Annotated in this window: 44 protein-coding genes (1 of these 44 running past the window's edge); 27 read left to right on the top strand and 17 right to left on the bottom strand. The window is 37.8% G+C overall.

Translation table 11 applies throughout. The features are described 5' to 3' along the window. The 4 genes from H592_RS21530 to H592_RS0105340 form a co-directional block, all read left to right on the top strand. A protein-coding gene (locus tag H592_RS21530; protein WP_245600368.1) for a diguanylate cyclase domain-containing protein crosses the window boundary here: on the top strand, positions 1-1703 show its 3' portion. It extends 49 nt beyond the left edge of the window; only the last 1703 of its 1752 coding nucleotides appear in the window; its start codon lies off the left edge, out of view; the stop codon is at positions 1701-1703. Positions 1704-1942: 239 nt separating this feature from the next. After that, positions 1943-3355, top strand: a complete 1413-nt coding sequence (locus H592_RS0105350; RefSeq protein ID WP_028867874.1) for an esterase-like activity of phytase family protein — start codon at positions 1943-1945, stop codon at positions 3353-3355. Between the two features lie 470 nt (positions 3356-3825). Continuing rightward, entirely contained in the window at positions 3826-4989 is a 1164-nt protein-coding gene (locus H592_RS0105345; RefSeq protein WP_051369011.1) for a methyl-accepting chemotaxis protein, read from the top strand. A 26-nt stretch (positions 4990-5015) separates the two neighbouring features. Continuing rightward, positions 5016-5852: a nitrate- and nitrite sensing domain-containing protein gene (locus tag H592_RS0105340; protein WP_028867872.1), complete on the top strand. Its 837-nt coding sequence runs from the start codon at positions 5016-5018 to the stop codon at positions 5850-5852. A 115-nt stretch (positions 5853-5967) separates the two neighbouring features. Here H592_RS0105340 and H592_RS0105335 read toward each other — a convergent pair whose 3' ends face one another. The 5 genes from H592_RS0105335 to betI form a co-directional block, all read right to left on the bottom strand. Continuing rightward, positions 5968-6447, bottom strand: coding sequence for a MarR family winged helix-turn-helix transcriptional regulator (locus H592_RS0105335; protein WP_028867871.1), 480 nt, complete (start codon positions 6445-6447; stop codon positions 5968-5970). Between the two features lie 170 nt (positions 6448-6617). Further along, on the bottom strand, positions 6618-7835 hold the full coding sequence (locus H592_RS0105330; RefSeq protein ID WP_028867870.1) for a BCCT family transporter: 1218 nt from the start codon (positions 7833-7835) through the stop codon (positions 6618-6620). A gap of 310 nt (positions 7836-8145) precedes the next feature. Further along, positions 8146-9837, bottom strand: a complete 1692-nt coding sequence (gene betA, locus H592_RS0105325; protein ID WP_028867869.1) for a choline dehydrogenase — start codon at positions 9835-9837, stop codon at positions 8146-8148. 2 nt (positions 9838-9839) lie between these two features. Further along, positions 9840-11306, bottom strand: a complete 1467-nt coding sequence (gene betB / locus H592_RS0105320; RefSeq protein WP_028867868.1) for a betaine-aldehyde dehydrogenase — start codon at positions 11304-11306, stop codon at positions 9840-9842. Next, positions 11294-11902 carry a transcriptional regulator BetI gene (betI, locus tag H592_RS0105315; RefSeq protein WP_028867867.1) on the bottom strand — a complete coding sequence of 203 codons (609 nt, stop codon included), beginning with the start codon at positions 11900-11902 and terminating at the stop codon, positions 11294-11296. Before betI ends, betB begins: the two co-directional genes overlap by 13 nt. Positions 11903-12778: 876 nt before the next feature. Between betI and glpT the strand changes: the two genes are divergently transcribed. Next, positions 12779-14149: a glycerol-3-phosphate transporter gene (gene glpT / locus H592_RS0105310; RefSeq protein ID WP_028867866.1), complete on the top strand. Its 1371-nt coding sequence runs from the start codon at positions 12779-12781 to the stop codon at positions 14147-14149. A gap of 362 nt (positions 14150-14511) precedes the next feature. Then, on the top strand, positions 14512-15591 hold the full coding sequence (gene glpQ / locus H592_RS0105300) for a glycerophosphodiester phosphodiesterase (protein ID WP_084296204.1): 1080 nt from the start codon (positions 14512-14514) through the stop codon (positions 15589-15591). Positions 15592-15716: 125 nt separating this feature from the next. Here glpQ and H592_RS0105295 read toward each other — a convergent pair whose 3' ends face one another. The 6 genes from H592_RS0105295 to rhlB form a co-directional block, all read right to left on the bottom strand. Next, a complete protein-coding gene (locus H592_RS0105295) occupies positions 15717-16496 on the bottom strand; it encodes a DeoR/GlpR family transcriptional regulator (RefSeq protein WP_028867864.1) in 780 nt (259 codons plus the stop codon). Positions 16497-16753: 257 nt separating this feature from the next. After that, positions 16754-18283, bottom strand: a complete 1530-nt coding sequence (gene glpK / locus H592_RS0105290) for a glycerol kinase GlpK (protein WP_028867863.1) — start codon at positions 18281-18283, stop codon at positions 16754-16756. 115 nt (positions 18284-18398) lie between these two features. Then, positions 18399-19217: an MIP/aquaporin family protein gene (locus H592_RS0105285; protein WP_028867862.1), complete on the bottom strand. Its 819-nt coding sequence runs from the start codon at positions 19215-19217 to the stop codon at positions 18399-18401. A gap of 721 nt (positions 19218-19938) precedes the next feature. Next, on the bottom strand, positions 19939-20604 hold the full coding sequence (locus H592_RS0105275; protein WP_028867861.1) for a DUF4136 domain-containing protein: 666 nt from the start codon (positions 20602-20604) through the stop codon (positions 19939-19941). A gap of 444 nt (positions 20605-21048) precedes the next feature. After that, positions 21049-21963, bottom strand: a complete 915-nt coding sequence (locus H592_RS21525; RefSeq protein ID WP_037070974.1) for a Ppx/GppA phosphatase family protein — start codon at positions 21961-21963, stop codon at positions 21049-21051. Between the two features lies 1 nt (position 21964). Beyond that, entirely contained in the window at positions 21965-23221 is a 1257-nt protein-coding gene (gene rhlB, locus H592_RS0105265; protein WP_028867860.1) for an ATP-dependent RNA helicase RhlB, read from the bottom strand. 124 nt (positions 23222-23345) lie between these two features. On the opposite strand from rhlB, the gene trxA reads away from it, so the two are divergent. From trxA to polA, 7 genes are all read left to right on the top strand, one after another. Then, the gene (trxA, locus tag H592_RS0105260; RefSeq protein WP_025563658.1) at positions 23346-23672 is read left to right on the top strand and encodes a thioredoxin TrxA; all 327 of its coding nucleotides are present in this window, start codon (positions 23346-23348) and stop codon (positions 23670-23672) included. A 165-nt stretch (positions 23673-23837) separates the two neighbouring features. After that, entirely contained in the window at positions 23838-25106 is a 1269-nt protein-coding gene (rho, locus tag H592_RS0105255; protein ID WP_028867859.1) for a transcription termination factor Rho, read from the top strand. Positions 25107-25353: 247 nt separating this feature from the next. Further along, positions 25354-26823, top strand: a complete 1470-nt coding sequence (gene ubiD / locus H592_RS0105250; protein ID WP_028867858.1) for a 4-hydroxy-3-polyprenylbenzoate decarboxylase — start codon at positions 25354-25356, stop codon at positions 26821-26823. Positions 26824-26940: 117 nt separating this feature from the next. Next, on the top strand, positions 26941-27636 hold the full coding sequence (fre, locus tag H592_RS0105245) for an NAD(P)H-flavin reductase (RefSeq protein ID WP_028867857.1): 696 nt from the start codon (positions 26941-26943) through the stop codon (positions 27634-27636). A gap of 65 nt (positions 27637-27701) precedes the next feature. Further along, entirely contained in the window at positions 27702-28886 is a 1185-nt protein-coding gene (locus H592_RS0105240) for an HDOD domain-containing protein (protein ID WP_037070971.1), read from the top strand. A gap of 73 nt (positions 28887-28959) precedes the next feature. Next, entirely contained in the window at positions 28960-30069 is a 1110-nt protein-coding gene (locus tag H592_RS0105235) for a lysophospholipid acyltransferase family protein (RefSeq protein WP_028867855.1), read from the top strand. 380 nt (positions 30070-30449) lie between these two features. Continuing rightward, positions 30450-33248 (top strand): DNA polymerase I, encoded by a 2799-nt coding sequence (polA, locus tag H592_RS0105230; RefSeq protein WP_028867854.1) that lies wholly within the window; start codon positions 30450-30452, stop codon positions 33246-33248. Between the two features lie 177 nt (positions 33249-33425). Here the strand turns inward: polA and H592_RS0105225 are convergent, their stop codons facing one another. The 3 genes from H592_RS0105225 to H592_RS21520 form a co-directional block, all read right to left on the bottom strand. Next, entirely contained in the window at positions 33426-33896 is a 471-nt protein-coding gene (locus H592_RS0105225; RefSeq protein ID WP_028867853.1) for a chemotaxis protein CheX, read from the bottom strand. 48 nt (positions 33897-33944) lie between these two features. Then, positions 33945-34412 carry a transcriptional repressor gene (locus H592_RS0105220; RefSeq protein ID WP_245600367.1) on the bottom strand — a complete coding sequence of 156 codons (468 nt, stop codon included), beginning with the start codon at positions 34410-34412 and terminating at the stop codon, positions 33945-33947. An 83-nt stretch (positions 34413-34495) separates the two neighbouring features. Beyond that, a complete protein-coding gene (locus tag H592_RS21520; RefSeq protein ID WP_051369009.1) occupies positions 34496-35569 on the bottom strand; it encodes a helix-turn-helix domain-containing protein in 1074 nt (357 codons plus the stop codon). 158 nt (positions 35570-35727) lie between these two features. Here H592_RS21520 and H592_RS0105210 point away from each other — a divergent pair, with 158 nt between their 5' ends. From H592_RS0105210 to H592_RS0105195, 4 genes are all read left to right on the top strand, one after another. Then, positions 35728-37128: an ethanolamine ammonia-lyase subunit EutB gene (locus H592_RS0105210; protein WP_028867851.1), complete on the top strand. Its 1401-nt coding sequence runs from the start codon at positions 35728-35730 to the stop codon at positions 37126-37128. After that, positions 37125-38066 (top strand): ethanolamine ammonia-lyase subunit EutC, encoded by a 942-nt coding sequence (gene eutC, locus H592_RS0105205; RefSeq protein ID WP_051369006.1) that lies wholly within the window; start codon positions 37125-37127, stop codon positions 38064-38066. Before H592_RS0105210 ends, eutC begins: the two co-directional genes overlap by 4 nt. 29 nt (positions 38067-38095) lie before the next feature. Continuing rightward, positions 38096-39487, top strand: a complete 1392-nt coding sequence (gene eat, locus H592_RS0105200) for an ethanolamine permease (protein WP_028867849.1) — start codon at positions 38096-38098, stop codon at positions 39485-39487. Positions 39488-39820: 333 nt separating this feature from the next. Further along, on the top strand, positions 39821-40588 hold the full coding sequence (locus H592_RS0105195; protein ID WP_028867848.1) for a ferredoxin--NADP reductase: 768 nt from the start codon (positions 39821-39823) through the stop codon (positions 40586-40588). A gap of 139 nt (positions 40589-40727) precedes the next feature. On the opposite strand, the gene norR is transcribed toward H592_RS0105195, so the two are convergent. Continuing rightward, positions 40728-42284, bottom strand: coding sequence for a nitric oxide reductase transcriptional regulator NorR (norR, locus tag H592_RS0105190; protein WP_028867847.1), 1557 nt, complete (start codon positions 42282-42284; stop codon positions 40728-40730). A 193-nt stretch (positions 42285-42477) separates the two neighbouring features. Between norR and norV the strand changes: the two genes are divergently transcribed. The 10 genes from norV (at position 42478) to H592_RS0105135 (ending at position 56177) form a co-directional block, all read left to right on the top strand. After that, entirely contained in the window at positions 42478-43998 is a 1521-nt protein-coding gene (gene norV, locus H592_RS0105185) for an anaerobic nitric oxide reductase flavorubredoxin (RefSeq protein ID WP_028867846.1), read from the top strand. Then, the gene (gene norW / locus H592_RS0105180) at positions 43995-45170 is read left to right on the top strand and encodes an NADH:flavorubredoxin reductase NorW (RefSeq protein WP_028867845.1); all 1176 of its coding nucleotides are present in this window, start codon (positions 43995-43997) and stop codon (positions 45168-45170) included. Before norV ends, norW begins: the two co-directional genes overlap by 4 nt. Positions 45171-45243: 73 nt before the next feature. Then, positions 45244-45579, top strand: coding sequence for a TehB family protein (locus H592_RS0105175; RefSeq protein ID WP_028867844.1), 336 nt, complete (start codon positions 45244-45246; stop codon positions 45577-45579). Positions 45580-45807: 228 nt separating this feature from the next. Further along, a complete protein-coding gene (locus H592_RS0105170) occupies positions 45808-47298 on the top strand; it encodes an RCC1 domain-containing protein (RefSeq protein ID WP_028867843.1) in 1491 nt (496 codons plus the stop codon). After that, a complete protein-coding gene (locus H592_RS0105165) occupies positions 47298-48614 on the top strand; it encodes a di-heme oxidoredictase family protein (RefSeq protein WP_028867842.1) in 1317 nt (438 codons plus the stop codon). The genes H592_RS0105170 and H592_RS0105165 overlap by 1 nt, the downstream gene beginning before the upstream one ends. A gap of 497 nt (positions 48615-49111) precedes the next feature. Further along, positions 49112-50446, top strand: coding sequence for a D-serine ammonia-lyase (locus tag H592_RS0105160; RefSeq protein WP_028867841.1), 1335 nt, complete (start codon positions 49112-49114; stop codon positions 50444-50446). Positions 50447-50946: 500 nt separating this feature from the next. Beyond that, on the top strand, positions 50947-52557 hold the full coding sequence (locus H592_RS0105155) for a BCCT family transporter (protein WP_028867840.1): 1611 nt from the start codon (positions 50947-50949) through the stop codon (positions 52555-52557). Positions 52558-52932: 375 nt separating this feature from the next. After that, entirely contained in the window at positions 52933-53529 is a 597-nt protein-coding gene (locus tag H592_RS0105150) for a DUF4202 domain-containing protein (RefSeq protein ID WP_028867839.1), read from the top strand. 1032 nt (positions 53530-54561) lie between these two features. Beyond that, positions 54562-54975, top strand: coding sequence for a nucleoside diphosphate kinase regulator (gene rnk / locus H592_RS0105140; protein WP_028867838.1), 414 nt, complete (start codon positions 54562-54564; stop codon positions 54973-54975). 329 nt (positions 54976-55304) lie between these two features. Beyond that, on the top strand, positions 55305-56177 hold the full coding sequence (locus H592_RS0105135; RefSeq protein ID WP_028867837.1) for a DMT family transporter: 873 nt from the start codon (positions 55305-55307) through the stop codon (positions 56175-56177). Positions 56178-56394: 217 nt separating this feature from the next. Here H592_RS0105135 and H592_RS0105130 read toward each other — a convergent pair whose 3' ends face one another. Both H592_RS0105130 and H592_RS23860 read right to left on the bottom strand, forming a co-directional pair. After that, positions 56395-56991, bottom strand: coding sequence for a hypothetical protein (locus tag H592_RS0105130; protein WP_028867836.1), 597 nt, complete (start codon positions 56989-56991; stop codon positions 56395-56397). Between the two features lie 496 nt (positions 56992-57487). Continuing rightward, the coding region (locus H592_RS23860; RefSeq protein ID WP_211235622.1) for a hypothetical protein at positions 57488-57671 on the bottom strand (184 nt) is incomplete at its 5' end.

Raw genomic sequence — 57671 nt, 5'->3', positions numbered from 1 at the left:
TAAAACATGTTAAACACTTTATCATTGCACTGGTGTTAATCAGTTTTGCTTCTCTGTTACTTACTTGGTCGTTACCGTTTATTGAAAAAGAGATCACTTGGTTTATTTTTTATCCAGCGGTCATATTAGCAACATTATACGGTGGTATCGCCGCAGGCTTTATCGCAACCTTCTTAACGCCTTTTACGTTATTTTTTATTTGGCCCTTAATATCGACATATCCCCTGATTAATAATGTTTTCGATCTTTTGGAAATGTCCTTATTTATTATTATTTGCAGTTATATTTCTTACTTACACGGCTTATTGCAACGCTATAAAGCACAATTAGTACAATCCAAACAGGCACATCAATCAGATCAACATGAGCATCAGTTTATTACTAAATTGATCGACTCTATGCCCAATATGATTGGTTATTGGGATAAAGAACTCAATTGCCAATTTGCAAATAAAGCCTTTAGTGAATGGCATACTCAACACCCTAAAGACCTTATCGGTATCTCTTTTAAGGAGTTGGCAGGGGAAGCGCTGTATAGCTTAAATGAACCACACATTAAAAATGTTTTAGCCGGAAAAGCACAGCGTTTTGAACGTACACTGCAAAAAACAGATGGTACTAAAGGTAGTATCCTTGCGCAGTATATTCCTGATTTTGATAGTGATGGATCGGTAATCGGGTTTGCTATTCAATCCAGCGAAGTGACCGAATTAAAAGAAACAGAGGCGCAATTAAAGTTAGCAACCTGTGTGTTTGATAGTACTGTTGATGGCGTCTTGATTACCGATATTAACGGATTTATTTTGTCTGTGAATCCTGCTTTTACTCATATTACTGGTTATTCCGCTGAAGAAGCGATTGGTTTAACTCCGAATATTTTGAAGTCTTATCGACAAAATGATGATTTTTATACGGCTTTATGGGCAGAACTAAAAAAACATGGTAAGTGGTCTGGCGAGATCTGGAACCGTCGTAAAAGTGGAGATATCTTTTTAGTCCGTTTAAATATCAGTATGGTGAAAGACGAAGAGGGTAAAACAATCAGGTATATTTCTGTGTTCAGTGATATTACCGATCTTTGGCATAAAGATGAGAGTTTAAAGCATTTAGCTTTTTATGATGCATTAACAGATTTACCTAACCGTACTTTGTTAATGGAACGTTTGGGTCAAAAAATCATTGGTAGTAAACGTAGGCATAATAAACTCGCGGTCATGTTTTTAGACCTCGATGGGTTTAAATTAATTAATGATTCCTTTGGTCATAATACTGGTGACGAATTACTTAAAGTTATCTCTAGTCGATTGTTAGACTTGGTTAGGCAGTCTGATATTGTCGCTCGCTTGGGTGGGGATGAGTTTATTTTTGTGATGGATAATCCGTTACATAAAGAGGAAATATTGCACCTTGCTGAACGTATTATTAATTCCATTAAAGAGCCTATTGAAATCGATGATAATCATCTACAAATAGGCTCGTCTATTGGCATCGCGATATATCCGGATGATGCGACAACATCGGTTGATTTAATTGAAAAAGCTGACCATGCTATGTATCAATCAAAAGATCCAGAGCGAAGCTCGATTCATTTTTATGAGTCAGATTCTAATCAAATAAATCGCAATCAATCACTCGGTAGTAATGAAGCATTAATCGACAATGAAACATCCCTCAAGGAATCAGAGCTTGGTAAAGTAGATTAATGACTAGATTCTTTTATGACTCACTATTCCGTGACTCTGCTACTAAGTTATGGTTGTTTTAAGTACTTCCAAATAGATCGATTAACTATGCTTTATTCGCTTTATTTCTCTTCTTCATCAAAACCCACATTAGCGATGTTTTAGATCGCCATTGTTCGTTATTTATCTACAGAATTCATTAAATCGTCATATTTATTACGTACTTTTAAGGCATAAAATAATCAACCTTAAGGTCTCCAATGTTAATAAATAAAATAGGTTTAGTGAGTGTGCTTTCTGCAGTGGTGTTATTTGGTTATGTTAATCGAGGGATAGCCGCAGAGATGGATGAGATTTTAGAAACGTTTCCTCAGCTAGGCAGTGAATTACCCCATTCTGTATTACGTGCCGACTTAAAAGATGCAAAAACACAATTGCCCCTTGAGATCCGCAACGGAGGCTATGGTTCAGCAATGACTGCTCACCCTACACAAGCTAACCAGTTTTATGCGTTAACAGATCGTGGCCCCAATGCGAACCACCAAGGTGATTATGGAAAAGGTAAAAGCTTTCCAGTGGCAGATTTCACGCCACGCATTGGTTTATTTGAAGTAAAAACTAACGGCAAGATTGTGCAGTTAAAAGACATTTTATTAAAACGTCCGGATGGCAGTCTGATCTCTGGTTTACCTAATAGTTCTGCATTGGGAGGGACAGGTGAAACACCTTACCATGCAGATGGAAACCCGGTGTTAGTTAATGATAAATTACCGTATAACGTAACCTCAAACCCTATTAAGTTAGATGATTATGGGCTGGACGGTGAAGGATTAGTCGCTTTAAAAGATGGCACATTTTGGGTAAGTGATGAATACGGCCCACATATTGTTCACTTTGATCATAATGGTATAGAGATGACTCGTATTAATGCGTTCAAAGATGATAGTCGTGCTTTATTGCATTTACCTGCTGTCTTTCAACATCGTCGTGCTAATCGCGGTATGGAAGGGTTGGCGATCACACCTGATGAAAGTACGCTGGTGGGTATTATGCAATCCACCATGAAAAACCCTAATAAAGCAGCACAAAAAGGCGACCTTACACGGATTGTTAGTATCAATTTAAATAATGGTGAAACTGAGCAGTATTTGTATCGCCAACAGAAAAATGAGAATGCAAACTCTGAAATCGCCGCATTGACAGCCAATAAGTTTTTAGTCATTGAACGAGATGGCAGTTTTCTGTTTGGCGGGCCTAAAAATGCAAACCCTAATGCACAAAAGCAAATCTATCGTATTGATCTTCGCTCAGGAACCGCATTATCTAAGGTGGCTTTATCTTCAACCATTATGCATGATGAGAGCCGTGGATTATTGATTGATGGACTGACATTAGAGCAGTATGCACAGGAAAAAGGCTGGGATGCGCTCGCTGAAAAGGGTATTAAACCGGTCACTAAAAAGTTGATCATTGATATGGTTAATGAAGTGGGTTACGCACACGATAAAATGGAAGGTTTATGGATTATTGATGATCAACACTTAGGCGTATTAAATGATGATGATTTTGCGACTTGGTCAACGGACGGGAAATTAGAGCAAAAGTATCTGGATAAAAACACCATAGATAGTAATCGTCTTTTCATTATTAAAAAGAATTTGCTTAGCGATTAATCAACAGCTCTATTTATTAACTTTACTCAACATCTTTACTCATACCTTTACTCAGTCATTGGGGCAGATTTTTCAATGAGTAGAGCAGACCTTACAAGGTTTATTGCAATTAAACTTGTAAGGTCTGAATGACCTATTTCTACCATTGGTTTTACTAATTATTACCTGGTTACAGTGATTTATTCGCAATCACCTAACTGGCACTATCTAACGCCAATTATCTAATAAAAAGCATCTAACTGAGATTATTAAACTGCCGTTATCTAACTTTCGATATCTGACTAGTACTATCTTACTGTAATGCTGCTCTGTGGTTACGCACTAATCTGATACTTTTTCTAAAGTAATGCACCAATTTATCACCTTCGTTAATCAACATAAATATTATTATCTTTAGTTATCATGGGTTTAAATTGTGGTACGGTTTTTGTAACTAATTAGTAATAATCATGATCATTGTCGAGTGAAAAATGTATCAACTATTCTCTATTCCCGTACAAAAAATTATTCATTTCGCTGGTTTTAAAGCCATGCTCAGTATTTATATGGGTCTGCTCTCTGTGATTATTGCTACACAGATTGTGATCGTTAACTTCCCTGAACAAATTTCAGTGCATGTGTTATCAATAGAGTTAGCCATTTTATTTTATTTATCCATTGCACTAGTGATGGCGATCAATAATGAATTGCACTCTTTTAAGCAAATGTTTCGTTTATTAAATGCGGATAGCTTCGATTACCGAGGCCTGCAAACAAGTCATTTAATTACAGCACATTTTATTGACCAACTGCTCGCTTCTTATCGAGAATTAGGGCGAGTAAATGATAAATATAAAGATAGATTAAATGAAGTTTCTTACTCTGCCATTCAAGTGATCGATACTGCACATACCGTTGCAGAAAACGTACAAAAACAATCTAATGCGACTAATTCAACCGCCGCTGCTATCACTGAGATGAGTGCTTCTTTAAGTGAGGTAAATGGGGGGATTCGTGAGGTACATCTTTCATCTCAACATGCATTTGATACTGCTGAAAAAGGCCGTGCATCTATTGTTGATCTTAAATTATCTTTAAAGAGTGTTGTATTTGAAGCAAATCAAACGGCTGGCGATATCGATGTTTTAATGACATTAGCCAACAGCGTTGCTGAGATATCTCAATCTATCCAAGGGATCACAGATCAAACTAACTTATTAGCATTAAATGCTTCTATTGAAGCTGCTCGCGCTGGTGAATTAGGACGAGGTTTTGCGGTGGTCGCTGATGAAGTTAGAGCGCTCGCTTTGCGTTCACGTATTGCAGCTGATGATATTGTTAAAAATGTCGATTTGGTCAAAAACCAAAGTCATAAAATAAGTACGAGTATGGCGAAAGTGGTTACTCAATCAACGCAGTGTGAGCAAGGTGCAAACTTAGTGGATCAATCTTTACAAGAAATAGAGAGTGCAAATTTAGACGTGAGAGAGAAGATGCAAACTGTCACTGATAATGTTGCGCAGCAGACTCTCGCCACCAATGAAATTAGTGAACATATAGAGCGAGTAGTACAAGGGGCAATTGCTAATGCTGATGTTGCAAAACAAGCTGAAACGGTTGCGGCTCATCTCAAATCATTAACACAAATAATTTAACAAAAAATAAGTTAAGAGGGATGGATATGGCAATCTATATTGTTATTTTATTGCTGATGGTGTTGGTTGTAATCTTGTTACATCACTATAAAACCAAACAGAAAAAAGCATTACAAGTGCGAGGCCTGGCGAATATAGCTTATTTAAAGTCGTTGATTGGAGCAGTACAAACACATCGAGGATTAAGCTCTGCTTGGTTAAATGGAGATCAAAGTAAACAAGCGATGTTACTGACTTTTGAACAACAAGCTGATAGTGACATTAAATATTTACAACAAGATATGGCGGCGGATGAAAATGGACGTTGGGACTCCTTTGTTGACCATTGGGCGCGTATAAATCAACCGGGTAATACCAATGATGCCGATAATAACTTTAAACAACATACGCAAATGATTGCTAATTTATTATATCTTTTGGAAGATGAAGCAGAACATAAACATCTTAATGCGATGTCATTACAAGCGCTAGCTCATATTGGTTTTGTGTGGCGTGAATTGGTGCAAACCACGGAGATGATTGGGCAGTCTAGAGCGATTGGAACAGGGATTGCGACCCGTAAAATATGCTCTAGTGTCGATAAAATTCGGTTATCTTTTTTACAACAAAATATGCAAAAAATAATTAATGAAACCTTACCTAAACTAGGTTCATTAGACAGTGAAAGCGAACAGCATAAGGCGTTATTAACCACTGCCTTTGCGACTATGCAGTGTTTAATGGAAACGATTAAAAGCGACTTAATTCAGGCGGATAAAATAACTATCACACAGGATCAATACTTTGCTCTAGCCACTAACAGCATTAAGTCGTTAGATGAAATTTTTAAACACCAACTAGCACAAGTCAAACAGGTTATTTGATTGGCTTTTGACAATGAGTTAATAGGCAATCAGTTAGTAAGTAGTCTTAGATGGCTCGTTACTTCTTACTCAACGAGCTGATTGATAGAGAGGAAAAAAGGGTTGTATTGTTTTCTTAAGACTCGCCGTCTTGAATGGTGCCCACTAGTAATACTGGAGCGGCATCAAGTTCAGTTGCATCCATCATTGAAGCAATTCGCTCTACGGCTGATAATAGTTGGCTTTGTTCCCACTCTTCAAGATGTTGATAACGTTTAATAAAGTGTTCTTGTAAAGGCTGAGGGGAAGAGCTTAAAACGGCTTTACCTGCTTCACTGAGTGATAAATGCACTTTACGTTTATCTGTTTTACTGCGCGTTCTGATCACAAAGTCACGTGCTTCCAATCTATCAATAATTGTTGTCACTGTGGCTGCACTGAGGGTTATTTCTTGGGCAATTTGCTTGGCAAGCGGTGCTTCAAGTTGATCAATCTTTCTCATGACTAATAACTGTGGGCCAGTTAATCCTGACTCTTTGTTTAATTGGCGAGAGTGAATACTGATTGCTCTGATCACTCGGCGTAAAGAAATTAATAACTGTTCGTGCTTTTCCATAAATCCCAACCCTATTTTTTGCGTAGCATAACAAAAATAATCGTAACTCTCATGTGCAAAGTAATAAAAAAGCAGAATAGTGAAGATCACTATTCTGCTTTTTTGGATCATCCGCTTAACCATTAAACGTGGGCTTTCACCTTATTTAATGGTATTCGCTGTGGTCTGTATTAATCCATTAACTCAATTTTAGTAAAGTCAATTTTGTTCTCTTTTGGCGAACGTTCAATATCAGATACTTTTCGGTAATGGCTTAGTAATATATAACCAAAACATCCTAAGATTAATCCGATTGCTAATGCACCAACCCATTGAATTTGTAAAAAGTCTAATTTAAACAATAATGTTAGGCCACTTAATAAAGCAATATTACCAACGATATAAGGTATTTTACCAAAGCGTTGTACTGTTAAGTTTAAGTTATCAGTGTATAAACGAACTAGTGAATCTAATGAGTTGATCACAAACGTAATACCGACAATCACCATCGCTAAGTTATAAAAACCTGCTGTTGAGATAGCATTTGCACTGTAGTAATAAAGCACAGTAAACCAAATCGCAATTGGGATAGATGGGAAGATCATCATCGCCGCTAGTACTTGATAAGTTCTCATACCACTTACAAAACGAGAGGTAAATTGGCCAATCATTATGCTCCAAGCAAACCACCAGTAAAGGTAAAACTCATGGTAATCATTGATCGGTAATACAAAGTGATGCAGGTTACCAAAGTAGTCACCTAGTAAGCCAAAGGTAGTAAAGAACTCACCTACACTTGAATTATCAGATAAGAAAGCGCCTGCCCACATAATGATGATTAACGCGAAAAATAACCAGCTACTACCTAGACTCAAGATACGAACATAACGGATGCTTGTACTTGAATATACTGCAGCGGCAATCGCTAAGAATACAATTAAGTAGAAACTACCGACAATGGATTCGCCATCACCAAGACCAGGTAAATACCAAGGTAAGTTGGTTAATAATAAATAAGCAGTAAAGGCACACGTACCGATAATAACCACATTATTAATGAATTTGATCAGTGGTACTTCGAAAAATTTAACTCTTGGTTCAATAACACAAAAGTAGAAACAAGTGACAAAGTAGAAGGCCCAAATTAAGAAGGCCCAAAACCCAAACTCAATAGAGAGAGGATTAGTGAAGCCATACTCTGGACTGGTCGCTAAATCTGCATACCCTGCAAACTCAGTCAGCGGGAACATGATCAAACCTACATCTAAACCAGAAGTAAATAGGATCGCGATAAAAGTAAACTTACGCACTGGTGTGACACCAATACATTGCATATTACCCCAACGGTACAGGATGAACGCAATAGCGGCAAAAACGAATAAGATGCCGGCTGATAGCCAAAGAGTCATTATTTGGCCTCCAAGTGGATAGTGTTGATAAACATAGATAATTCCTTGTTTTATGTTTTAAAACGCTACGCCATTATTTTTAAGACAATCTTGTCCTCAAACCTTAAGTATCGTAGTGATAATGCCAATAAATGACATATGTAGATGACGATAGTTAAACCCTGAAAAATAACGTAGTTTAATAGGCCATTTACAAAGTTACACATAAATTACATCGCTGTATAATTTGCGTAGGTTGGCCTTACACCTCATCTTAGTGATTCGCTGATGTTGCAATCAACGACTCACTAGGAGTGAAACTGATTTACAATTAACTGGTCTTTCGTTTTGGTGCTGCTAATCGTTGGCTATGTTGCCAATCTTCTGCAACCGTCACTTTAGCGGTACTGGGTGACAGCATTTTATTACCTAGAATAATATCTGCAGCACGCTCTGCGACCATAATGGTCGGTGAGTTAAGGTTACCGTTAGGGATAGTTGGGAAAATAGATGAATCAACAACACGAAGCCCTTCAATGCCATGCACTTTAGTTTCTGAGTTGACCACGGCCATTTCATCTTCACCCATTTTGCATGAACAAGAAGGGTGGTAAGCACTTTCAACTGAGCTTCTTACAAACTCATCAATTTCTTCATTTGTTTGTATCGCTAATCCTGGTTGGATCTCTTCACCACGATATTCATCTAAGCCCGGTTGATTAATAATCTCACGGGTTAAACGAACACAAGCTCTAAAGCCTTCAATATCATCTTGATGTGATAAGTAATTAAATTGAATTTGTGGTGCTGCATGTGGGTCGTTTGAAACGACTTTCACTGCGCCACGACTTTTCGGCTTGTTATGACCAATATGTACTTGGAAACCATGGCCTGCAAACGCTTCTTTACCGTCATAACGCATTGCTGCTGGTAAGAAATGGTATTGAAGATCTGGCCATTCTAAGCTCGCTTTTGAGCGGATGAAGCCACAGGATTCAAAGTGGTTGGTTGCCCCAAGACCTGATTTATTTAAGATCCAACGCATGCCAATTAATAGCTTGTTCAGTGGATCGATTTTACCGTTCAATGAAATTGGTTTTAAACATTTAAATTGAAAGTAAAACTCAAGATGGTCTTGTAAGTTTTCACCCACACCAGGTAGCTCATGATGCTGTTCAATACCGGCTTCTTTTAAAGTTTCTGCTTTACCAATACCCGATAATTGAAGGATATGTGGCGAACCAATTGAACCGGCGCTCAGCAATACTTCTTTACTACACAGTACGTCAGTGACTTTATCTTTTACTTGGTAACGAACGCCGACAGCTTTTTTATCTTCAAGTAATACTTTGTGTACTAGAGCGTGCGTCACAACTGTTAAGTTACTGCGTTTCATCGCAGGTCTTAAATAAGCGTTTGCCGTAGACCAACGTACGCCATTTTTAACGGTCATGTGCATTGGACCGAAACCTTCTTGTTGTTCAGCGTTGTAATCAGCGGTAGCTAAATAGCCTGCGTCTACACCTGCATCAACAAAAGCTTGGTATAACGGGTTTTTCATATTGTTACCGTTATTAACGGCTAGTGGACCAGAATCACCACGGTAATCATTACCGCCAAATGACCAAGTTTCAGCTTTCTTAAAATAAGGTAAGCAATGTGCATAATCCCAGTTTTCAGCGCCAGCTTGTTGCCACTCATCAAAATCACGAGCATGACCACGAACATAAACCATGCCGTTGATTGATGAAGAACCGCCCAGTACTTTACCGCGAGGGCAATGCATACGACGATTATTCAAAAACGGTTCAGCTTCTGTTTCAAACTGCCATGCATATTTTTTGGTGTTCATCGGGATCGATAATGCAGTCGGCATCTGAATAAAAATGCTCTTATCACTGCCACCCGTTTCTAGTAGTAGTACTTTATTATTAGCATTTTCTGATAAGCGGTTTGCCAGCACGCAGCCTGCACTGCCTGCTCCCACAATAATATAATCATAATTTGTTGTAGTCATAGTCATCCTTAAAATGGGCTTTCAAGTGTTTGCATACCAACATATACCGCTTTAATTTGGGTATAAGCTTTTAATGTTTCACTACCATTTTCTCGGCCAATACCTGACATTTTGTAACCACCCACTGGCATTTCTGCTGGTGAAGCACCATAAGCGTTGATCCAGCAAATACCCGCCTTAATTTGATGTATCACACGGTGAGCACGGGTAATGTCTTGGGTGAAGACTGCTGCCGCTAAACCAAGGTGTGTATCATTTGCGCGTTTCACTACTTCTTCTTCTTCAGAGAAAGTAAGTACAGACATAACAGGACCGAATATTTCTTCTTTAGCGATCGTCATTTGGTCATTACAGTCAGTGAAGATAGTCGGTGCTACAAAGAAGCCGTTTGGCGCATTTTCAGGTTGTAATGCTTTACCGCCTGTTAATAACGTTGCGCCTTCTTTTTTGCCAATTTCAATGTAATCGAGTACTTTTTGCTGGTGGTCTTTAGAAATCAATGCACCAAAGTTTGTTTCTGGGTTCATTGGATCACCACAGATGATGTTTTGCTCTGTACGTTCTACTAAACGTTTAATAAATTGCGGGTAGATATCTTTTTGAACGAATACGCGTGTGCCGTTAGTACAAACTTCACCTTGTGTATAGAAGTTACCTAGCATGGCTGCTGACACTGCGTTTTCTACGTCTGCATCATTAAAGATAATTAACGGTGATTTACCGCCTAATTCCATGGTCACTTCTTTTAATGAACTAGCGGCTGCGGCCATTACTTTTTTACCGGTACCGACTTCGCCAGTGAATGATACTTTTGCGATATCATCATTACCGGTTAACCATGCGCCAACACGTCCGTCACCTTGAACAACATTAAACACACCATCAGGTACGCCAGCCTCAGTGAAGATCTCTGCTAAACGCATTGCGCCACGTGGAGTTTCTTCTGATGGTTTAAAAATCATTACATTACCGCAAGCTAAAGCGGGTGCTGCTTTCCAACAAGCGATTTGTATTGGGTAGTTCCACGCACCAATACCAGCACAAATGCCTAATGGTTCGCGACGTGTGTAATAGAAGTCATCACCAACCGTTTGTTGGTTACCTTCGATACTTGGTGCAAGGCCTGCGAAAAATTCGATTGAATCAGCACCTGTTACTACATCAACTTCCGATGCTTCTTGCCATGGTTTACCTGTATCCAATACTTCGCCAGCTGCTAGGTCGTCATTATGTTCACGTAATAAAGCAACGGCTTTAAGTAGGATTCGGCTTCGCTCTATAGCGGTCATTGCAGACCAAGTTGCAAATCCTGCTTTTGAACTTGCAATCACTGCTTGTTGTACTGCTTCTGTTGCTGTTTCTACTAAGTAACTAACTTGTCCAGTGGCAGGGTTAATCACTTCAAATGTTTCACCGGTACCATTGGCGATATATTGGCCATGTACATAATTTTGATAAACGACTAATGATGACATTGATTTTCTCCATACTGTGTAAGAACAGTATTTATAAAGGCTTTAGATAAAATTTGAGCTTGTTTGAATTCTTCTTCTGGTGTCGAGCTCAAGGCGCTTCGTAACCAGAAACCGTCAATCACAGCTGCAGTTTGTTTGGCTGCATTAATGGCAGCGGTATTAGGTAGTAGCTGTTTAAAGCAAAAAAGGAGGTTGCTGTATAAACGCTGACTATTGATATGTTGAAGTCTTGCTAGACCAGGTTCATGCATTGCTTGAGACCAAAAACTTAACCATGTTTTTGTTGCTGCACTGGATCGTTGCAGCTCGGTAAAGTTGGCTTCTACAATCATCGATAAACGATCTATTGGGGACAAATTTTTACCTGATATTCTGATTAATAACGCTTGTTTCAATTGGTCGAGAAGGTATTTAAGCGCTGCTTCAATTAACCCTTGTTTGCCACCAAAATAATGACTGATTATGCCAGATGACATACCTGCCATTGCACTGATGGTATTAATAGTGGTGTGCTGTAAACCATGGCGTTCTACGGACATCAATGTCGCATCGATCAGTTGTTGTTGTCTCGCTTCTTTGACCGCTGGCCTTGCCATACATAACTTCCTTTTTATGTTTATGCTTCATAAAACGTTATTAATTGAACGTTCAATTAATAACAATTCTAATGATTAGTGCACTAACTATCAAGGGTTCATTTAAATTCCATTAACATATTGTGTTAACAAGGTGTACCTAAACCGTCACTTGTAACTCATTGTTTGTTTGTTTAAGTTGTTGTTTTTATTTGTTTTGCGCGCGATTGCTGTAAGTTAAATGTAACAAAATAGTTACAGATGAAATAGTTTTTGTTGTAATTAAATTAGTTGGTTTTTATGGCGGAATAATACAAGAAAAATGATTTATTAATCATATTTACACGTAGGCAGCGGCTAAATTAAGTTTAATAAAGTGGTGGTTAAGTTCGGCTTTGATGACCATTTGTGCAGGTATTAAGTTTTAAGGAATGGGATTGTGATTAAACGGAATTGGTCTATTTTGGGTTGACCTATCGACAAAAATACTTTTATTAACGGGCATATTTACCTGTTGTGTTAGATATTGTTTGTTTTTTGTTTTGCTTATTGTCGTTGCGTTATTTTATATTCGTTTTCGAGCGAAAATATTATTAGTGTTCATTTTATTATGCTGTTTTTAAGCGCTCGTGATTGCTTTATTGCTATCTTTTTACTGTCTATTAATTCCTTTTATTCATTTTGTTCAAGAGGTTAGGTTCCATTAGCATGTCGCAAAATTATTTTTGTTGATTTAAATCATTTTGTTTTCGATTGTGATCTATTTATCAGAAGTCTGTGCTCGTTCGAACTATAGTTCGCTCGTAAAATAGTTGATGTGAAGGTAGTCTCGTGACTCCGAACAAAAACTAATCACTTATTTTAAAACTGCTCTTATTTATCCCAAGGAATAACATTATGCTAAACATTTTTAGGCCAATGGCGCATATCGACCGCCTACCTGAAGGCCAAATTGATCCCTTATACAAACGCCTACGTTGGCAATTGTTCCTAAGTATTTTTATAGGATATGCCGGTTATTATTTAGTACGTAAAAACTTTAGTTTAGCGATGCCTTTTTTGATCGAAGAATATGGTTATAGTCGCGGCGATCTTGGGGTTGCATTGGCGTCTGTTTCTATTGCTTACGGTTTATCTAAATTCTTAATGGGTAATATCTCAGATCGCTCTAATCCACGATACTTTATGAGTGCTGGTTTGATGATGTCTGCTCTAGTGATGCTGTGTTTTGGTTTTATGCCTTGGGCAACCAGCAGTATTACCGCAATGTTTATTCTTTTATTTTTAAACGGTTGGTTCCAAGGAATGGGGTGGCCTGCTTGTGGTCGAACAATGGTTCACTGGTGGTCACATAAAGAGCGTGGCGGTATCGTTTCGGTTTGGAATGTTGCACATAATGTGGGTGGTGGTTTGATCGGTCCGTTATTCCTATTAGGCTTGTGGGCTTTTAATGATGATTGGCGTGCTGCTTTTTATGTTCCTGCTTTCTTTGCATTATTAGTGGCTGGATTTACTTTCTTAACCATGAAAGATACACCGCAATCTTGTGGTTTACCGGCTATTGAAGAATACAAAGATGATTACCCAGATAACTATTCTGAGTCTTTTGAAAAAGAGATGACAGCAAAAGAAATCTTCTTTAAGTATGTGTTTAATAATAAATTATTATGGTTTATCGCGATCGCTAATGCATTTGTTTATTTAATTCGTTACGGTGTACTTGACTGGGCACCTGTTTATTTAAGTGAAGTAAAAGAGTTCTCTGTTGATAAATCTTCATGGGCTTACTTTTTATACGAGTGGGCTGGAATTCCTGGTACGTTATTATGTGGTGTGATTTCTGATAAATTGTTTAAAGGTCGTCGTGCACCAGCTGGTATTTTATTCATGCTGCTAGTAACTGTTGCAGTATTAGTCTATTGGTTTAACCCTGCAGGAAATCCAATGGTTGATATGGCTGCCTTAGTTGCGATTGGTTTCTTAATTTATGGTCCTGTTATGTTAATCGGCTTATACGCGTTAGAACTTGCTCCTAAAAAAGCAGCGGGCACAGCGGCGGGTTTAACAGGATTATTTGGTTACCTTGGTGGTGCGGTAGCCGCTAATGCATTATTAGGTTACACAGTAGATATCTTCGGTTGGGATGGTGGATTTTTAGTGATCGTACTTGCATGTGGTTTATCTATATTCTTCTTAACACTTGCTATGCTTGGCGAAAATAAAATTCATAAGCAACGTAAGTTAGATTTAGAAAGTGCAGCCGTTTAAGTATATATAATTAAATGTTTTATATATGAATTAGAACAGCCTTAACTTACTGAAATGAATACTAAAGCCCGTGTTGGTTATTTGCTAATACGGGTTTGTTTTTTTACCCGTAGCAATCGATGAATGCTTAATTGCATGAAGGATTGATAATAATGCCAATACTGTTAAATAACTGATCATTTTGTTGGTTAGAATGCTTCACTTCTGCTTTAGAAGTTTTGTAATAGATCGTCAATTTCATGCAATCTTTGCTTTAAATTGACGCCTTTTTTTTACCCAATAATTGATCATATAGTTGATGAAGTTGGTATAAGTCAGCCGTTATTTAACGGTTACATTTTATGATAAGGATGGATCAAACGATGTTTACAAAATTACCCCGTTTAAAAAAATTATGCTTAGGAATAATTGTAGCATTACCTATTATCAGCAGTGCTTATGCAGATAAAATCGTGGTTGCCCATCGTGGTGCAAGTGGTTACTTGCCTGAGCACAGCATGGCAGCAAAATCTATGGCTTATGCTATGGGCGTTGATTATATCGAGCAAGATGTCGTGATGACTAAAGATAACGCGTTAGTTATTTTACATGATCATTATCTAGATGGTGTTACTAACGTTGCTGATGTTTACCCAGATCGTAAACGTGAAGATGGTCGTTATTACGCTATAGACTTCACCTTGGCTGAAATTCAAACACTAAGTATGACAGAAGCCTTTAAGATGAAAGATGGTAAAGCTACGGCTGTCTATCCTAAACGCTTCCCTCTTTGGAAATCGCAGTTCAAAGTGCATACTTTAGAAAATGAGATTGAATTGATTCAAGGCATGAATGCTAGCACAGGTAATAATGTAGGTATTTATGTTGAAGTGAAAGCGCCTTGGTTACATCTTCACGAAGGTAAGGATATTAGTGCCGCAGTATTAAAGGTCTTTAAAACATATGGTTATACTAAAAAATCCGACTTAGCTTATTTTCAATCCTTTGATGCGAATGAATTAAAGCGTGTTAAAACGCAGCTATTACCTGAATTAGGCTTGGATGTTAAATTAGTTCAATTGATGGCAGAAACCAGCTGGAATGAGACAATGGAGTATCAAGATGGTAAGGCGCAACCTTATAATTATGATTGGATGTTTAAACCTGATGCAATGAAAAAGATTGCTGAGTATGCAGATGGTGTGGGTCCATGGAAGCCAATGGTAGTTGCACCTGAGTCCACTAAAGATAAGCTTGTATTTACTTCATTAGTTAAAGATGCACATCAAGCTGGTATGGAAGTTCACCCTTATACTTTCAGATTGGATGAAGGAAGAATTCCAGACTATGCAGAAAATTTTGAAGATTTATTAGATATTTTCTATAACAAAGCCAATGTTGATGGTGTTTTTACTGACTTTCCTGATCGTGCGGTTAACTTTTTAAAGCAAGCTAAACAATAAATTGAGCGTCTTTCTTATAATGAAAGAAGTTTAATGTGAAAAATTTAATCTGAAAAGCACTTAGCATATTGTAAGTGCTTTATTTTTGCCTATAAAAGGTTCACATGAAGTTGTTTTTAGAGCGGTTAAACCTTGGCTGTAGACGAAGTCACTTGCAAGGGAATGTTATGTTCTTTTAAGATAGCAACAATTTCATCTGGTGGTGTAAGGTCCGTTATTAGCATATCTAACTCACTGATATTTGCTAAATTAACCATCGCATTACGGCCAAATTTAGTATGATCTACTGCCAAATAAATGCGACGACTATTCTCTATAATGGCTTTTTTAACGCGCACTTCATGATAATCAAAGTCTAATAAAGAACCGTCATAATCAATCCCACTAATTCCTAGAATGCCAAAGTCTAAGCGGAACTGTTTAATAAAATCGAGGGTCGCTTCCCCAACAATACCACCATCCTTGTTGCGTACTTCGCCACCGGCAAGAATGACTTTAAAGTCTTCATTACCCATTAAAATACCTGCAACATTGATATTATTGGTTACAACACGTAAATCTTTATGTTTTTTGACCAACTCTTTAGCAATTGATTCCGGTGTTGTACCAATATCAATGAATAAAGTAGCGCCATCGGGAATGTGTTTGACTAATGCCTCTGCAATGGCGTCTTTTTCGTGTGATTGCATGACTTTACGGGCACTATAAGCAGTATTAACAGAGCTTTGTTGTGTTGTTGCTCCACCGTGATGACGGCGTATTTTATTCTCATCTGCGAGTTCATTAAGATCTCGTCGAATAGTTTGGGGGCTAACGTTGAAGTGTTCAACTAGATTATCGGTACTGACATATCCATTTTTTTGTACTAGCTCTATTATTTCCTTATGTCTTGTTGTCTGCTTCACGAATATTATTCCTTGTGTTACTGGCTAAATTCAATAAAACAAGTTTACTGCGCTAGCGATGAATAGCAAGAAATTACAAAATTTATGAGCACTAGGCAATGCTTTATTTTCGAATTAGAAATAAATTGGGTTTTTGCATGTGTTGATGAGGCTCTGAACAATTGGGGGGAGAGTATCGAAAAGAGCATCCTAAGATGCTCTTTTTATTGTTAATTAATCAATTTTCTCATTAATAAAATTAACTTTATATGCGTGGCTTATGGTGTGTCTTCGTTATTTTCGTTGTGAAGATCAGCCCATACCATGGCACATTTTATTGCTCGTTTCCAACCGTTGTAACGTTGCTGACGTTTTTCTTGTACAGCTTTAGGTTCAAATGAGCGTTCAATGGTTGCTTTATCTTTTAGTTCTTCTAAACCATCCCAGAAACCAACAGCAATACCGGCAAGGTAAGCTGCACCCAGTGCTGTCACTTCAGTAACTGCAGGGCGATGAACCGCTGTATTTAATACATCAGATTGGAACTGCATTAAGAAGTTATTTGCTACTGCACCACCATCAACTCGTAATGAAGCTAACTGGATATTTGAGTCTGCTTGCATTGCGTCAAGTACGTCACGTGTTTGGTAAGCAATGCTTTCTAATGTTGCACGAATAATATGGCTAGAATTAGTGCCTCGATTTAAACCGACGATTGTTCCTCGAGCATACGGGTCCCAATATGGTGCGCCTAAACCTGTAAAGGCAGGGACGACATAAACGCCGTTAGAAGAGTCAACTTTAGTTGCAAAGTATTCAGAATCTTTTGCATCCGAGATTAACTTCAGTTCATCACGTAACCATTGGATTGAAGCGCCACCCATGAATACTGCACCTTCCAGTGCGTAAGCTGCTTCACCTCTAGGACCACAAGCTATTGTTGTTAATAGGCCATTTGCTGATGTTATTTTCTCTTTACCTGTATTCATTAACAAGAAACAACCTGTGCCGTAAGTGTTTTTTGCTTGGCCTTTTTCTACACACATGTGTCCGTACAATGCTGCCTGTTGGTCACCAGCAATACCGGCAATAGGAATACGGGTTCCACCTTTACCACCAATGTTCGTTTTACCGTAAACTTCTGAAGAGCTTTTCACTTCAGCCATCATTGATCTTGGAATGCCGAAATCTTTTAATAGTTTCTCATCCCATTCTAATGTGTTGATGTTGAATAACATCGTACGTGATGCGTTGGTGTAGTCAGTTACGTGTACTCTTCCCTGTGTCATTTTCCAAATTAACCACGTATCAACGGTACCAAACAGTAATTTTCCAGCTTCTGCATCTTCACGCGCGCCTTCTACATTATCCAATATCCATTTAATTTTGGTACCTGAGAAATATGGGTCAAGCATTAAGCCTGTATTTTCACGTACGTATTCTTCTAATCCCTGTGCTTTCAGTTCTTCACAGATGCTTGCTGTACGGCGACACTGCCAAACAATCGCATTATAAACTGGCTTACCTGTTTCTTTGTTCCATACAATTGCGGTTTCACGTTGGTTAGTGATACCAATACCTGCGACTTGATCACTGCCAATACTTGCTTTTGCTAATGCTTCAGTTAGTACGCCACTTTGTGTCGCATAAATTTCCATAGGGTCATGCTCAACCCAACCAGAATGTGGATAAATTTGTGTGAATTCACGCTGGGAAACACTGACAATGTTGGCATCGTGGTCAAGAATTACTGCGCGAGAGCTAGTTGTACCTGAGTCCAGCGCAACAATATATTTTTTATTGGTCATGATGTTGTCCTTTTATTTTCATTTGGTTATTAATTATTTAATGATATAGATACTTTTAATGTGTATGTGTTGAATTAGCAGGATACTGAGAGATAAGTCTCCTGCTATATCTTATTTAGTCACAATCGTTCGGGATCGTGCATCCTTGTCCAACTACGGGTAAATATTGCGCGATTACTTTCGGGTAAACCCAAGCGCCAAAACATGCACCTACGATTGGCGCTAGAATAGGAATAATAAAGTAAGGAACTTCTTTTGCGCCAGTAAGAGCAAAGTCCCATCCTGCTAAATAAGCAAAAAGCTTTGGACCAAAATCTCGGGCAGGGTTCATTGCAAAGCCTGTTAGTGGACCCAAAGAGCCACCAATAACGGCAATTAAAACGCCGATTAATACAGGGTTTAATGCACCACGTGATGCACCATTGTTATCATCACCTAATGCTAAAATAGCAAACATTAATACGGCTGTAATAACAAATTCAACAGCAAAAGCATCGATTAAAGAGATTGATGGATGCGGATAAGTTGAAAAAATGCCTGCAGTTGAAAGTGCAGCTTCGCTGCTGCGAACAAAGTTATGTGCAATTTCATAATCAGTGAATAAGCTGCTATATAAAGCATAAATGAGTGCAGCAGAGCAAAATGCGCCTAATACTTGAGAAGCGATATAAGGTAAAACTTTACGTTTATCAAAACCATGAAAAGCAGCTAGAGCAATCGTTACAGCTGGATTTATATGAGCACCAGAAACGCCTGCAGTACAATAAATGGCTATTGCTACACCCATCCCCCACATGATGCTAATTTCCCATTGGCCGAAATTAGCACCTGCTAATACTAGTGCAGCAACGCAACCTACACCAAAAAATATTAATAGCGCTGTACCTATAAACTCTGCAATGCATTGGCCTAGTAGTGAATGTTGTTTACTCATTTTGCTTCCTTATCTTTGTTTCAATGTATGGATGTGTTTAGATAAAGCAAAGATACTTATGATTAACAAATTAGCTACATTCTCAATCATTTTTTGCGCGTTCGGTCATGTTTTATTCTAAATCGAACTTTTTATGTGCTTTTGGAATGTTTTATTTGTTACTTGAATGTAAAGTTTAAATTATTTTTTACGTGAGGTTAGATGGTTTTTTTATCTATTTTATCTTTTTTATTAGAAGCTTATCTACTTTTTATGCTTGTTGGTGATGTTGTGAATGATTAGTTATATCTTTGATGTATTACTTGGTTGAAAAAATGTTCGAATATGAGCGTTTGAAAGAGAATTTGAGCTCTTTAAGTCATTACGACAAATGGTCTGGGAAGATTTTAATATCTTAGGAGGTGTGTTGATTGGTGTCGTTGTTTAAATGCCAAGGTCCATTAAGATTCATATATTATTATTTATTTTGCCCAAAAACTATCATTTTAGATCCTTCTATGTGGCTCTAGGCAGTTCTAGATTTTTTAAATTATCCTGGTTTGCTAGGGCTAGTTAATAATGAACAAAATTGCACGGCGCTGTAATCTAAGACTTAAAATTAAAGTATCGATATAGTGTTAATTTTCACTTTTTATTATCTTTGTAGTTATTTAAGTAAAAGTAAAAGTAAAAGTAAAAGTAAAAGTAAAAGTAAAAGTAAAAGTAAAAGTAAAAGTAAAAATTAACATTCACCTTCATAACGAATAGTTTGAGTTTTTATTTTACCATTTTCTCCAGGGAAATCTTTAAACATAGCTGCTAATAATTGATCGAATACACCTGCAATAACATCGCACTCTCCGATGCTCTTCACTCTTGATTCATAGACTTTCTTAGCTTGGTTTTTATTGTCGGTTGATGCGGAATTAAGTTTTAAGGATTCAGCTTCAACAATATCTAATGCAAAAGAAATAGTGTACAGCGTAATTAAGCTGGTAGGGTTACTGGTTGCAGCGTATTGCGGCATGACATAGCGCCGACCAGGAAAGGCGCTTCGCTTATCATCTTCATCTGTATAAAAGGCATAGGGGCCAAAAATGGGAGTGAGTACAACGGAAGTTTTACCATTATCTATACCATAGGCCACAATAGCAATGTACTGGGCCGCGTTTGCGCTATTTACAATTGAATAACCAGCCATTGCGAGTTGGATTTCAATTTTCTTTTTATAATTAGCAAACTCTAGTGAGTTGCTTTTATCAATATCCGCAGACACCACAAATATTTTACCTGAGCTATGGTAATTCTGTTGATAAAAAGCAGTTGTTTTAGTGTCTATCTTAAGCGTTGAACAAGCCGAAATAAAAAGTATTAATGAAAGTAGGGCGAATCTGTGTAGATATTTCATTATAAATCCTCATTAATTAATCTAAAAATTTTATTCATCGCGTAAGATTGATGACCCTTTGATTAATGTATTTCTACTCAGAATAAGCAGAGCGATAATGGGCTATGTTCCAATTATATTCAACTATGTTTCAGCGATGCACTTTATGCACCTATCAATAAACAATCTAGCATGCTGGCTGTAATGTAAAACATGATGACAGAAAAGGTTGTTTGAACCGTGAGTTGGCTCTAATAGTCGTATCAAATCATTAATCAATATTTTAATAAACGGTGATGACTTTTGCCTTGAAGATTGATTTTTAATACAGATCTTTAATACCACACCTAATACAGCTTGGTGTCGAATCAAGAATGAGGAATATTAATAGTTAACAATTAAGCATTTCAATAGAATCAAGTTATTTTTAGTACAAGAAAGAGTGAAAGTGTGTTCACACTGGCATTAAAAATGCGTTTGACCATTAAACATCATACTGATTAAACCTTCACGAAGTGCGCCATTGGAAAGTTGCATCGACTGAATATTTAAGGATTCAAATAGCGCGATTAAAATAGCTAACCCACTTGCAAAAACAGGCATTCTGGACTCTTCTAAGCCAACAATATTCAGCCCCTGTATGGTTTGGCACTGTATACATTGTTGCTTAATGTTGTGCAGTAGTTGTAATGACAACGCTTGGCTTAAATGCTGTGCTTGATTGACTTCATTAACTGCTTGAACAGTGCCTGAGGCGCCTAACGTTAATTGCCATTGGTGTTGTGCGTATTGTGTTTTAACCGTTGAAATAACCTGCTTTGCTGCATTTATTGCATTATTAAAATTATATTCATTTAATAAACCATCTGCAAAATAATGATTTAACCAGGTAACACAGCCAATATCTAAACTATTTGCGACATGAATATGATTGGCTTTTCCTAGTACAAGCTCTGTACTTGCTCCACCGATATCGATTACTAACAGCTCTTTGTCTGTTTTTTCAGTAAAAGAAACGCCTTTAAAAATCGTTTCAGCTTCTTGAATCCCTGAAATAAGATTAATAGGGTGGTTAAGGATTTCTTGTGCAGTACTTAAAAAAAGTTGATTATTAGTGGCGATACGCAGGGCTGCCGTGGCAGTAATGAGAATGCAGACAGGTTGAATTTCATCCAACAGCAGTCTGAAGTCTTGTAGGCAAGCCCAACCTTTTTCCATAGTGCCTAAATCAAGTTGTTTTTGCCCATTTAATCCGGCGGCTAAGCGCACCTTTTGCTTATGCTTTGAGACGACGTTAAAACCATTAGCTTGTTTGGTGACTGTAAGCATGTGGAAACTGTTCGAGCCTAAATCAATAATGGTATAACGCGCTGTTGCCATATTATCTTTTATGTGACCTATGATAGTTGTCTTTGCGATTATTTGGATGAACTTTATATTTAGTTACTTTCATCACTGGTAAAGAATCTAATAATGAGTCTTTATCGTATTCGCTAACGGGAATATTATGCTTAATATACTCTTCAATGGCAGGTAAATTAAAGACATATTTTTCACAGGCTAAACTTATCGCTAATCCTTTTTCACCTGCACGGCCGGTTCGACCTATTCGGTGAACATAATCTTCACAGTCATCGGGCAAGTCAAAGTTAAATACGTGTGATACTTTTGGAATGTGTAAACCACGTGCTGCAACATCCGTTGCGATCAGAATATCCACATCACCTTGAGTGAATTGTTCGAGAATATGCTCACGTTTTTTCTGCGGTACATCGCCCGTTAATAGGCCTGCACGATGACCGTCACCCGCTAAATACCCCCATACTTTTTCACAAGCATGTTTAGTATTAGCAAAAACAATCGCTTTTTCTGGCCATTCATCTTCCATTAAACTAAGTAACAACAACATCTTATCTTCGTTTGATGGGTAAAACAGTTCTTCAGTGATATTAGCTGAAGTCATTACTTCAGGTTCAATTTGAACATGCTCTGGGCTGTTCATATGTTCAAATGCAAGCTCTTGTACTTTGTGTGACAAGGTAGCAGAAAATAATAGGTTTAAACGTTGCTCTGCTGCAGGCATACGACGGAATAAATAACGAATGTCTTTAATAAAGCCTAAATCGAACATGCGATCTGCTTCATCTAAGACGACACTTTGTATCGAATCTAAGTTAATAACACCTTGTTTTACGAAGTCGATGATACGCCCCGTAGTCCCAATTAAGATATCAACGCCTTTTTCTAGTTTATTTTGTTGAATTTCAACTTTCTCGCCCCCATATGCTAAACCAAGGCGTAAAGATGTTGATTTCGAAAGTGTGATTGCATCTTTATGGATTTGAATCGCAAGTTCACGTGTAGGTGCTAAAATAATAGCTCTAGGTTGGTTCTTGCGGCGATTTTCAGGTGCATCGTTAGTTAATAGGTGATGGAAAACGGCAGGTAAAAATGCCAAAGTCTTGCCTGTACCCGTTTGAGCTTGGCCTGCGATATCTTTACCTTGTAAGGTAATTGGCAGTGACAAAGCTTGAATCGGCGTACAGTATTCAAAACCTATAGCAGTTAAACCTGAAAGTAGACTTGGCTCTAGAGGCAAGTCTGAAAATTTTGTTTGAGTTAGGTGTGTTTTATTCATTTGCAGAGCATAGCAGTTTATACTTGCAATAAATATTGAGATCGATTCAAATATCAAAAAATATATTTTACCAGTGAGCATGTTATAATAACTTTCTACTAGTAAATCTTTTCTGGAGATAAAAATGAGCGAAAATATCGTAACTTTAAGTGATGCAAGTTTTGACACTGACGTTGTAAATGCAGCTGGTCCTGTTTTAGTGGACTTTTGGGCTGAGTGGTGTGGTCCTTGTAAAATGATTGCACCAATTTTAAGTGAAGTCGCTGTTGAATATGCAGGTAAAGTAACTGTTGGTAAATTAAACATTGACCAAAACAGCGAAACTCCACCAAAATTTGGTATTCGTGGTATCCCAACTTTATTATTATTTAAAGATGGAAAAGTTGCAGCAACTAAAGTTGGCGCACTTTCTAAATCACAACTTACAGAGTTTTTAGACGCTAACGTTTAAATATTCTTCTCAGAATGAGGTTAAGTTAATCTAGCTTAATCTTCATTCTGGACAGTTCCAATTATTAATGCTACCTTTACGCTCAAATTATGAGCAATTCATTTTTACGCTATCCAAATACACGTTATCTACCCAATTAATCCATATTAAAACATCAAAAGAATTATGAATCTAACCGAATTAAAAAATACTCCCGTTTCCCAGCTTGTTGAGCTCGGAAGTTCGATGGGGCTTGAAAATTTAGCCCGTCTTAGAAAACAAGATATTATCTTCGCAATATTAAAAGCCCATGCTAAAAGTGGTGCTGATATTTTCGGTGCTGGTGTTTTAGAAATCTTACAAGATGGTTTTGGCTTTTTACGTAGCTCGGATAGTTCTTATCTAGCTGGCCCAGATGATATCTATATTTCCCCTAGCCAAATTCGTCGTTTCAACTTGCGAACTGGTGACAGTGTTGAAGGTAAAATAAGACCGCCTAAAGAAGGCGAACGTTATTTTGCATTGCTGAAAATTATGCAAGTTAATTTCGACAAACCAGAAAGCTCCCGCAATAAAATCTTATTTGAAAACTTAACTCCTATCCATCCTGATGAGCGTTTCCGTTTAGAGAATGGTAGTGGTAGTACTGAAGATATTACAGCACGTATTCTAGATTTAGTTTCACCGATTGGTAAAGGTCAACGTGGTTTGATTGTTGCACCGCCAAAAGCCGGTAAAACAATGTTGCTACAAAATATCGCGCAAAGTATTTCAATTAATTATCCTGAAGCTGAATTGATTGTTTTATTAATCGATGAGCGTCCTGAAGAAGTAACTGAAATGCGTCGCTTAGTACGTGGTGAAGTAGTAGCATCAACATTTGATGAGCCTGCTAGCCGACACGTTCAAGTTGCGGAAATGGTTATCGAAAAAGCGAAACGTCTTGTTGAACATAAAAAAGACGTGGTTATTCTGCTGGATTCAATTACACGTCTCGCACGTGCTTATAACACCGTTATTCCGAGTTCTGGTAAAGTACTAACAGGTGGTGTTGATGCCAATGCATTACATCGCCCTAAGCGTTTCTTTGGTGCCGCTCGTAATGTAGAAGAAGGCGGTAGTTTAACTATCCTTGCTACTGCACTTATTGATACGGGTTCTAAAATGGATGAAGTTATCTATGAAGAATTTAAAGGTACAGGTAACTCAGAGATTCATCTAAACCGTAAATTAGCTGAAAAACGTGTTTATCCTGCGATTGATATCACTCGCTCTGGCACTCGTCGTGAAGAGTTATTGACTAAGTCTGACGAGTTACAGCGTATGTGGATCCTGCGTAAGATTGTTCATCCTATGGGTGAAATTGGCGCAACTGAATTCATGATCGATAAGTTAGGATTGAGTAAAACCAATGATAGCTTCTTTGATGCAATGAAAAATCAAAAAGCAAAATAATTGATTTTGTTTTATTGAATAATAACGCTACTTAGGTAGCGTTTTTTTTACTTTAAATTTTATCTTGGACACTGATCACCCCAAACTTGATAAGTTACTGAGTGGAATTATGATTATGCTTTCATTCAATTAAGACATTACTCATTTTTATCAGTAAACTTGATCAGTTATTGACTATCTTCCGTATTAATCTTAGATAATGACCCACATAACAAGATTAACCGTTCAATATAATAAGCAGGTGAATATGAAGTTTGATGATTTGCGTGATTTTTTAAATCAACTAGAAGAAAAAGGGCTATTAAAGCGTATTAGCCAAGAAATAGACCCGAATTTAGAAATGACTGAAATATCCGACCGTACGCTACGTGCTGGCGGACCTGCCTTGTTGTTTGAAAACCCTAAAGGTTATACAACACCCGTATTAACTAATCTCTTTGGTACTACTGAACGCGTTGCATTAGCAATGGGTAAAGAAAAAGTGAGTGAATTGCGTGAAGTCGGTGAATGGCTTGCTTATTTAAAAGAACCTGAGCCACCTAAAGGCTTAAAGGCAATGTGGGAAAAACTGCCTATTTTCAAACAAGTTTTAAATATGCCCACCAAAAAGGTAAGTTCACCTGCTTGCCAAGAAGTTGTTATGGAAGGTGACGACGTCGATTTAACTAAATTACCTATTATGAAATGTTGGCCTGGTGATGTTGCTCCGTTAATTACTTGGGGGTTAACAATTACTAGAGGACCGTATAAAAAACGCCAAAACCTAGGTATTTATCGTCAGCAGTTGATCTCTAAAAATAAAATTATCATGCGTTGGTTATCACATCGTGGTGGTGCGATTGACTTTCGTGAGTGGCAAGAAGCAAATCCTGGTAAACCTTTCCCTGTAAGTGTCGCTTTAGGCGCTGATCCTGCTACTATTTTAGGTGCAGTGACCCCTGTTCCTGATACCTTGTCTGAATATGCTTTTGCTGGCTTGTTACGTGGTTCACGTACTAAAGTCGCCAGTTGTTTAAGCAATGATTTAGATGTGCCCGCTACGGCTGAAATGATTTTGGAAGGTTATTTGATGCCAGGTGAAGAAGCACCTGAAGGGCCCTATGGTGACCATACCGGTTATTATAATGAAGTTGATGATTTTCAAGTGATGACAGTAACCCATGTTACGACTAGAAAAGACCCTATTTATCACAGTACTTATACTGGGCGTCCACCCGATGAACCTGCGATTCTTGGTGTGGCATTAAATGAAGTATTTGTGCCTATTATTAAAAAACAATTTCCTGAAATCGTTGATTTCTATTTACCGCCAGAAGGTTGTTCGTACCGAATGGCAGTAGTATCGATGAAGAAAAGTTACCCAGGGCATGCCAAGCGAGTGATGTTAGGTATTTGGTCTTTCTTACGCCAGTTTATGTACACTAAATTTATTATTGTATGTGATGATGATGTTAATGTTCGAGATTGGAATGATGTTATGTGGGCAGTGACTACACGAATGGATCCAAGCCGTGATACCACATTAATTGATAACACACCTATCGACTATTTAGATTTTGCTTCTCCAGTATCTGGCTTAGGCTCAAAAATGGGGTTGGATGCAACTAACAAATGGCCCGGTGAAACCACCCGCGAATGGGGAACGCCTATTGTGATGGATGAAGCAGTAAAAGAAAAAATAGATGATCTTTGGAATGAGTTGGATATTTTGTCATAATATACTCATTATATCTTGAATGATCACAAGGATAGATAGTTGATTAAATGTTAATGATATGGTCAGCTATCATGATCCAAATAATCATTACCGCCAACACAATTAAAAGAGAAATTAATGCCACAAATTACTTGTAATGTTGCTTCAATTGAGAAGTTAAATGCGTTTTTATATCGTGTGTTTTTAGCGCCAACCAGCAGTGCACCTTTTAAAGCGGGTCAATATGTTTCTGTGGTAATGGGAGAAGGCGATAAACGCCATTTCTCAATTGCAAATACACCTTCAAGTGATTTAATTGAGTTACATATTGGTGCCACCGAAGATAATAAATATGCAATGCAAGTTGTTGAGAAAATGCAATCGGGTGAGTCAATTGAAGTTGAAATTGCTAATGGTGATGCTTATCTGCGTGAATCATCACCTCGTCCAATTATTTTAATGGCAGGGGGAACTGGCTTTTCTTATGTGAAATCATTGCTTGAACAAATTGTAGAGTCAGATCTACAGAATCCTGTTTATTTATATTGGGGTGTTAAAGAGTATTCGCATTTCTATTTTGAAGAACAAGCCAAAAGCTGGTCTGTCGAACATCAAAATATTCATTTTCATCCCGTTGTTGAGCTACCTGAAATACATTGGCAAGGTAAACATGGTTACGTTCATCAAGCCGTATTAGATGAGTTTAATGATTTATCTGAGTTTGATATTTATATTGTTGGTCGTTTCGAAATGGCTAAAGTAGCCCGTGAAGATTTTATTAAAAAAGGGGCGCTAATCGACCATATCTATGGCGATGCATTTGCATTCATTTAATATTCTTTCAAGTGGTAACATTTGTTATCACTTGGTAATAGCTACTACTGGATTTCAATCGTTTGATGGTAAATAAAGTACTCTCTGCAGCAACAGATACCGATCAGTTATTTCTTCGCTTCTTAGTCGGCAAAAGTAAAGTCTATAAAGAAGAAGACTATAATGATGGTCTAAATGAACAAGAAATAGATCCACAAAATAGCGATCCTAATCAGCAAAGTGGTTGGCATCAGCGTACTCTATTAAGCGTTGAAAAAGAACGTAAAATGCGTGTTTTAGAGGAAAAAAAATTACAACAAAGGCGTGAGGCGTTATTAGTCCGTGATTTTCAGCAATTACTATTAACCACTATTGATGAAAAGCTAAAGGATACTCAACGTGTATTGTGTGAACACCTACAAATGCATCAACAATGTGTTGATTTACTAACGGCGCTGATTGCTAAAGAGACACGTTATTCAGTCTTAGCTGAGTTATTAGACTTAAATCCATATGCGCGTAATCATGTGATTGGTCTTGTTTCGAGTGAAGATTTTATGGCTTTATTAGGCAGACAAAAACGTATTGTTCATGATGTGCAAACCGCTGTTGGTATGATCGGTACTAATGGATTGCGTTATTTAATTCCAGCATTGATGTTTAAACATCGTATTAATATTTATAATCAGCATAATCGTTTGTTTACTAAAAAGCTGTGGCGCTATCAATTGACCTTAGGTCAAGCTTGTACTTCGTTAATGTTAGAGGCGGGATACCGTCATCCCTATGAAGGGCAGATGTTATCTGCGATGCTCAATTTTGCTTATACTGCCGCTTTTCATCAATACCTAGCCTCATTTGAAAATGTCCGCTCGCGCTTGATTTTAGAAGCTCGTGAACAAGGTGAAAGCATGCGCCATGACTTTTTTCATGACCTTAAGTCTGATCTTGCTTCATTGCAGGCGTTATTGATCACTAAATCAGATCTAATGATGAGCGTTACGCTTGCGACTCCAGTATTCTCCAAGGACTTTCCTCATTTAGTTACTGCATTATCTGAAGAAGTAAAAAATATCGATTTTGACTCTCGTTCTGTGTTGGGACAAATTCTATCCAAAGCCGTTTATTTTGCAAAATATGAGCAATTACGCGCAGCTCGTTTATTCAAAGATGAATGGTTAGCGAGTTATTTTAAGACCGCTCACATTGATAAAGCAACTTTTAAACTCTTGTCTAAACAAGAGTTATTTCGATTTAAACCCGACTGGTAGATGTTTGAAATATGCTCGCTGAAATAGCCAAAATCGTGTAAAATACGTCATCCATTTTATAGAGAATTAAAACATGCCAAGTAACATCGATAAGTTTAGTGATATTCGCCCATATAATGACCAAGAGATACAACCCGCGATCAAGCGTGTCATTAATAGCGAAGAGTTTATTGATGCGATATTAAGTTTTCGTTTTCCTAAGCTATCAAAATATTTGGGTTTTGCGCTTAAACCCTTAGTGCGACAATATTTACTGTATAAATGGCGAAAAATTAATAGTATTGATCAAATGCAAAAGATCATGGGACGTTATGTACAGCGCATGATTGACTCAACCACGACTAATTTCACTTATTCTGGATTAGAAAATTTAGATGCGACTAAAAATTATTTGTTTGTGTCCAATCATCGTGATATTGCCATGGACCCTTCTTTTGTTAACTGGGCTTTGTATTCAGAGGATTTTAAAACAGTACGTATTGCGATAGGTGATAATTTACTTAGTAAACCATTTGTTTCAGATTTAATGCGTATGAATAAAAGCTTTATTGTGAAACGTTCCGTGGTTGGCGTGCGTGAAATGATGAAATCCTTATCGCATTTATCAGATTATATTTGTAATTCCCTAAAACAAGACAGCAGTATTTGGATTGCACAAAAAGAGGGACGTGCAAAGGATGGCTTTGACAAAACAGATCCTGCAATTATTAAAATGTTTTATGTGAATGGTAAAAAACAAAAAATACCTTTTGCTGAATATATTAATTCTTTAAATATTGTTCCCGTTGCTGTTTCTTACGAGCTAGATCCCTGCGATCAACAAAAAGCACGTGAGTTATATGAAAAAGCAGAGTTTGGAGAATACAAAAAAACTGAATTTGAAGATATCGAGAGTATTGTTAGCGGTATTATAGGGCAAAAAGGTCATGTACATGTTTCATTCGGTACTCCTTTGCAAAGTGAGTTTGAAAATGCAGATCAAGTAGCAGAAGAGATTGATGCTCAAATTTATCAGAACTACTTTTTACACCCTTCTAATTTGATAGCTGCCGAGCAAGATGTTGATAATATTCCTGCAGAAGAAATTGCTGCCTTTAAGGCTCGTATTCAAGCGATAAAACCAGAGTTGCAGGATACCGTATTAAAAATGTACGCAAACCCTGTAGGGCATTACACAAGCTAATTGCCACTAAATAACTGATTTACTCTATTTGTTATGCACATTCAATAAATTGTTGAATGTGCATTTTTCATTTTTATTTCACCTCTATCTACTTGAAAGATAAAGTTTAATTTCAATGTTTTGTGCTACCTCAAATTTTCAACAAATTCATTAACAGAGTTATCCACAGATTGTTCCATGTTGAAAGTAAATGTTTATTTTCCGCTAATACCTATTAGTAGGTGATAATTAATAGCTAATTTCTACTATTGGTTAGCACTTTTTACTTTGCCTTTTTTAATAACTTGCCGTTTGTCGATGACAATATAATAAAACGTGATCACTATTTTATGTCGTGTAGGTATACTAGGTAACAATTTTATCTGATTGGTAGTTAATCTATGGCTGTAGTTCCTGAAAATCCCTTTGTCCTTGTTGATGGGTCCTCTTATTTATACCGTGCTTTCTTTTCTCCACCACATTTAACTAATTCTGCAGGCGAAGCGACCGGCGCTGTTTATGGCGTTGTCAATATGCTGCAAAGTTTATTAAAGCAATTTAGCCCGACTCATATTGTGGTGGTCTTTGATGCGAAAGGAAAAACCTTCCGTGATGATATGTATGGTGAATATAAAGCTAATCGCCCTAGCATGCCTGATGATTTGCGTAGTCAAATAGAGCCATTACACGCAGTAATAAAAGCAATGGGTTTGCCTATTTTAACTATTCCGGGCGTAGAAGCCGATGATGTGATCGGTACGTTAGCTTTACAAGCTAGCAAGATGGGGATTAAGACCCTGATCAGTACTGGTGATAAAGACATGGCGCAGCTGGTAGATGATCATACCTTTTTAATTAATACCATGACCAATAGCGTACTGGATGTTGAAGGGGTCAAAGAAAAGTTTGGTATTCCACCTGAAATGATCATCGATTACCTTGCGTTAATGGGAGATAAAGTCGATAACATTCCTGGCGTTCCAGGTGTGGGTGAAAAGACAGCTCTCGCTATGCTACAGGGGCTTGGCGATATGGATTGTATTTATGAAAATTTAGATAAGTTAGCTGATTTAGGCTTTCGCGGTAGTAAAACCATGGCTAAGAAGATGCAAGATAACGAAGCTATGGCTCGTTTATCTTATCAATTAGCAACCATTAAGTTAGATGTTGAATTAGAGCAAGGTTATGAAGATTTCAAACCTTCTCCGCAAGATACAGATCAATTGATTGAGCTGTTTGGAAAATTAGAGTTTAAGCGTTGGTTAGCATCATTATTAGCGGGTGATAATTTAGTAGCAAAAGCTTCTTCATCACAAGAAGGGCAATTCATTGCACCTATAGAAGCTGCTAAATCGATGGTTGATCGTGAAAGCTACAAAACGATTTATACAAAAGGTCAATTGTTACAGTGGATTAAAAAATTAAAACAGGCAGATGTTTTTGCTTTTGATACTGAAACTACTAGCTTAGATTACATGAAAGCTAAAATTGTAGGGCTTTCTTTTGCTATTCAAACCAATGTAGGGGAAGAAGCTGCTCCTATTATTGAAGCAGCATACTTGCCTTTAGCACATGATTATATCGATGCACCTTCGCAATTAGACTTAACTGAAACGCTTGAATTGCTAACCCCATTATTAAGTTCTGATGAATATAAAAAAGTGGGACAAAACCTTAAATATGATCGCAGCGTATTATTGAATCATGGTATTACATTAGGCGGTATTGCTTTTGATACGATGCTGGAATCTTATGTGTTAGATAGCACTGGTAAACATGACATGGATACCTTGGCATTAAAATATCTAGGACACAAATGCATCAGCTTTGAAGATATTGCAGGTAAAGGTAAGAAACAACTTACGTTTAATCAAATTGCGATTAAAGAAGCAGCCCCTTACGCTGCTGAAGACGCTGATATTACGTTGCGTTTACACCTTGAATTACAAACACGATTAAAAGAAACACCTGAGTTATTAAAGGTATTAGATGAAATAGAAATGCCGTTATTAACCGTCTTATCTGAGATAGAAAGAGGCGGTGTAGAAATTGATAGTAAATTACTTGGTGTACAAAGTGTTGAAATTGCTAAGCGTCTATTAGAGTTAGAGGAATTAGCCTATGAAGAAGCAGGTAAACCTTTCAATCTAAGTTCTCCGAAACAGCTACAAACTATTTTGTTTGAAGAGTTAAACATACCGGTTATTAAGAAAACACCAAAGGGTGCACCGTCTACTGCAGAAGAAGTGCTTCAAGAGTTAGCTTTAACTTATCCATTGCCTAAGTTGATTATTGAGCATCGTGGTTTAAGTAAATTAAAATCTACTTATACCGATAAACTACCGTTAATGGTTAATGCTGATACCGGTCGTCTGCATACTTCTTATCATCAAGCAGTCACCGTCACAGGACGTTTATCTTCAAGCGATCCAAATTTACAAAATATTCCAATTCGTAGTAGTGAAGGACGCCGCATTCGCCAAGCGTTTATTGCTCAACCTGGATACAAAATTGTGGCTGCCGATTATAGCCAAATTGAGTTACGTATTATGGCTCATCTATCACAGGATGAAGGGTTATTGGCCGCTTTCTCAAGTGGTAAAGATATCCATAAAGCAACTGCTGCTGAAGTGTTCTCTGTTAGTGTCGATGAGGTGACCGTTGATCAGCGCCGTAGTGCTAAAGCGATTAACTTTGGTTTAATCTACGGTATGAGTGCATTTGGTTTAGCCAAGCAATTAAATATTGGTCGTCAAGAAGCACAGACTTACATGGATCGTTATTTTAGTCGCTACCCTGGAGTATTAACTTATATGGAAGATACGCGTCTAATTGCTAATGAAAAAGCTTACGTAGAAACTATTTTTGGACGTCGACTACAGTTACCTAATATCAATGCTAAAAATGGTATGTTGAAGAAGGCGGCTGAGCGGGCCGCAATCAATGCACCGATGCAAGGTACCGCAGCTGATATTATCAAAAAAGCGATGATCAAAATGGCTGAGTGGGTGAAACAAAAGCCGGATGGTGCGGTACAAATATTAATGCAAGTCCACGATGAATTGGTATTTGCTATTAAAGAGCAGTTTGTTACCGAGTATACAAAAGAGATCCAAGCGATTATGGCCAGCGCTGCAGCATTAGATGTGCCATTAATTGCGGATGCAGATGTTGGAGATAATTGGGATGAAGCACATTAATTTTGAACTTAATTAAAATTTACAGGACAAATAATATGAAGATATAACATTGTCCATGCTTTCTTCTTATTCCCCTCAATATGTGTTGCGTGTATTGAGGGTTTTTTTTGGCTATTTTTTAGGTATATTTTGGGTGCAGAATGACACCATAGGTAAACTCAAAGGAGGCGAATGGGATTAATTCGGTTTGGTAAAACAAATCTCGATATAGGCATTACCTTTATCAGATTTAAAAGGCATTAATACTTTAGAGCCATTAACTTGATGACTAATCGAATGGTTTTCACCGGTAACAACAATAGGTGTTGCCATGTCAAATTCAAAGCCTTTTTCACCCAATTGACGCTTGGCACCACCTGCTACCATGTTGGTGATTTCACCCACCATATCCGTAATATCATCAGAGATATCCTCGATTTTTTCACCAACCATCATTTCAAATACATTTAATGCTAATTCTCTCTCAAAACTAATTGAAAATGATCCTGAAGTCGTTGGGCCAACCATACCAATTAATCCAGAAACATCACCACGCGCGACTGTATCTTTTTTTAAGCTCGGGCGTCCTGGTTTAATATCTAGCATCGCCATGGTTTTTAATACGTTAATAAATGAGGATAAAAACGGGTTAACAAATTCTGCATTCATAGTTTAATTACTGCTCATAATGATTAAGTGGGTTAATTTTTTATGCTACTAATTATAGAGGCAGGTTTCACAAATTCCATGCGCTTCTAATACTTTATTGGTAATTTTAAAGCCAAACTGTGAAGCTTTCTCAGAAAATGCCTCATCAATAACAGGATCACTCAATTCAATGACCTTTTTACACTTATTACAGATCAATAATTGCATCGCATGTTCGCAACCTAAATGACAACACATTAAATAAGAATTTAAAGATTCTATACGATGAATAAAGTGGTTTTCTAATAAAAACTCTAATGCACGATAAATAGTCGGTGGCTTAGCTTTGCTATCAAATGCTTGTAATTGCTCTAATAACTCATATGCCGTGATCGCGCCTTTATGTTCAGCCATTAGAGTGAAGACTTGTTGTCGTACTGCGGTAAAACGTACGTTGTTAGCTTTACAAATATCGATAGCGCGAGCAAGTAGTGGAGATGGCTTTATTGGTGGCATTGTTGAATGCGTTATTGACATAGTTACGTACTTTTTCAGTGAAAGAATCAATATAATAGCATAGCAATAGTAGATTAAAGAGTGCAATTCATAAACGTTAATGCTTACTTATCAATAATTGAGGGCTTTAATGTATTTTTGCTGATGTTGGCATCTTGGTAGCGTTCTGAACGTTGCAATGTTTGAGTCGGAGTTTCTGCAAATAATTGTTTGTATTGAGCATTAAAAGTGCCAAGGTGAAAAAATCCAAAATTTAATGCAAGGTCAGCAATTGTAATCTGTTGTTCACTACTTAATAAAATGCGCCTTATTTCATTGAGACGGCATTCTCTTATATATTGTATGGGGGAGATACCTAAACCTTGCTCAAAACAATACTGTAATGATCGTCTGCTGACATGAGCAATTTGACATAATTCGGTGATCGTTAATGGGTAATGATTGGTCTGCTTAATATAGTTGGTGATCTCTGTAATCACTCTTTGCGTGGTTTGGTAGTGACCAATATATTGTTCATTTGAATACTCAGTTTGAGCCAGTAGGTCGGCAACTTTAGATCTAATCAAGGGCTTTAAAGTGGTTAAGCGAGACAGGTTATGTGCATTGATAATGCTATTTTTTCCACTTGGTGAATTGTTATTATTGAGTAGTAAACTAATTAGTTTAGCGAGTTCATAACTTACATAATGATTGGGTACAGAAGCTTGCATTGTATTATCTCGGTTTTCCCATAATGCTTGATCAGGGCCAACCATTTCTTGGCTTATGCTTTTTTTGTTCACAACTAAACCATAAATATGAAAGTCGGCGGGAGTGAATAACTCAAATTCAACGCCTGATGGGCGTGTCATTATTTGACCTGCTTCTATTTCATAATTGTTAATTTTTGGACGCTGCGTCTGTAACGAAAAACCTAACCATAAATTATCGTCTTTTACTGCGCATTGTTGTAGTAATGTCCGGTTGGTGAATTCTTCAAAAAAATGGATACCCGCTAATTTCAATTCATCTAAATAACCGCTAAAAGTTCCACTACTATGTTGATTGTATCGTTGTTCCCATTGCACCAAACTTTCGGCTTGTTGGTTCACGTCAAAAGTAAATGATTTGCACCTCTCTAGTGCAGAGGTAGTACTACCTTGGTGCTGCTCTAAAAATTTTAACTTTTCACTTTTCATCTTGATGCCTTAATTTGATGCAACTCAAATGTAACCTTCTGTTTTAAATGTTTTTTATTGTTTGCGCAATAGCGTCACTCAATTGGAATGATCCTCGCTAATTATTACTTATCTAGTTTGCAATGTTTGCGCCCAATTTTATTTTTGAGGTCTTTTATATGTCCAATTACCGTTATCAGCTGGGTAGCCATGTTTATAAATTTAGTGATCTTGCTGATTTGATGGCCAAAGCATCACCAATGCGCTCCGGCGATCAACTGGCTGGCGTGGCAGCGCTTTCATCGGAGCAACGTGTTGTCGCACAAATGTTATTAGCAGACTTACCATTAAGTACATTTTTACAAGAAACATTAATCCCCTATGAAAGTGATGAAATCACTCGTCTTATTATTGATGAACACGATGCCATTGCATTTGCAGAAGTCGCACATTTGACAGTAGGCGATTTTCGCAATTGGCTATTACAAGAAACGATAACAGAAGTTGACTTTAAGCGGATTAGAGCGGGTATTACACCTGAGATGGTTGCTGCGGTGAGCAAAATAATGCGCAATCAAGATTTAATTTTAGTTGCTAAAAAGTGCAATATTACGACGCAATTTCGCAACACGATTGGCTTACCGGGGCATCTTTCTACCCGTTTACAACCCAACCACCCTACAGATGATGTTAATGGCATTGCCGCCACTATTTTTGATGGCTTAATGTACGGCAGCGGTGATGCAGTTTTAGGGATTAATCCTGCTACAGACAGTGTCTCACAAGCGGTTAAATTAATGAAGTTGATGGATGATGTTATTCAACACTATGAAATTCCTACACAATCTTGTGTGTTAACACATGTCACTAATACCATTGAAGCGATAGAGCTAGGTGCACCAGTTGACCTTGTTTTTCAATCAATAGGCGGCACAGAAGCCACCAATCAAGGATTTGGCGTCAATCTTAATGTGCTAGATGAAGCGCATAAAGCGGCACTAGAGTTAAAGCGCGGCACTATTGGCAATAATGTGATGTATTTTGAAACTGGGCAGGGCAGCGCTCTTTCTGCCAATGGTCATCATGGTGTTGACCAGCAAACCTGTGAAGCTCGTGCCTATGCGGTAGCTCGTAAATTTAAGCCATTATTGGTCAATACCGTGGTCGGATTTATTGGCCCTGAGTATCTTTTTGATGGTAAGCAAATTATTCGAGCGGGTTTAGAAGACCACTTTTGTGGAAAGCTACTAGGATTGCCGATGGGCTGCGATATTTGTTATACCAATCATGCCTACGCGGATCAAAATGATATGGATAACCTACTCACACTATTAGGTGTGGCTGAATGTTCCTTTATCATGGGGATCCCCGGCTCAGACGACATCATGCTTAATTATCAAACCACTTCTTTTCACGATGCATTGTATGCGCGCCAAGTATTGGGCTTACGCCCCGCTCCAGAGTTCGACCAATGGCTTAACAAGATGCAAATATCAGGTACAGATAACCTGACTCAACTGAATAAAAAATTACCGGATAGCTTTGCTCAACCACTTAAAATGATTAAGGAGTTGTCATGAATTACAGTAAATCTAATAAGCCAACTGATCCCGTTGAAATAGATGAAAGTGAAGAAATAGTGCATCAAGATGCGTGGCAAAAGTTACGTCAATTTACCGATGCTCGTATTGGTTTAGGGCGTGTTGGTACCAGTATTCCAACAGCGGAATTAATGCGTTTTCAACTTTCTCACGCTCAAGCAATGGATGCTGTTCACGTTCCTTTAGACGTCAATCAGTTAGCTGAAGAGTTTGCCCAGTGTGAATTATTAAAGCCTTATTTACCACTCTATAAACTTCATAGCAAAGCAAAGGATAGAATCGAGTATTTGCAACGTCCTGATTTGGGGAGGCAGTTAGATGATGCCTCAATGTCTGCTTTAAAGCCTGCTTCAGATACTCGCCCCTATGATTTGGTTTTTGTGATTGCAGACGGTTTGTCTTCATATGCAATTAGCCATCACGCATTGCCTTTTTTACAGAAATTAATCCATCGCTTACATCAAGACAGTGATCTACAAGGTGAGCAAGAAGACGCAGCAAAAGGAAGGCTTAAAAGCGTTCCTCAATGGCATATTGCGCCTATTTGTGTTGTGCAACAGGGGCGAGTAGCGGTAGGGGATGATGTCTGTGAAACCTTAAATGCAAAGCAAGTTGTTTTATTAATTGGTGAGCGTCCAGGCTTAAGCTCGCCAGATAGCATGGGGTTATATATGACATGGAATGCCAAACGTGGCATTGAAGACTCCCTACGAAATTGTATTTCTAATATCAGACCTCAGGGTCTGCAATACGATGCTGCAGTGCATAAAAGTCATTATTTATTAAGCGAATCTAAACGAAGATCTTTATCTGGTGTGAACTTAAAAGATCGCTCACAAGATTCGTTACTCGATAACACTGAACAACAGTATTTCTGTTTGACCAGTGATAACAACGATTTACCGATTAATCATTAATTATCTAACCACAATAAAAAGGAAGTCTTATGTCTACTAATAAAGAGTATCTTGCTCAAAGACAGTTAAAAAAAGGAGCTGCGGGTTGGATCTTACTTGCGGGTCTAGGTGTTTCATATGTTATTTCAGGTGATTTTGCTGGATGGAACTTTGGTATCGCACAAGCTGGATGGGGTGGTTTTGTTATTGCCGCTGTTTTAATGGGGGTAATGTATTTAACCTTAGTCTTATCATTAGCTGAGATGTCCTCTGCCATTCCTGCGGCTGGTGGTGGTTATAGTTTTGCTCGTCAGGCTATGGGACCTGTTGGTGGCTACCTTACTGGATTGGCTGTGTTAATTGAATATACACTGGCGCCTGCTGCCATTGTTATTTTTATTGGTTCTGCTGTAAATGAACTAATTGGCATGGATGGTCCCATTGTTTATGCTGTTTTTTATCTGATTTTTGTAGGTATTCATATTTTTGGTGCTGGCGAAGCGTTGAAAGTAATGATGGTGATCAGTGCATTAGCGGTGATTGCTATTATTGCGACTGGGGTGGTTCTATTACCTGCTTTTAATAGCGAAAATTTATTTGATGTTGCACCACTTGCCAACGGTACTGAGTTTTTACCGATGGGCTATTACGGTGTTTGGGCTGCATTACCTTTTGCAATGTGGTTATTTTTAGCTGTTGAAGGCGTACCGCTGGCTGCAGAGGAAGCAAAAGATCCAGCTAAAGACGTGCCTAAAGGGATTATTGCAGCCATGATCTTTTTATTAGGGACTGCAACATTAGTGGTGGTGCTGGTGGCTGGAGCTGCTGGTGCAGAGGCAACTGGCTCAAGTGCGGTACCATTAGTAGATGCGCTGAATATGACGGGTAATACTAACCTTGCTACTGTTGTTAACGTGTTAGGTTTAGCAGGCTTAGTTGCGTCATTCTTCTCGATTATTTATGGTTATAGCCGCTTGGTATTTGCATTATCTCGTGCAGGTTATTTACCACAAAAATTATCATTAACTAGCAAACGTAAAGTACCTGTTCGTTCGTTAATTTTCCCTGGGATTTTAGGTTTTCTATTATCATTAACCGGCGAAGGTGACTTGATGTTATCAATGGCTGTAGTAGGTGCAACGGTATCTTATGCCATGATGTCGGGTAGCCATATATTGTTACGTATTAAACAACCTAATTTAAATCGCCCTTATAAAACGCCGGGTGGTATGGTGACTTCAGGTACTTCATTTGTATTGTCTTTACTTGCACTAACCGGTGTCTATGCCTATGACGTAAGAGCTTTTTATTTTACATTGGCATTATTTGCTGTGGGCATGCTGTATTACGTATTAATTGGTCGTAATAATTTAGTAGCAAGCTCAGCAGAAGAAGAGTTTGCGTTATTATCTCAAGCTGAAGGAGAGTTGGCTGTAAGTTAGTACTTTGCCATTCATCATAAAACTTAAAGCTCGCATTATTGAGTGAGCTTTAAGTTTTACATATCTTCCCTTTCACTATTCTTTTCTCTCTTTCTTATTGGGTTTTTTAATTGATAGTCAGCTTGTAACAAAATATTCATTGGTGGCGGTTATATTATTGCTAGACTGCGGTAATGGTTTCTTTTCCTACAAAGCATGTATCGCGTAACTTCATCTGCAATATAGAAATCAACATAATTTAATTTTCTCATTGCTTGATAATTTTTCTGGGTATAACCTGTATATGTAATGCATATTATGGTTTACCTTGGATTTTAATCTTGGAGAAACACTATGGATAATAATTCTATTCCCCCGCGTTTAATTGAAGGTACTGTGGTTGGGCGAACTGATTGGACAACAAAGCTTTTCAGTTTAAAAATACAGGCTTCAATAATGCCCTTTAAAGCAGGGCAATTCACTAAGTTAGCATTGCCAACGCCTGAAGGAGAGTGGCAGCGTCGAGCCTATTCAATGATCAATCCACCTAATGAAAAAATACTAGAATTTTTGTTAGTGACTGTGCCTGAAGGTGACTTATCGCCTCGGCTCGATACTCTACAACCAGGAGATAAACTCTATGTTGGTCAAGATCCCGCGGGATTTATGACATTGGATGAAATTCCAGAAACGGCTCGTGACTTGTGGTTGTTATCCACTGGTACTGCGATTGGTCCTTTCCTATCAATACTTGCCGATCCGGTTTGCCAGCAACGATTTGAACGAGTGGTATTAGTGCATGCGGTGCGTAAAGAAGAAGAGTTAGTTTATCGCGAACGAATTGCGGAATTAGAACAACGTTTTGGTGATCGCTTTCATTATATTCCAGTCGTTTCACGTGAAAAAGTATCCTACGCACTGAGTGGTAGGATCCCTCAATTATTGTCATCTGGTGCTTTATCTGAATTTGCAGGGGTTGAACTGGACCCTATTAATAGCTTCTTTTTACTCTGTGGCAATCCTGAAATGGTTCATGACAGCCGTGATACATTGCAAGAAATGGGTTATAAAAAGCATTTACGCCGTGAAGTGGGACAGTTCACTTCTGAAAATTATTGGTAATAGGTAATCATTAATAAATAACTGTTTTATTGCTAATTGAGCTTGTAACAAAGCACTACGATTTTTTACAAGCTCTTCAATGCTAAATTGTGTTGATCATTATATGTAAAGCCTCTTCCGTATAATAAGCATTGTAACTTTATTTCAAATTAAGTCGTTTAGCTAAGCGATGGAGGTTACCTGTGTCTAACTTAAGCTGCTTTGCTGTTGAGGCCCAGTTATTAGCATTTTCTTGGTATGCCTGTTTAATGATGGTTGCTTGAAAGTCATTAGTTGCTTCACGTAATCCTTGATCAGGTTCAGTGCAAAATAATTTACTATTTTCAGCTGATATTGTATTTGTTAAGGCTTGGTCCTGTGTGGCAAGGTGTTCTGCATTGAGTTGAAAGTGGCTTGCCTTTAATTGTAGATATGAATCTGCCGCTTGTGATTTTGCAATCACCGCCGCACGATTGATGGCATGCTCTAACTCCCGCACATTACCCGGCCACGAATACTGTTGTAAAATATTGATAGCAGCGGGGTCAATGGTCAAGCGTTTAAAGCCTAATTTTGCACGGCATCGTTCAGCAAAGAATCCTGATAATAGTACAACATCATTATCTCGCTCTCGCAGTGGTGGCACATGCACAGGAAATACATTCAATCTATGGTAAAGATCTGCACGAAAACGTCCTGCTTTCACTTCCTCATGCAACGTACGGTTAGTTGCTGCGACAATTCGTGTATTTACTTTTAAACTCTTTTCATCACCAACACGTTGTATATCGCCGTATTGTAAAGCACGAAGCAGTTTTGCTTGTAGCGATAAAGGCAACTCACCCACTTCGTCTAGAAAAAGTGTGCTGTTATTGGCAAGTTCAAATTTACCTTTGCGATCACTTATTGCTCCAGTAAATGCCCCCTTCACATGTCCAAATAGTTCACTTTCTGCGACCGATTCTGGCAATGCTGCACAGTTTAAATAGATCAGGTTATTATCGCAACGTGTAGACTGTTGATGGATGGAAGAGGCTACTAGCTCTTTACCCACACCTGTTTCACCAGTGATCAAAACCGACAATTCAGTGTCAGCTACTGCTTTAATTTGTGATTTAAGATCTAAAATTCCCTGTGATTGACCAATCATGCCGCTTGTTTGTTGTGTAAATGCGTCAAGTGGGTCGTTATTACTGAACACGCCAGCTTGGTTTTCTAACTTCTCCATTAACAGTGAAGTATGCAAACTTGCTGCAGCTAGGGCACTGATAATACGTAGATCATCATTACTAAATTGATCAAATTGGTGAGGGTCGAAAGCATCGATTGTTAATGCACCAATTAAGCGATCATTAGCAAGTAATGGTAGCCCGATACAAGAATGAACATTTAACTCTCCATGATGATTTGGAATAAGCCCATCATAGGGATCGGGTAATGTGCTGTCAGCAGGAAAGCGAACAACATCGCCTGCTCTAGCAATTGCTTCTAATCTTGGATGTTCTTGAATATTAAAGCGTCGTCCCAACACTTCATCATATAGACCATTAATCGCTAGTGGGGAAAATTGTTGGTGCTGAAAAGCTAATAATGCTGAAGCATTACAATTAAATAGCTTACGGATAACTGACAGCAGACGATCAAATCTATCCTGACTAGAAACGCTGACCGTTAGATCAATCGCTAATTGTGTTAATGCCTGGTATTTATTACTCATGTTAAACCTAATATAAAGTGATTTACTATTGTCATTATGACACTTTTATTGTTTAAATGACATTGTTTAAATGGTGTCACAATGACAATTTAAAATAATAAATACTATTAAATCAGTGGTTTATGTTTTGGCATGTAATCTGCAATATAGGAGATAACTTTTTAAATCTTTTATAAATTATGCAGGTAACAATATGACTATTCACATTAAAAATAACATTCATTGGGTTGGACAACGTGATTGGGAAGTAGAAAACTTCCATGGTATGGAATTTAAATTAACAAAAGGTACCAGCTATAACAGTTATTTGATCCGTGAACAAAAAAATGTATTGATTGATACGGTTGATCATCGTTTTAGCTTACAGTTTGTGCAAAATCTAGAGATGGAAATTGATCTAAATGAGATTGATTTCATTGTTATTAATCATGCGGAAGAAGATCACTCAGGTGCATTACCCGCGCTAATGGCAAAAATTCCTAATACCCCTATTTACTGTACAGAAAATGCAATTGATTCAATTACAGGTCAGCATCATCATCCTGAATGGAATTTTAATATCGTAAAAACCGGTGACTCATTGGATATTGGTAACGGCAAACAATTGATATTTGTAGAAACGCCAATGTTGCACTGGCCAGATAGTATGATGACTTACCTGACCGATGATGCAGTGCTGTTTAGTAATGATGCATTTGGTCAACATTATTGTGATGAGCATTTGTTTAATGATGAAGTTGATCAAAATGAATTAAAAGAACAATGTTTACGTTATTACGCAAATATTTTAACGCCTTTTAGCTCGCTCGTGACTGCTAAGATTAAAGAGGTACTTAGCTTCAACCTACCTGTTGATATGATTGCAACTGCTCATGGTGTTATTTGGCGTGATGACCCTACGCAAATTATTCATCAATACCTAGAGTGGGCAGATAATTATCAAGAAGACCGCATCACTATTTTCTACGATTCTATGTCTAATAATACGCGCATGATGGCTGATGCCATGGCTCAGGGAATTCATGACGTTGACCCAGGTGTTGCGGTTAAAGTATTCAATGTTTCACGCCAGGATAAAAACGAAATATTGTCTAACGTATTCCGCTCTAAGGGCGTATTAGTGGGATCACCAAGCATGAACAACGTGATGATGCCGCAAATCGCTGCGATGTTAGAAGAGATAACAGGATTGCGTTTTAAAAACAAAAAAGCAGCGGCATTTGGTAGTTACGGTTGGAATGGTGGTGCCGTTGATCGTATTAATATACGTTTAATGGATGCCGGTTTTGAAACTGCTGACAGTTTAAAAACAAAATGGCGTCCTGATGGTAAAGCAATGAATGAATGTCGTGAATACGGCCGTGGCATTGCAAAAAGCTGGGCATTACATGATATCAGTAATATTCAGTCTATCACTGCTAACCAACCTATCACTGTCAAACCTATTATTGCAGAACCTATTGTAAAGGCTAATGCACAGGGCGATCCAGCACCTCAAGCAGCGCCTTCTAAAACTGAAGCTGTTCAAGTTGATGATGCTCAAGATATGTTATGTACGGTTTGTAACTGGGTTTATGAACCAGCTATTGGTGAGCCAAATCAAGATGTTGCAGCTGGTACTGCTTGGAACGATGTGCCGGACTTCTTCCTTTGTCCTGAATGTGGATTAGGTAAAGATGTATTTGTTGCGGTTGCACAGAGCAAAGCATCATGAGTGCACCGATCATTATTATTGGTAGCGGCTTTGCCGCTTACCAATTAATCAAAACCATTAGACGCACGGATCAAACGATAGCAATTTCTGTTTTTACCCTTGATGCAGGCGATGATTACAACAAACCAGATTTAAGTCATGTATTTACTAACGGACAGAGTAGCGCAGACCTTATCCGACTAACTGGAGAAGCCTTTGCCACTGAATTTAATGTTGATTTACATGCATTTACTGAAGTTGAGCAGATCAATTTCGAACACCAAGAAATTTTGGTTGCAGGTGTCACGTATCCTTATTCAAAACTTGTTTTAGCTACGGGAGCACGGGCCTTTATTCCGACTATGTTAGGTGATGCAACTGACAAAGTGATCACGCTTAATAGTTTACGTGAGTTTGAAAGTGCACAACAACAGTTGCAGCAAGCTCAACGTATTTTAGTTATTGGTGCAGGGCTGATTGGCACTGAGATTGCGATGGATCTATCGAGTAGCGGTAAAAAGGTGCTGGTGGTCGATCCTAGTAAAGGTTTGATGGCAAATATGCTACCAGACTTGGTCGCGAATCAACTTCGCAATAAAATGACTGACGCAGGTGTTGTGTTTGAATTGGGAAAAACCGTCCATTCATTGAATAACTGTTTATCAGACAAAAAAGCATTAAATACAAGCGAAACAGGTATTTGTGTCACGCTTAGCTCAGGTGAAACACAGATTGTTGATTGTGTTATTTCTGCGGCAGGTTTAAAAGCAAATACAGGCTTAGCACGAAAATCAGGTATCAACGTCAACAATGGTTTGGTTGTTAATTTGCAGTTACAAACATCTGTCAACAATATTTATGCCTTGGGAGATTGTGCTGAGATAAATGGCAAGGTGATGTCGTACTTACAACCCATCATGTTAAGCGCGAATGCGTTAGCTAAAACGTTATTAGGACAAGCTACAGAGGTCACCTTACCGGCGATGTTAGTTAAAGTAAAAACACCGAAAATGCCAATGCAGTTAGGTGGCAATATGGTAAACGGTGTTACTTCTTGGCAAGCGGATATCGATACCGAGGGGTGCTCAGTAAAGGCGTATAACGAAGACAAAAAAATGGTTGGATTTATCGTAACAGAAGGGCACATGAAAAAAGCTTTTCCATTACTAAGAGAATTACCTGCGGCACTTTGATCTTTATTCGATGGAAATCTAGGTTTAGGTTCGTTAGATCAAATCTGCCATATTATAAAATTAGGAGAATATTATGAGTCATTTACGAATTCCAACAAATTGGACAATTCAACGCTCCACCCCTTTTTTCACTGTTGATACTGTGCCAAAAGCATTATTAACTCATCATAATACGGCGGCAGATGTTTTCGGACAATTATGTGTCATGGAAGGCGTTGTCACATATTTTGGTTTTGCAGATAGCGAAGCGACTGAGCCAGAAGTAACAGTGGTTATTGAAGCCGGACAATTTGCTACGAGTCCTCCACAATATTGGCATAGAATAGAGTTAAGTGAAGATGCACAGTTCAATATTAATTTCTGGTCAGACCAAGATAAAACAGGACAAGCGCTATACAATAAAAAATAAAGAGCTATTTTTACTGATCGCTTATACCCGATATTTACTCATTATGTTGTTTGTTGATCGTGATGAATGATAGCGGGTATTTGCTTTTATGATCGTTAAACTAAACTAATAAATTTTATAATAAGCAGAGCAAATTTTATAACTTACTAGAATAAAAGAGCTTGAAATCATCAATCTTTGGATCAATAATGATATTCATTATCATTAAATTGGCCATTGGAAGGTTGCATGACGTTACAACATAGTTTTTTATCGGTTTGTATTTTAACATTTATTGCTGGGTGCGATTCTAGCGATAGCCCTGCTTCTGCGGAAGTTAATAAAGATACGACAGAACCTGAGATCACATTATCTACACTCGCCGCTAATCGCAGCATATATTCCTCCACTTATTCTATTAACGGTACCGTTACTGACAATCAAGAGGTAACTTCTTTACAGTTGAAAGTTAACGATCTAACCAAAAACGTAACTTTTAATGGAGGGGATTTTGATGTTTCTTTTGTTTTAACACCTGGATTAAACAATTATGAATTAATCGCCTTAGATGCTGCCGGTAATGGAGCATCTATGACTGATAGTATTTATTTTGGACAACAAGTTGCAGCTGGAGGTGCTCACTCTGGGGCCATTATAGATGGTCAGATTTGGACATGGGGTAGGAATAACCTTGGTCAAACCGGAGTAGGGTTTACTAGTAAATTAAATGCAGATGAAAATCATCCAACCACGCCGCAAAAAATTGAAGTCTTAGATAACGAAGAACTAGTTACTTTTACTTCTTTAGCATTTAACCAAAATGCATCCATCGCATTGGATAATGAAGGTGAGGTATGGGCTTGGGGAGATGGTGATGGCGGTCAATTAGGGTTAGGAGATCAAGATAGTGTAGTTTTAGATGTTGATTATTATACACCTCAAAAAATTAACGCCCTTAAAGACATTGTTTCAATCACTCGTGGTTATGACCATACCGTTGCATTAGATAAAAATGGCCAAGTTTTTACATTTGGTGAGAATGATAAAGGCCAATTAGGCAATAGCTCTAACGAAGACGCTGACTATCCTCAACTTGTTACGTTAACTAATATTGTTCTAATCACTGCCGCTTCAGATTCCACTTACGCTATCGATTCAGATGGTACTCTTTGGGGATGGGGGGAAAATGATAATGGTCAATTAGGCCAAGGTAGTGATGATACAAACGATTATAATACGCCAGTACAAATTCCTTTACTCGAAAAAGTTATTTCTGTTGCAGCAGGTAAAGCACATGTTCTTGCGCTAGGTGAAAGTGGAAAAGTCTACGGTTGGGGATTAAATGCGAGTAATCAAATAGGCAACACAGTTGAAGATACATGGCCTGATGAAATCTACGAAGCAGTTGAATTACCTTGGATAACACAAGCTAAGGCAGTTTGGGCAAATGGCAATCAAAGTTTCGTAGAAAAAAGCGATCAATTAATTTATCCATGGGGTTTTAATGGAACAGGGACATTAGGCCTTGAATCTGATCAAGACCCGATCTCTCCAACTGTCGCAATAGCCGATCTTAATAATGTGCAGGATATTGCACCTGGCGCATTACATACCATCGCCCTACGTAGAGATCGCTCTATATTTAGTTGGGGATGGAGCTTCGAAGGATCGTTAGGAATTAAAGAACCAATCAACATCTGGGGATACACTGTTCCACAAAAAGTAGAGTTTAATCAGTAATGAAAAGTAAATTATATTTATTACTTAATATCTTATTGGTGGGCTGTGGTGGTTCAGATGGGACTTCTGACTCTGTCGTTGATAACACCTTAGTACTTGGATCTACTGGGGGAGTTGCAACGGTAGAATATCAAGAAAATAATGGTTTTTTACAGTTCATTCCTGACCTTGATATTCAAGAATATAATGGGGCTTCCCAAGGCCGAGAGTTATTTATCGCTACTTGGGGCCCTGCTCCTGGGGCGCGAGATCTACTTGATGGTTATGGTCCGCTTGCAATCACTGACTCATGTGCAAATTGCCATGAATCTTCAAGTAGAGCTGAATCATTAAAAAGTGATGGTTCCACTGGCAATGGAATATTGTTCAGATTACGGGATATAGAGGGCAATGTAGATTCTATGTTGGGTGCACAACTGCAAACTTATTCCGCAGATGGAGTGCCCGAAGGAAGTGTAAGCTGGTCCGAAGGAAGTTCAAATGAGATCCTTTTCCATTTAAACGATAATGTAAATGCGCTTGATGAAGGCATAGTTTTAGCACCTAGACTATCGCCTCAATTGATTGGAATGGGATTATTAGATCTAGTGCCTGAATCGGTTATTCTTGAGTATCAAGATATTAATGATACTGATATGAATGGCATATCTGGTAGAGCAAACCAACAACAGCAATGTATTGGTCGTTTCGGCTGGAAAGCTATCCATTGTTCATTGGATGGGCAAATAGTAGGTGCGCTTCAACAGGATATGGGATTAACTTCAACGTTGAACCCAGCAGAACCTTGCTCTGATAATCAAGAAATATGTAATATTTATCCATCGGGAGGTGACCCTGAAGTATCTGATAAGTCGGTACAGGATATTAATGATTTTTTAACTATACTCGCGGTGCCAGAAAGGCGAATTAATAATCATGAAACATTCCTTGCGGGAAGAGCACTTTTTAATTCTACGGGTTGTAATGCATGCCACCGAGAAACGTTAAGTACTGGTGAAGTGGAAAGATTCCCTATTCTCAGTAAGCAAACATTTTACCCTTACACTGACTTATTGCTTCACAATATGGGCCCTGAGCTTAGTGATGGTGCAAAAGAGTCCGGTGCAGAGGCTGATGAATGGCGTACACCACCATTATGGGGATTAGGTTTAATTGAAGGTGATGAGAAAAGTCGATTCTTACATGATGGCCGAGCCCTCACCATTGAGCAAGCAATCTTGTGGCATGGTGGTGAATCAGAGAGTGCTAAAGAAACTTATTCTCAACTGACGAATGATGAAAAAGATGCATTATTAGCTTTTTTAAGGGCTATTTAATTTAAATTTACTGCGCTGATTTTTTTGTTTGTCACGAGTTGAAGCCCTTAAACTGAAACTGTTTAAGTTAAAGCTGCTATAAATTGAGAGTTTAACCTGCTAACAGAGAGCAGGTTAGACTCTGCTTCTCGCAGCAGCTGTACCTACATCAATGAAACCGTTATATTTTCACCATCTAAGGTGAGTTTATCTGTGGCGGATTCAACATTGAAGTGTTATCAATAATCGGCTTTAATTAATTTGGATTAGGCATTACGATGAGTTAATTAGTTTAGGCAATATTTTCTGTCCCAGCGCATCAGTACTAAACGTTTGCTTATTTGGGGCCGAAGCCTCCGTTTTTAAATGACCCAAAGCCCATTATTTTGCATTTTTATTAACCTCATGATAAATCTATCTATACCCTTCATTTTTTGACTTCATTAAATATTGTGACTTTCCAAGGCTGCAATTGATGACTGTTGTATTCGATTATTTAATTTAAGGTGTTAAAACTAATGTCGCTGAATATACAAAAGCTTATTACTGAATTCCCTTTACTTGAGCAATTGATTGCATTGCAAGAAATAAGTTGGTTCAACCCTAATATAACTAGTTTAGAAGAAGGTCTGCCTTATGTTGGGCTCAATTATAATGATATTAAAGCAGCCAGTGATAGGTTAACAAGATTTGCACCTTATTTAGCACAGGTCTTTCCTGAGACGGCTGCAAGCAATGGCATTATTGAATCTGAGGTGGTCAGCATTAGCAAGATGCAAACACAGTTAGAGCGTGAATACACGACACTAATTGCAGGAAAAATGATGTTAAAAAAAGATAGCCACTTACCTATATCAGGTTCAATTAAAGCGCGAGGTGGAATATACGAAGTATTAACACATGCAGAAAAGTTAGCGATAACTGCCGGTTTATTAGAAGAGTCTGATGACTATCGTAAACTGGATAGTGATCAGTTTAGAGCGTTTTTTAAAGGTTATCGTATCGCCGTAGGTTCAACAGGTAATTTAGGCATGTCTATTGGCATTATGAGCGCTAAATTAGGTTTCTCCGTTTCTGTTCATATGTCTGCAGATGCAAGACAATGGAAAAAAGATAAACTGCGTAACCATGGTGTGAACGTTATTGAATATGAACAAGATTATAGTGTTGCGGTGGAGCAAGGTCGTCAACAGGCTGAGAGTGATAACAATTGTTTTTTTATTGATGATGAAAATTCACAAACACTTTTTCTCGGTTACGCCGTTGCTGGTCAACGTTTAAAAGAACAGTTCCATGAAATGGGCTTCCGCGTGGATCGAGAGCATCCTCTATTCGTCTATTTACCCTGTGGTGTAGGTGGTGGCCCCGGCGGTGTTGCATTTGGTTTGAAAATGGCTTTTGGTGATAATGTGCATTGTATCTTTGCTGAACCAACACACTCACCATGCATGTTATTAGGTGTTTATACTGGATTACATGATGGGGTTTCAGTTCAAGATCTCGGTATTGATAATATCACTGCCGCAGATGGGTTAGCGGTGGGGAGAGCATCAGGATTTGTAGGTAGAGCGATGCAACGTCTGTTGGATGGGTATTATACGATTTCAGATCACCGTATGTATCATCATTTAGCTGAGATCAATGAATTAGAAAACATTCAACTTGAGCCTTCTGCACTCGCTGGCATAGTAGGCCCGATCATAGTGAATAAAAATATAGAGTATAAAAATCGCTTACAATTAGATGCCATTAAAATGCAAAATGCTACTCATTTAGTGTGGGCAACGGGTGGCGGCATGGTACCCAAAAAAGAGATGGATGATTATCTTGCTCAGTCGTTAACACCTGCTTAACCGCCATTATTTATAGCCAGTTAATATCGATATTAGAGAAGGTATTGAGGTGAAAGGGCTATTAATACTCAGTCATTACTTAGAGGCTTTCTCTTGAAACTGGTGATTTAAAAATAAAGACAATCATGATGGTATTAAATCGACAAAATGCCTAGTTCATTATTTATAGATAATTAACGGTTAATCATGAACTAGACACTAAGCAATAAAAGTAATCTTTATTTCTGAAGATTAATATTACTAATATTATTAATTTTAATAACTTCACGTCAAAACACTATATTGCAAATAATTCCAATTAAATTAGATGGTTATATTAACGCTCGTAGAGGGTGCTTTCTATGGTAGAGTAGCCGGCTAGGGGACTAGCAATAAAGCCTAAAATCACTCCGATAAGAGGATTTGACCATGGTCTATTATGGTGGGCTGACTAGTCAAATATAACTTAAATATGGAGTAGGTCTTTCTATTTGTTAATGCAAATAGGTAAGCCACAGTTTATGAAATTTAAACCAAACAAGTACAGTATTGAATCAACAGATTATCAGGTCGGTCAGGATAATTTTAATAAATGGGGCTTCGATGTCCACAACACAGTTTTCACTGCTTCAGTAGCGTTATCTATCCTTTTCATCGTCACTTTGCTAATGCTAGAGCCTGCCGATGCAAAAGCAGCCATTGACTCAATTAAAGGCTCTGTCCTGTCTAATTTTGACTTCCTATTTATGTGGGGGGCCAATATCTTATTAATCTTTGCCATTGTATTAGCATTTTCGCCTTTGGGTAAAATTCGCTTGGGCGGTGATAAAGCGACTACTGATTATTCAACAATGTCATGGATTTCAATGCTCTTTGCAGCGGGCATGGGGATTGGATTAATTTTCTGGGGGGTGGCAGAACCGACCGCTTTCTTTACCAATTGGTATGGAACTCCATTGAATGCAGAACCTTTTACGCCAGAAGGCCGCGAACTCGCGCTAGGTGCGACGGTTTTTCACTGGGGACTGCATGCTTGGGCTATCTACGGAATGACAGCACTTTGTTTAGCTTATTTTGTATATAACAAAGGCCTGCCACTATCCATGCGCTCTGTTTTTTATCCGCTTTTAGGAGATAAAGTTTGGGGCATAACCGGTGATATTATTGATGTATTAACCGTATTAGTGACCTTATTTGGTCTAGCAACTTCTCTTGGGTTAGGTGGTGCACAGGCGGCTAGTGGTATTAGTCATGTTTTTGGTTTTGAAAATAGCCTTTATCTAAAGCAGTTCATTATTCTATTAATTATGGGGTTAGCTATTCTATCGGTCACTCGAGGAATGGACGGCGGGGTTAAACTGTTAAGTAACCTAAATATGGTCATTGCTTTTATATTCTTGGGGCTAATTGCTGCTTTGAATTTCACAACGGTACTTGATTCTTTAGCTACGGCAGTGGTGGGTTATGTAAAAAATATAATTCCGTTAAGCCAGTCTTCAGGACGTGACGATACAACATGGTTACATGGGTGGACAGTATTTTATTGGGCATGGTGGGTCGCTTATGCGCCTTTCTTTGGCATGTTTGTAGCGCGTATCTCTAAGGGGCGTACTGTTCGTGAATTCCTTGTTTGTGTCCTAGTTATCCCTACTTTAGTGACAACAGCTTGGATGTCAGTGTTTGGTGGTGTGGCTATTGAACAGATAATTGATAAAGTTGGATTATTAGGTGCAGAGCAAGGTATTACAGATGTGTCTTTAAGCCTCTTTTATATGCTCGATGCTTACCCTCTCGGTGATGTTTTATCTATTATCGCAGTCGTTTTAATTGTTGTTTTCTTTGTAACTACATTAGATTCAGGCTCCATTGTTATTGATAGCATGACAGCGGGAGGCAAACTAGAAGTGCCAATGAAACAAAAAATAGTGTGGGCTATTATCTCGGGGGTTATCGCAATGGTAATGCTGTGGATTGGTGGTACTCAGTCTATTCAAGCGTTGCAATCGATCACCATCATCGCAGCACTGCCTTTTACTATTATTCTTCTGCTAGGCTGTGTTAGTTTGCTGAAAGGGTTATTAACTGAAGTAGATAAACCAAAGGTAATAGATGAGCGAATTAAACAAAGCTAATATATAACCAGTATTAAGGCTTTATAAAAAGCTCTCTTGTGCCTGGTACAAGGGAGCTTTTTTCTATCACAAATATGAATATTTAAGCTCAATTCTGGCTAATGAAAGTGGAATTATATTTAAAATCATAAGATTATGTTTTTTGGCTATACAGTAGCGTTAGTTTTGCGTAGTACAAGGCGAATTATTGAAGCAGTAACTGGTTATTGAGAGATAATTTAACCAATAAATCTGCGAAATAAAGGTGTTGTATCGCTTTGCTTATCCAGAACTGAGGTTATTTAATGTTGTGAATGTTTTTTATTTTTTTGTTGTAAGTATTTTTATATAGTTAGCCTGTATTTACCTATCGCGATAAGTTGCAGGGAGCATGTTATGAATCAAAAACTTGAACAAGTCATTGGCTTAATTGATGACGTTAATAATGAAGATCCAAATAAAGAGTTAGTAGGGGATAAAGAGTGGCCAAAGGAACGTTTATATTCTCAACGCATGAGTGAGATGTTGAATCGTTTTAAACCTGACGCCAGTGAATTATTAAAAATAGCTGTACGTGGTCAACATATTCAACGCTGGAAATCATTGCGTAGTGATTATCCGGCGGGTAAGCAGGGATATCACCAGTGGCGATCTGAGCTTTATACCTTTCATGCAAATGGTGTTGCTACCTTGATGCAGCAAGTTGGGTATGAACCAGATGATATTGAACAAGTTAAAAATGCCGTCGGTAAAAAAGCAATTAAACGAAACCCTGATAGTCAGTTGGTTGAAGATGTTGCTGGCTTAGTGTTCATTGAATATTACATGTTAGCTTTTGCCCTAAAACATCCTGAATATACTGAAGAAAAATGGATTGGTATTATTCTTAAAACATGGCGAAAAATGTCAGATGATGCACATCAATTTGTTTTAGCGGGGAAAATTGAATTACCTGCCTCTTTACAAAGTTTAATTGTTAAAGCTATTAGTTGATTTTAGCTTACTTTGTTTTATTTTAGGTGATTCGACATCTTGGTTTTGAATTCAAGTATTGAGGTGTCTTATTTTTTATTATTGTGCTTGTCTGCGATTTTATTTCTCCCTTTGAATAGCTTATAAGAAGGTTGTTACGGAGTAGTATTACCCACCGCTTTGTCTTTTTATTTGAGAGCTTAAAAGTAAAGAAAAACTCTTTTACTTTACTTTTTGATTCTAAAATTAGTTGCTTGAAATAGTTAATTTTTTCTTTTGTTAAATCTTACTGGATAAGCTTGAAGTTATTATTTAAGTTGTTATATTGAGCTTATGAAAACATCAATATTTTATACTATCAATTTCTTAAGGAGCTTCGTCCTTAAATTCCCCTCTTAAGCGGGCATATGTCTATGCCCATCTGTATTTGCAGATAATCTTCCCAATAATATTAAACTTAAAACAAACTTATGAGATCAATTAAACCTCTCCATAAATAGGTTTATTGTGACTTTTTTATATACATTTTGTCTAATCGTATGTGATTAATATTTATCAAAATAGATCAGGAGGCTATGTGAGTTGAATCTGAGTAAATTTTAGTTTTGTTACAAAAATACGTAATTAATCTGTTATTTATTATTTAGGTGATGATATGTCAAAGAGTGAAATGAAAAAGCCCGTTTTATCATTGAAAGAAAAACGGAAACTTAAGAAAGAAGATAATAGCAATAAAATTGTAAAACCTAGAAAAAGAAAAGGTTAAATAATGATGGGGCCATATATTGGCCTCATTTTAAAAATTACCGATTGAAAATCAAACACAACAATAGTCAAAATAGTTATAAAAATTGTATATGAGGTGCTGTGTCGTCGTAGTGTAAATAACAAAATATATTTTATCTTATTGAAATATATTTGTTATTTCTATTTTGACCCCACCCAATCTATGTTAACGAACGTTAAGTTAATCTTTAACGTCTCTACGAATAAATGTTCTGACCTGTGTTAGATCTTTAAATAATTGTTGTATTAATAATGCTGAGAATAAAAATGAATCAAAAACCAGAAATTACTATTTCGTCCTTAGATTTAGACCGATTATATAACGTCATTGATCTGTTACCTAAAAACAGTGTGGCAGGAGTGAGTGGACTTGAAGAGGAACTCGCTCGTGCCAATATAGTCGATCCTGAACAGATTCTTCCGGATCTAGTTACCATGAATTCTACCGTAAAATTCTCTGTTGACTCATCACTAAAAGAGTTTGTGCTTACCCTTGTTTATCCCAAAGATATTGATTCAAAAGGTGAGAAAATATCAATATTAGCTCCCGTCGGAAGTGCTCTTCTTGGGCTTTCTATTGGGGACAGAATTGAATGGCCAAAACCAGGTGGGGGAACAATCAAAGTAATGATTAAAGAAATACTGTATCAACCAGAGAGAGATGGCGAACTTCATCGATAAGTCACATTAAAAAGTTCGGTGATCACTATGCCACCGAATAATTTATAGCTGCGCTTATATCATGGCTCTTTATATCTCGGCAACACAAGGGTAGTAGTCCCAAAGGGCTATCAAAGCATAGCTAAATAAAAGCTAAGTAAAGCCAAAAGCTAAGCAAAGCCAAATAAAGACTAAATAAAATGAATGCTTATTTTCAAATATTCTTTTTAAAATATGGCATTCCATTTTTGAGTTCAAAATAATACAAGATGGCATGTTGACGATTAAATTGAAGAGCAAACTCTGATAGCACTAATATTTCATTCCAACTTTAAAGGAAGCATTTTATTATGTGGATAATATATGCATTACTCGCTACTGTTTTTTTTGGTATGCGAGGGATATTGTACCAATGGACATCACAGAAAAAGATGAACCGAAATTTATTCTTATTTGGCGTCTTTTTTGTAGGATTTTTAGTAAGTCTTTCTGGTGTCGCCTTGCTAGACCAAGAATGGTATGGATGGGCGGATATTGCCGTTGGTTTAGCATTAGGCTTTGGTTCTTTTGCCGCTAATGCTTTTTTACATAAAGGCTTTTCTGTTGGAAAGGCTTCCCTCATTAGTATTTTGTCTGGGTTAACTCCCTTATTTGTACTGATTTTTGCTTTTTTATTATGGCAAGAGACCTTGACCACACTGCAATTGATTGGCTTTTTTATCATTTTTGGTGGTCTTTATATTATCCGCTACTCCAATGAAATTTCCATAACCAATTTACAAGGTGCGCAATGGGGATTACTTGCAGCATTATTCTTTTCATTTAATGACTTATTAGGTAAGCAGTCCACTCTTCTTGAGGCTGATACGTTCGCCACATTAACCTCAATGTTTGGTTTTGGTAGTTTTCTTTTTGCGATGAGTTGGTTAGCCAATCGTAAAAAAATAGTGGAGGATGAAAATGACTCTCGTCCTAGTTGGTCTGGATTAAAAACATTTTCCTGCGGCTTATTTATTGGATTGACTAATGTCGCTGGCATGGTTGCAATAATATCCGCTTTTGCAATTGGCAACACAGGATTAGTATCAGCTATTTCTGGAATGAACATCTTAATCATCCTGTTGTATTCTCGCATTATTTTAAAAGAATCTTTTACTCGCCAAGAGTTTTTAGGATTAGCTACTGCTTTCATAGGGGTTATAATACTGAGATTGAGCTATTAATAATTCCAGCTTTGAAGTCGTTAAAAAGTAATCGTTAAATTAATGCTTATTAAAAAGAAATCACTAATACTTCCATACGTATAAAAGTATTAGTGATTTTTCATAATAAGTTGCTGATATATTTCTAGTTTTAAAGTTCATCAAGTCGATATGATAACTCTTTCTTGCAAATCAAGATGAGAGCCTGATTTATATTGTCATTAAGATAATTTACTTCTTACTCATTACATCGATTAGCATAGACCCAGTAATCTCTTGGCATCCTTCCTGGTAATCCACTGGTATTGGTGATGTCTACTACCGCTTTGGTTGCACATTGACAAACAGGCTCGGAGAAGTTTTTGTGTGCTAAGCATGTTTGATGAGTGTCATCAATCATCTTTCTGGCTCGACTATCTTTTAGGCCGTAAGTGATTGAAACTGAATTTTTACCCGCCTCTTTCTCTGCTGTTTCTATCACTTTGGCAGCGGCCATAAAATCAATATACGCTTTATCGCAAAGTTGAGGGGCTTGTTGGTAATAGGCGGCTACTTGCTCTCTTGTTGCCTGTCCTTTGATCATTGAAAATCCTGCAGTTTGTGGCAGACGTTCACAATAATTCTGGCAAGCTTCTAATAGTGAGCGTGCCCTCTCATTTAATGGAATTTTTTTTGACTCACATTGTTCTGCTTTTGCAAGCATGGCGTCGAACTGCTTTTGTTTAAGGTTTGACTCCTGTGCAAAAGATAAGGGTGAAAAAAACAAGAGTAATAAAGAGGTGCTGACTATCGATATTAACGATGTTTGTTTCAATAAAAGATATTGATCTGACATTGGATTAACCCCCTATAACAATAAAAGTACTAACGATGTTATTCAACTTCATACCGAAAGCATTTCCTGTCATTTTTACAAAATGAGACTTCCTAGACTCGAATATAAACAAACGTTTTTCTTATCAATGACATCACCCGTCAACGAATAGCGTCAAACATAAAATTTATGATTATTTTTTGATCTTAAATATACTATTATTATTGCCTTTCTTTTCCAAGGCTAAATAACGGAATCAAGTAAACTCCTTTTCGAATATCTCGTCTTTATCATATTTAGAAGGGGTAATTTAGTTTGTGCTTGCTGTTATTAGTGAAAGTAGAGCCTTTACGAAGCCATTAAATGGCGTTTTTGTTTGCCCAGCAAAGCTGGCAAACCCGCTCACTTGCAAGAAAGTGAGATCACCCTGATTGAGGGGAAGATAATCCGAATGGCAAGGGCGTCACTGGCTAACGGTGGGGTCTGAAGGAAGCCATAGGAAGTTAGAAGTACACAACTAACCGTAACCTGTTTCGGCAGTGTTGGTGGATAAGCGTCCAAAATAGCGCGAAGTCCAATACTCAGTCAGACCAACACTGTGTTTGAGGGTGGTCATTTCTAACAGGGAGTCAGTGTAATAACTGGGGAAGCCTGGCACTGTATCCAAGCATTTGTTTGGACATATTATCTCAAGAGGTGAC

The sequence above is a fragment of the Psychromonas arctica DSM 14288 genome, from assembly GCF_000482725.1.
GTDB lineage: Bacteria > Pseudomonadota > Gammaproteobacteria > Enterobacterales > Psychromonadaceae > Psychromonas > Psychromonas arctica.
This window is presented reverse-complemented; position numbering and strand designations above follow the sequence as displayed.

Bases quoted from the DNA above. Each gene is read 5' to 3' on its own strand.
- H592_RS0105350 (WP_028867874.1), top strand. From the start codon at position 1,943: ATGTTAATAAATAAAATAGGTTTAGTGAGTGTGCTTTCTGCAGTGGTG.
- H592_RS0105345 (WP_051369011.1), top strand. From the start codon at position 3,826: ATGTATCAACTATTCTCTATTCCCGTACAAAAAATTATTCATTTCGCT.
- H592_RS0105340 (WP_028867872.1), top strand. From the start codon at position 5,016: ATGGCAATCTATATTGTTATTTTATTGCTGATGGTGTTGGTTGTAATC.
- H592_RS0105335 (WP_028867871.1), bottom strand. From the start codon at position 6,447: ATGGAAAAGCACGAACAGTTATTAATTTCTTTACGCCGAGTGATCAGA.
- H592_RS0105330 (WP_028867870.1), bottom strand. From the start codon at position 7,835: ATGACTCTTTGGCTATCAGCCGGCATCTTATTCGTTTTTGCCGCTATT.
- betA (WP_028867869.1), bottom strand. From the start codon at position 9,837: ATGACTATGACTACAACAAATTATGATTATATTATTGTGGGAGCAGGC.
- betB (WP_028867868.1), bottom strand. From the start codon at position 11,306: ATGTCATCATTAGTCGTTTATCAAAATTATGTACATGGCCAATATATC.
- betI (WP_028867867.1), bottom strand. From the start codon at position 11,902: ATGGCAAGGCCAGCGGTCAAAGAAGCGAGACAACAACAACTGATCGAT.
- glpT (WP_028867866.1), top strand. From the start codon at position 12,779: ATGCTAAACATTTTTAGGCCAATGGCGCATATCGACCGCCTACCTGAA.
- glpQ (WP_084296204.1), top strand. From the start codon at position 14,512: ATGTTTACAAAATTACCCCGTTTAAAAAAATTATGCTTAGGAATAATT.
- glpK (WP_028867863.1), bottom strand. From the start codon at position 18,283: ATGACCAATAAAAAATATATTGTTGCGCTGGACTCAGGTACAACTAGC.
- H592_RS0105285 (WP_028867862.1), bottom strand. From the start codon at position 19,217: ATGAGTAAACAACATTCACTACTAGGCCAATGCATTGCAGAGTTTATA.
- H592_RS0105275 (WP_028867861.1), bottom strand. From the start codon at position 20,604: ATGAAATATCTACACAGATTCGCCCTACTTTCATTAATACTTTTTATT.
- H592_RS21525 (WP_037070974.1), bottom strand. From the start codon at position 21,963: ATGGCAACAGCGCGTTATACCATTATTGATTTAGGCTCGAACAGTTTC.
- rhlB (WP_028867860.1), bottom strand. From the start codon at position 23,221: ATGAATAAAACACACCTAACTCAAACAAAATTTTCAGACTTGCCTCTA.
- trxA (WP_025563658.1), top strand. From the start codon at position 23,346: ATGAGCGAAAATATCGTAACTTTAAGTGATGCAAGTTTTGACACTGAC.
- rho (WP_028867859.1), top strand. From the start codon at position 23,838: ATGAATCTAACCGAATTAAAAAATACTCCCGTTTCCCAGCTTGTTGAG.
- ubiD (WP_028867858.1), top strand. From the start codon at position 25,354: ATGAAGTTTGATGATTTGCGTGATTTTTTAAATCAACTAGAAGAAAAA.
- fre (WP_028867857.1), top strand. From the start codon at position 26,941: ATGCCACAAATTACTTGTAATGTTGCTTCAATTGAGAAGTTAAATGCG.
- H592_RS0105240 (WP_037070971.1), top strand. From the start codon at position 27,702: ATGGTAAATAAAGTACTCTCTGCAGCAACAGATACCGATCAGTTATTT.
- H592_RS0105235 (WP_028867855.1), top strand. From the start codon at position 28,960: ATGCCAAGTAACATCGATAAGTTTAGTGATATTCGCCCATATAATGAC.
- polA (WP_028867854.1), top strand. From the start codon at position 30,450: ATGGCTGTAGTTCCTGAAAATCCCTTTGTCCTTGTTGATGGGTCCTCT.
- H592_RS0105225 (WP_028867853.1), bottom strand. From the start codon at position 33,896: ATGAATGCAGAATTTGTTAACCCGTTTTTATCCTCATTTATTAACGTA.
- H592_RS0105220 (WP_245600367.1), bottom strand. From the start codon at position 34,412: ATGTCAATAACGCATTCAACAATGCCACCAATAAAGCCATCTCCACTA.
- H592_RS21520 (WP_051369009.1), bottom strand. From the start codon at position 35,569: ATGAAAAGTGAAAAGTTAAAATTTTTAGAGCAGCACCAAGGTAGTACT.
- H592_RS0105210 (WP_028867851.1), top strand. From the start codon at position 35,728: ATGTCCAATTACCGTTATCAGCTGGGTAGCCATGTTTATAAATTTAGT.
- eutC (WP_051369006.1), top strand. From the start codon at position 37,125: ATGAATTACAGTAAATCTAATAAGCCAACTGATCCCGTTGAAATAGAT.
- eat (WP_028867849.1), top strand. From the start codon at position 38,096: ATGTCTACTAATAAAGAGTATCTTGCTCAAAGACAGTTAAAAAAAGGA.
- H592_RS0105195 (WP_028867848.1), top strand. From the start codon at position 39,821: ATGGATAATAATTCTATTCCCCCGCGTTTAATTGAAGGTACTGTGGTT.
- norR (WP_028867847.1), bottom strand. From the start codon at position 42,284: ATGAGTAATAAATACCAGGCATTAACACAATTAGCGATTGATCTAACG.
- norV (WP_028867846.1), top strand. From the start codon at position 42,478: ATGACTATTCACATTAAAAATAACATTCATTGGGTTGGACAACGTGAT.
- norW (WP_028867845.1), top strand. From the start codon at position 43,995: ATGAGTGCACCGATCATTATTATTGGTAGCGGCTTTGCCGCTTACCAA.
- H592_RS0105175 (WP_028867844.1), top strand. From the start codon at position 45,244: ATGAGTCATTTACGAATTCCAACAAATTGGACAATTCAACGCTCCACC.
- H592_RS0105170 (WP_028867843.1), top strand. From the start codon at position 45,808: ATGACGTTACAACATAGTTTTTTATCGGTTTGTATTTTAACATTTATT.
- H592_RS0105165 (WP_028867842.1), top strand. From the start codon at position 47,298: ATGAAAAGTAAATTATATTTATTACTTAATATCTTATTGGTGGGCTGT.
- H592_RS0105160 (WP_028867841.1), top strand. From the start codon at position 49,112: ATGTCGCTGAATATACAAAAGCTTATTACTGAATTCCCTTTACTTGAG.
- H592_RS0105155 (WP_028867840.1), top strand. From the start codon at position 50,947: ATGAAATTTAAACCAAACAAGTACAGTATTGAATCAACAGATTATCAG.
- H592_RS0105150 (WP_028867839.1), top strand. From the start codon at position 52,933: ATGAATCAAAAACTTGAACAAGTCATTGGCTTAATTGATGACGTTAAT.
- rnk (WP_028867838.1), top strand. From the start codon at position 54,562: ATGAATCAAAAACCAGAAATTACTATTTCGTCCTTAGATTTAGACCGA.
- H592_RS0105135 (WP_028867837.1), top strand. From the start codon at position 55,305: ATGTGGATAATATATGCATTACTCGCTACTGTTTTTTTTGGTATGCGA.
- H592_RS0105130 (WP_028867836.1), bottom strand. From the start codon at position 56,991: ATGTCAGATCAATATCTTTTATTGAAACAAACATCGTTAATATCGATA.